The 57164-nt window shown below is 45.2% G+C and carries 67 protein-coding genes (1 of these 67 running past the window's edge); 63 read left to right on the forward strand and 4 right to left on the reverse strand.

Going from position 1 to position 57164, the window contains the following annotated elements:
• Positions 1-362: 362 nt before the first annotated feature.
• From WBV27_RS00375 to purR, 4 genes are all read left to right on the forward strand, one after another.
• Positions 363-1310 carry a metal ABC transporter solute-binding protein, Zn/Mn family gene (locus WBV27_RS00375; RefSeq protein WP_424198449.1) on the forward strand — a complete coding sequence of 316 codons (948 nt, stop codon included), beginning with the start codon at positions 363-365 and terminating at the stop codon, positions 1308-1310.
• A gap of 18 nt (positions 1311-1328) precedes the next feature.
• Positions 1329-2036 (forward strand): metal ABC transporter ATP-binding protein, encoded by a 708-nt coding sequence (locus WBV27_RS00380; protein ID WP_086626885.1) that lies wholly within the window; start codon positions 1329-1331, stop codon positions 2034-2036.
• Positions 1982-2791, forward strand: a complete 810-nt coding sequence (locus WBV27_RS00385; RefSeq protein ID WP_424198452.1) for a metal ABC transporter permease — start codon at positions 1982-1984, stop codon at positions 2789-2791. Before WBV27_RS00380 ends, WBV27_RS00385 begins: the two co-directional genes overlap by 55 nt.
• Before the next feature lie 158 nt (positions 2792-2949).
• Positions 2950-3777, forward strand: a complete 828-nt coding sequence (purR, locus tag WBV27_RS00390) for a pur operon repressor (RefSeq protein ID WP_424198454.1) — start codon at positions 2950-2952, stop codon at positions 3775-3777.
• A gap of 100 nt (positions 3778-3877) precedes the next feature.
• On the opposite strand, the gene WBV27_RS00395 is transcribed toward purR, so the two are convergent.
• Positions 3878-4411: a cupin domain-containing protein gene (locus tag WBV27_RS00395; RefSeq protein WP_424198456.1), complete on the reverse strand. Its 534-nt coding sequence runs from the start codon at positions 4409-4411 to the stop codon at positions 3878-3880.
• Positions 4412-4617: 206 nt separating this feature from the next.
• Between WBV27_RS00395 and glmU the strand changes: the two genes are divergently transcribed.
• Positions 4618-5994, forward strand: a complete 1377-nt coding sequence (glmU, locus tag WBV27_RS00400) for a bifunctional UDP-N-acetylglucosamine diphosphorylase/glucosamine-1-phosphate N-acetyltransferase GlmU (protein ID WP_424198458.1) — start codon at positions 4618-4620, stop codon at positions 5992-5994.
• A 97-nt stretch (positions 5995-6091) separates the two neighbouring features.
• Positions 6092-7072 carry a ribose-phosphate diphosphokinase gene (locus tag WBV27_RS00405; RefSeq protein ID WP_424198460.1) on the forward strand — a complete coding sequence of 327 codons (981 nt, stop codon included), beginning with the start codon at positions 6092-6094 and terminating at the stop codon, positions 7070-7072.
• 393 nt (positions 7073-7465) lie between these two features.
• Here the strand turns inward: WBV27_RS00405 and WBV27_RS00410 are convergent, their stop codons facing one another.
• Both WBV27_RS00410 and WBV27_RS00415 read right to left on the reverse strand, forming a co-directional pair.
• Entirely contained in the window at positions 7466-8311 is an 846-nt protein-coding gene (locus tag WBV27_RS00410; RefSeq protein WP_424198462.1) for a nuclease-related domain-containing protein, read from the reverse strand.
• Positions 8312-8789: 478 nt separating this feature from the next.
• Positions 8790-9767, reverse strand: coding sequence for an L-lactate dehydrogenase (locus WBV27_RS00415; protein ID WP_086626891.1), 978 nt, complete (start codon positions 9765-9767; stop codon positions 8790-8792).
• 389 nt (positions 9768-10156) lie between these two features.
• Between WBV27_RS00415 and pth the strand changes: the two genes are divergently transcribed.
• The 53 genes from pth to WBV27_RS00680 all read left to right on the forward strand — a co-directional run bounded on the left by pth (position 10157) and on the right by WBV27_RS00680 (position 53230).
• Positions 10157-10726, forward strand: coding sequence for an aminoacyl-tRNA hydrolase (gene pth, locus WBV27_RS00420; RefSeq protein WP_319996112.1), 570 nt, complete (start codon positions 10157-10159; stop codon positions 10724-10726).
• Positions 10727-10838: 112 nt separating this feature from the next.
• Positions 10839-14375: a transcription-repair coupling factor gene (mfd, locus tag WBV27_RS00425; RefSeq protein WP_424198465.1), complete on the forward strand. Its 3537-nt coding sequence runs from the start codon at positions 10839-10841 to the stop codon at positions 14373-14375.
• Entirely contained in the window at positions 14365-15987 is a 1623-nt protein-coding gene (locus tag WBV27_RS00430) for a putative polysaccharide biosynthesis protein (protein ID WP_424198467.1), read from the forward strand. Before mfd ends, WBV27_RS00430 begins: the two co-directional genes overlap by 11 nt.
• A gap of 25 nt (positions 15988-16012) precedes the next feature.
• Entirely contained in the window at positions 16013-17071 is a 1059-nt protein-coding gene (locus WBV27_RS00435; protein ID WP_424198469.1) for a MazG nucleotide pyrophosphohydrolase domain-containing protein, read from the forward strand.
• Complete coding sequence (locus tag WBV27_RS00440; protein ID WP_086626896.1) at positions 17058-17336, forward strand: RNA-binding S4 domain-containing protein; 279 nt, start codon at positions 17058-17060, stop codon at positions 17334-17336. Before WBV27_RS00435 ends, WBV27_RS00440 begins: the two co-directional genes overlap by 14 nt.
• Before the next feature lie 107 nt (positions 17337-17443).
• Complete coding sequence (locus tag WBV27_RS00445) at positions 17444-17878, forward strand: FtsB family cell division protein (RefSeq protein ID WP_424198471.1); 435 nt, start codon at positions 17444-17446, stop codon at positions 17876-17878.
• Between the two features lie 87 nt (positions 17879-17965).
• The gene (locus tag WBV27_RS00450; protein WP_424198473.1) at positions 17966-18445 is read left to right on the forward strand and encodes a S1 domain-containing RNA-binding protein; all 480 of its coding nucleotides are present in this window, start codon (positions 17966-17968) and stop codon (positions 18443-18445) included.
• An 88-nt stretch (positions 18446-18533) separates the two neighbouring features.
• Entirely contained in the window at positions 18534-19931 is a 1398-nt protein-coding gene (tilS, locus tag WBV27_RS00455; RefSeq protein WP_424198475.1) for a tRNA lysidine(34) synthetase TilS, read from the forward strand.
• 18 nt (positions 19932-19949) lie between these two features.
• Positions 19950-20489 carry a hypoxanthine phosphoribosyltransferase gene (hpt, locus tag WBV27_RS00460; RefSeq protein WP_086626898.1) on the forward strand — a complete coding sequence of 180 codons (540 nt, stop codon included), beginning with the start codon at positions 19950-19952 and terminating at the stop codon, positions 20487-20489.
• 123 nt (positions 20490-20612) lie between these two features.
• Positions 20613-22724 (forward strand): ATP-dependent zinc metalloprotease FtsH, encoded by a 2112-nt coding sequence (gene ftsH, locus WBV27_RS00465; RefSeq protein ID WP_424198477.1) that lies wholly within the window; start codon positions 20613-20615, stop codon positions 22722-22724.
• A 160-nt stretch (positions 22725-22884) separates the two neighbouring features.
• Entirely contained in the window at positions 22885-23787 is a 903-nt protein-coding gene (hslO, locus tag WBV27_RS00470) for an Hsp33 family molecular chaperone HslO (protein ID WP_424198479.1), read from the forward strand.
• A 109-nt stretch (positions 23788-23896) separates the two neighbouring features.
• Positions 23897-24823, forward strand: coding sequence for a cysteine synthase A (cysK, locus tag WBV27_RS00475; protein WP_424198481.1), 927 nt, complete (start codon positions 23897-23899; stop codon positions 24821-24823).
• Between the two features lie 188 nt (positions 24824-25011).
• Positions 25012-26040 carry a tRNA dihydrouridine synthase DusB gene (gene dusB / locus WBV27_RS00480; protein WP_424198483.1) on the forward strand — a complete coding sequence of 343 codons (1029 nt, stop codon included), beginning with the start codon at positions 25012-25014 and terminating at the stop codon, positions 26038-26040.
• A 107-nt stretch (positions 26041-26147) separates the two neighbouring features.
• A complete protein-coding gene (lysS, locus tag WBV27_RS00485) occupies positions 26148-27626 on the forward strand; it encodes a lysine--tRNA ligase (protein WP_086627521.1) in 1479 nt (492 codons plus the stop codon).
• A gap of 345 nt (positions 27627-27971) precedes the next feature.
• The gene (gene rpsL / locus WBV27_RS00490; protein ID WP_086987317.1) at positions 27972-28388 is read left to right on the forward strand and encodes a 30S ribosomal protein S12; all 417 of its coding nucleotides are present in this window, start codon (positions 27972-27974) and stop codon (positions 28386-28388) included.
• A 45-nt stretch (positions 28389-28433) separates the two neighbouring features.
• Positions 28434-28904, forward strand: coding sequence for a 30S ribosomal protein S7 (gene rpsG / locus WBV27_RS00495; RefSeq protein WP_068559002.1), 471 nt, complete (start codon positions 28434-28436; stop codon positions 28902-28904).
• A 117-nt stretch (positions 28905-29021) separates the two neighbouring features.
• On the forward strand, positions 29022-31112 hold the full coding sequence (gene fusA / locus WBV27_RS00500; RefSeq protein ID WP_424198485.1) for an elongation factor G: 2091 nt from the start codon (positions 29022-29024) through the stop codon (positions 31110-31112).
• A gap of 120 nt (positions 31113-31232) precedes the next feature.
• Positions 31233-32420 (forward strand): elongation factor Tu, encoded by a 1188-nt coding sequence (tuf, locus tag WBV27_RS00505; RefSeq protein WP_424198486.1) that lies wholly within the window; start codon positions 31233-31235, stop codon positions 32418-32420.
• A gap of 567 nt (positions 32421-32987) precedes the next feature.
• Positions 32988-34781 carry an ammonium transporter gene (locus tag WBV27_RS00510; protein WP_424198488.1) on the forward strand — a complete coding sequence of 598 codons (1794 nt, stop codon included), beginning with the start codon at positions 32988-32990 and terminating at the stop codon, positions 34779-34781.
• A gap of 404 nt (positions 34782-35185) precedes the next feature.
• Positions 35186-35494, forward strand: a complete 309-nt coding sequence (gene rpsJ / locus WBV27_RS00515) for a 30S ribosomal protein S10 (protein ID WP_068558995.1) — start codon at positions 35186-35188, stop codon at positions 35492-35494.
• A gap of 38 nt (positions 35495-35532) precedes the next feature.
• Entirely contained in the window at positions 35533-36171 is a 639-nt protein-coding gene (rplC, locus tag WBV27_RS00520) for a 50S ribosomal protein L3 (protein WP_086626906.1), read from the forward strand.
• Positions 36172-36197: 26 nt separating this feature from the next.
• The gene (rplD, locus tag WBV27_RS00525) at positions 36198-36821 is read left to right on the forward strand and encodes a 50S ribosomal protein L4 (protein WP_068558991.1); all 624 of its coding nucleotides are present in this window, start codon (positions 36198-36200) and stop codon (positions 36819-36821) included.
• Positions 36821-37105 carry a 50S ribosomal protein L23 gene (rplW, locus tag WBV27_RS00530; RefSeq protein WP_068558989.1) on the forward strand — a complete coding sequence of 95 codons (285 nt, stop codon included), beginning with the start codon at positions 36821-36823 and terminating at the stop codon, positions 37103-37105. Before rplD ends, rplW begins: the two co-directional genes overlap by 1 nt.
• Before the next feature lie 34 nt (positions 37106-37139).
• Complete coding sequence (gene rplB, locus WBV27_RS00535; protein ID WP_424198490.1) at positions 37140-37970, forward strand: 50S ribosomal protein L2; 831 nt, start codon at positions 37140-37142, stop codon at positions 37968-37970.
• Positions 37971-38023: 53 nt separating this feature from the next.
• The gene (gene rpsS, locus WBV27_RS00540; protein WP_068558985.1) at positions 38024-38305 is read left to right on the forward strand and encodes a 30S ribosomal protein S19; all 282 of its coding nucleotides are present in this window, start codon (positions 38024-38026) and stop codon (positions 38303-38305) included.
• A gap of 20 nt (positions 38306-38325) precedes the next feature.
• Positions 38326-38682 carry a 50S ribosomal protein L22 gene (rplV, locus tag WBV27_RS00545; RefSeq protein WP_086626908.1) on the forward strand — a complete coding sequence of 119 codons (357 nt, stop codon included), beginning with the start codon at positions 38326-38328 and terminating at the stop codon, positions 38680-38682.
• Between the two features lie 3 nt (positions 38683-38685).
• On the forward strand, positions 38686-39342 hold the full coding sequence (rpsC, locus tag WBV27_RS00550; RefSeq protein WP_086942212.1) for a 30S ribosomal protein S3: 657 nt from the start codon (positions 38686-38688) through the stop codon (positions 39340-39342).
• Between the two features lie 3 nt (positions 39343-39345).
• Positions 39346-39780 carry a 50S ribosomal protein L16 gene (gene rplP, locus WBV27_RS00555; RefSeq protein WP_424198493.1) on the forward strand — a complete coding sequence of 145 codons (435 nt, stop codon included), beginning with the start codon at positions 39346-39348 and terminating at the stop codon, positions 39778-39780.
• Positions 39770-39964: a 50S ribosomal protein L29 gene (rpmC, locus tag WBV27_RS00560; RefSeq protein WP_086626910.1), complete on the forward strand. Its 195-nt coding sequence runs from the start codon at positions 39770-39772 to the stop codon at positions 39962-39964. The genes rplP and rpmC overlap by 11 nt, the downstream gene beginning before the upstream one ends.
• Positions 39965-39991: 27 nt before the next feature.
• Entirely contained in the window at positions 39992-40258 is a 267-nt protein-coding gene (rpsQ, locus tag WBV27_RS00565) for a 30S ribosomal protein S17 (protein ID WP_086626911.1), read from the forward strand.
• Positions 40259-40301: 43 nt separating this feature from the next.
• Positions 40302-40670 carry a 50S ribosomal protein L14 gene (rplN, locus tag WBV27_RS00570; RefSeq protein ID WP_068558973.1) on the forward strand — a complete coding sequence of 123 codons (369 nt, stop codon included), beginning with the start codon at positions 40302-40304 and terminating at the stop codon, positions 40668-40670.
• Between the two features lie 34 nt (positions 40671-40704).
• The gene (gene rplX / locus WBV27_RS00575; RefSeq protein ID WP_068558971.1) at positions 40705-41013 is read left to right on the forward strand and encodes a 50S ribosomal protein L24; all 309 of its coding nucleotides are present in this window, start codon (positions 40705-40707) and stop codon (positions 41011-41013) included.
• A 26-nt stretch (positions 41014-41039) separates the two neighbouring features.
• Positions 41040-41579 (forward strand): 50S ribosomal protein L5, encoded by a 540-nt coding sequence (rplE, locus tag WBV27_RS00580; protein WP_106448938.1) that lies wholly within the window; start codon positions 41040-41042, stop codon positions 41577-41579.
• Between the two features lie 20 nt (positions 41580-41599).
• Complete coding sequence (locus WBV27_RS00585; protein WP_072763659.1) at positions 41600-41785, forward strand: type Z 30S ribosomal protein S14; 186 nt, start codon at positions 41600-41602, stop codon at positions 41783-41785.
• A 34-nt stretch (positions 41786-41819) separates the two neighbouring features.
• Positions 41820-42218 (forward strand): 30S ribosomal protein S8, encoded by a 399-nt coding sequence (gene rpsH / locus WBV27_RS00590; RefSeq protein ID WP_086626913.1) that lies wholly within the window; start codon positions 41820-41822, stop codon positions 42216-42218.
• A gap of 39 nt (positions 42219-42257) precedes the next feature.
• Positions 42258-42794 carry a 50S ribosomal protein L6 gene (gene rplF / locus WBV27_RS00595; RefSeq protein ID WP_424198497.1) on the forward strand — a complete coding sequence of 179 codons (537 nt, stop codon included), beginning with the start codon at positions 42258-42260 and terminating at the stop codon, positions 42792-42794.
• 64 nt (positions 42795-42858) lie between these two features.
• A complete protein-coding gene (rplR, locus tag WBV27_RS00600; RefSeq protein ID WP_086626915.1) occupies positions 42859-43215 on the forward strand; it encodes a 50S ribosomal protein L18 in 357 nt (118 codons plus the stop codon).
• A gap of 20 nt (positions 43216-43235) precedes the next feature.
• A complete protein-coding gene (rpsE, locus tag WBV27_RS00605; RefSeq protein WP_424198500.1) occupies positions 43236-43736 on the forward strand; it encodes a 30S ribosomal protein S5 in 501 nt (166 codons plus the stop codon).
• Positions 43737-43749: 13 nt separating this feature from the next.
• Positions 43750-43932, forward strand: coding sequence for a 50S ribosomal protein L30 (rpmD, locus tag WBV27_RS00610; RefSeq protein WP_086626917.1), 183 nt, complete (start codon positions 43750-43752; stop codon positions 43930-43932).
• Between the two features lie 33 nt (positions 43933-43965).
• The gene (rplO, locus tag WBV27_RS00615; RefSeq protein WP_086626918.1) at positions 43966-44406 is read left to right on the forward strand and encodes a 50S ribosomal protein L15; all 441 of its coding nucleotides are present in this window, start codon (positions 43966-43968) and stop codon (positions 44404-44406) included.
• Positions 44406-45698 (forward strand): preprotein translocase subunit SecY, encoded by a 1293-nt coding sequence (gene secY, locus WBV27_RS00620; protein ID WP_424198503.1) that lies wholly within the window; start codon positions 44406-44408, stop codon positions 45696-45698. The genes rplO and secY overlap by 1 nt, the downstream gene beginning before the upstream one ends.
• A gap of 67 nt (positions 45699-45765) precedes the next feature.
• Positions 45766-46410 carry an adenylate kinase gene (locus WBV27_RS00625; protein ID WP_424198550.1) on the forward strand — a complete coding sequence of 215 codons (645 nt, stop codon included), beginning with the start codon at positions 45766-45768 and terminating at the stop codon, positions 46408-46410.
• A 135-nt stretch (positions 46411-46545) separates the two neighbouring features.
• Positions 46546-46764, forward strand: coding sequence for a translation initiation factor IF-1 (infA, locus tag WBV27_RS00630; RefSeq protein ID WP_068558953.1), 219 nt, complete (start codon positions 46546-46548; stop codon positions 46762-46764).
• Between the two features lie 33 nt (positions 46765-46797).
• Entirely contained in the window at positions 46798-46911 is a 114-nt protein-coding gene (gene rpmJ, locus WBV27_RS00635) for a 50S ribosomal protein L36 (protein WP_062470716.1), read from the forward strand.
• A gap of 20 nt (positions 46912-46931) precedes the next feature.
• The gene (gene rpsM / locus WBV27_RS00640) at positions 46932-47297 is read left to right on the forward strand and encodes a 30S ribosomal protein S13 (RefSeq protein ID WP_108031672.1); all 366 of its coding nucleotides are present in this window, start codon (positions 46932-46934) and stop codon (positions 47295-47297) included.
• 27 nt (positions 47298-47324) lie between these two features.
• Positions 47325-47711, forward strand: a complete 387-nt coding sequence (gene rpsK / locus WBV27_RS00645) for a 30S ribosomal protein S11 (RefSeq protein WP_068623076.1) — start codon at positions 47325-47327, stop codon at positions 47709-47711.
• A gap of 81 nt (positions 47712-47792) precedes the next feature.
• A complete protein-coding gene (locus WBV27_RS00650) occupies positions 47793-48737 on the forward strand; it encodes a DNA-directed RNA polymerase subunit alpha (RefSeq protein WP_068558946.1) in 945 nt (314 codons plus the stop codon).
• A 26-nt stretch (positions 48738-48763) separates the two neighbouring features.
• Entirely contained in the window at positions 48764-49144 is a 381-nt protein-coding gene (rplQ, locus tag WBV27_RS00655) for a 50S ribosomal protein L17 (protein WP_086626921.1), read from the forward strand.
• A gap of 394 nt (positions 49145-49538) precedes the next feature.
• Entirely contained in the window at positions 49539-50378 is an 840-nt protein-coding gene (locus tag WBV27_RS00660; RefSeq protein WP_086626922.1) for an energy-coupling factor ABC transporter ATP-binding protein, read from the forward strand.
• A complete protein-coding gene (locus tag WBV27_RS00665) occupies positions 50354-51265 on the forward strand; it encodes an energy-coupling factor ABC transporter ATP-binding protein (protein WP_424198508.1) in 912 nt (303 codons plus the stop codon). Before WBV27_RS00660 ends, WBV27_RS00665 begins: the two co-directional genes overlap by 25 nt.
• Entirely contained in the window at positions 51255-52052 is a 798-nt protein-coding gene (locus WBV27_RS00670) for an energy-coupling factor transporter transmembrane component T family protein (protein ID WP_424198510.1), read from the forward strand. The genes WBV27_RS00665 and WBV27_RS00670 overlap by 11 nt, the downstream gene beginning before the upstream one ends.
• Before the next feature lie 129 nt (positions 52053-52181).
• Entirely contained in the window at positions 52182-52955 is a 774-nt protein-coding gene (gene truA, locus WBV27_RS00675) for a tRNA pseudouridine(38-40) synthase TruA (protein WP_424198512.1), read from the forward strand.
• A gap of 11 nt (positions 52956-52966) precedes the next feature.
• Positions 52967-53230: a chorismate mutase gene (locus WBV27_RS00680; RefSeq protein ID WP_424198514.1), complete on the forward strand. Its 264-nt coding sequence runs from the start codon at positions 52967-52969 to the stop codon at positions 53228-53230.
• Between the two features lie 323 nt (positions 53231-53553).
• On the opposite strand, the gene WBV27_RS00685 is transcribed toward WBV27_RS00680, so the two are convergent.
• Complete coding sequence (locus WBV27_RS00685) at positions 53554-54666, reverse strand: PLP-dependent transferase (protein ID WP_424198516.1); 1113 nt, start codon at positions 54664-54666, stop codon at positions 53554-53556.
• Positions 54667-54911: 245 nt separating this feature from the next.
• On the opposite strand from WBV27_RS00685, the gene WBV27_RS00690 reads away from it, so the two are divergent.
• From WBV27_RS00690 to WBV27_RS00705, 4 genes are all read left to right on the forward strand, one after another.
• Positions 54912-55265 (forward strand): hypothetical protein, encoded by a 354-nt coding sequence (locus WBV27_RS00690; RefSeq protein ID WP_424198518.1) that lies wholly within the window; start codon positions 54912-54914, stop codon positions 55263-55265.
• Positions 55266-55473: 208 nt separating this feature from the next.
• Positions 55474-55917 carry a 50S ribosomal protein L13 gene (gene rplM / locus WBV27_RS00695; RefSeq protein ID WP_086627527.1) on the forward strand — a complete coding sequence of 148 codons (444 nt, stop codon included), beginning with the start codon at positions 55474-55476 and terminating at the stop codon, positions 55915-55917.
• Positions 55918-55930: 13 nt separating this feature from the next.
• A complete protein-coding gene (gene rpsI, locus WBV27_RS00700) occupies positions 55931-56323 on the forward strand; it encodes a 30S ribosomal protein S9 (RefSeq protein WP_086626929.1) in 393 nt (130 codons plus the stop codon).
• A 573-nt stretch (positions 56324-56896) separates the two neighbouring features.
• Positions 56897-57164: the 5' portion of a Lin0368 family putative glycerol transporter subunit gene (locus tag WBV27_RS00705; RefSeq protein WP_424198521.1), read on the forward strand. The gene runs 89 nt beyond the window's last position; 268 of the gene's 357 nt are visible here — the first part of the coding sequence; the start codon lies at positions 56897-56899; its stop codon lies beyond the right edge, outside the window.

A 57164-nucleotide genomic window follows, 5' to 3' on the forward strand; every position in this document is an offset into this window, starting at 1 on the left:
AGAAAAGCGGGACAAGCCCGCTCTGCCTCGAAAGAAATTTAGGAAATCTGGCCCTGAATGAGCATCGCAGAGCGCAATGGGTCAGATTTATCTAATTTCCGAGAGGCAGGCTTGGACCGCTAGCCATCATTTTAGATGCATGAAACATTTTGCAAACCTGTAATACACCTATGGTGATGCACGTCCGAAATTTAAAGGCAAGACTATCTATGCCAGATCAAAACCGCGAATCCCCCTGAAGGGTGTTTGCGGTTTTTGCTTGTGAAACGGAAGCGGAATGGTTGACGCGTTGCATCCAATTGTGATAAAGTGTCTATCGGGACTTAAACAGTAATCATTACGTTTTGGAGGAATAATAAATTATGCTAAATAGATTGAAACTGACAGGCATTCTGTCTGCAGCGGCCCTTGTTCTGGTTGGTTGCGGAACGAGCGGAAGCGATGAATCAGCCGTTTCTGAAGATGGGATAAAGGTTGTCACAACCTTCTATCCGATGTATGACTTTGCGAAAAATGTGGTAGGCGATAATGGCGAAGTTTCCGTTTTGTTGGATGCCGGACAAGAATCGCATGGCTATGAGCCGACGCCACAGGATATCGCGGCGATCGCTGACGCTGATGTGTTCGTCTACAACAGCGATGAAATGGAAACGTGGGTACCCAGCGTGCTGGAATCCATTGAATCGAGCGATGTGATCGTCGTTGAGGCTGCCGAGGATATCGCGCTTTTTGAGTTGGAAGAGGCTGCCGAAGAAGAACACAGTGATGAAGAAGGCGAAGATGCCCACAATGTCGATCCGCATGTCTGGTTGGATCCGGTGTATGCACAAGAGGAAGTCGCCGCCATTTTGGCCGGAGTCCTTGTGGCGGATGAAGCCAACAAAGAGAGTTACGAAGCGAATGCAGCTGCCTTTAACGAAAAATTGGCGGAACTGGATGCAGCTTATCAGAGTGCCTTTGAGACTGCTGAAAACCGCACATTCGTCGTCCAGCACGCAGCTTTCGGCTATATCGCCCGTCGCTACGAACTGACTGAAGTGGCGGTATCCGATGTGTCATCCGATGCGGAACCGAATCCTGCCAAACTGGCTGAACTGCAGCAATTTATGATCGATAATCAGATCACTACCGTTTATTACTCGGACAGCGCCTCTTCGAAAACCGCAGAAACGCTTGCCGAAGAAGCGGGGGCTACGCTGGAAGTGCTGAGTCCAATTGAAGGGATAACCGATGAAGACCAAGAAGCGGGCAAAGATTACCTGAGTGTGATGGAAGAAAATTTGACAGCTTTGAAAAAAGTGATCCAGTAAGAGAAGAGAGGGATTCAAGTGGAATATATCGATGTACAGCATCTGTCGTTCTATTACGATGATGAACCTGTCCTGCAGGATATCACATTCCAAGTGCACGAAGGGGAATTCGTCATCCTTACAGGCGAAAACGGCGCGGCGAAATCCACTTTATTGAAGAGCATCCTGGGCCTGTTGAATCCCCGGGAGGGCAGCGCGACGATTTCGAAGGTGAACTATCGTGGGGAAAAGCTTACGATCGGTTATGCACCGCAGCAAATTTCGTCGTTCAATATCGGCTTTCCGAGCAGGGTACTTGAGTTTGTGGAGTCGGGCAGATACCAAAAAGGCAAATGGTTCAAAAAATTGGATGAAGAAGATAATACCCATGTAAAAAAAGCTTTGGAATCAGTGGGCATGTGGGAGATGCGCAACAAAAAAATCGGTGAACTATCCGGTGGCCAAAAACAACGCATCGCCTTGGCCCGCATTTTCGCAACCGATCCGGACTTGTTTGTGCTCGATGAGCCGACAACCGGAATGGACAAGGAATCGCGCGAGCGTTTCTATCGTTTGCTGAAACACAATTCACAAGTCCACAATAAAGCGATCATCATGGTGACACACGAGCATGAAGATATCAAAGAATTTATGGATACCCATATTCAGTTGGTCAGAAAGGAGGATTCGCCGTGGAGATGTTTCTCTATGGATTTATGCAAAGAGCCTTCCAAGCATCAACATTGATCGCAATCATGGCACCCATTTTGGGTCTGCTGCTGATTTTGCGCAGGCAATCCTTGATGGCGGACACGCTGTCGCATGTTTCATTGGCCGGAGTTGCTTTAGGGATGCTTCTTAACATTAATCCGACGCTCACTACATTAGCCATCGTCATTTTGGCAGCAATCGGAATCGAATATTTACGCGTCATCTTCAAAGGCTATTCGGAAATATCCATCGCGATTCTGATGGCTACGGGGATGGCGGTAGCATTGGTGCTGATGAGCTTCGTATCAGGGAAACAGAACGCAAGTGTCGAACAGTATTTGTTCGGATCGATCATCACCATAAATGACGAGCAGATCCTTATTTTATTGGTTTTGGCAATCATTGTCGTGCTGTTGTATCTTGTTTTCCGTAAACCGTTGTATGTGTTGACGTTTGACGAAGACACAGCCCATACAGCGGGCTTGCCGGTCCGCATGATGTCGCTGTTGGTTTCGGTGATCACAGGAGTCGCCATCAGCGTGGTGATGCCGATTACCGGGTCATTGCTGGTTTCTTCAATCATGATTCTGCCGGCAGCCATCTCGATGAGATTGGTGCATACCTTCAACGGCGTCATCCTGCTTGGGATAGGCATCGGTTTGACGGGAATGTACGGGGGATTGTTCGCATCCTATCAGTACGGGACGCCTCCCGGTGCCACAATCACCTTGGTTTTCGTGGCCATGTTCATTTTGACCAGCATCTATAAGGTCATCACCGAAAAGAAGTAGAATCTTAACAATAAGATATATGGACAAGAGCAGAACATTGCTCTTGTTTTTTTTGCTGAAATTCGATTAAAAACGAACAATCAACAATTAAAAGCTTCCATTTTTCAGGAATCAACTATATAATAGGGAAAAGAACGCAATATGAGGAGAGATTTGGATTGAAAATAAAGCGCAGTGAACGGTTAGTCGATATGACCCGTTACTTATTAGAGAGACCGCATCGGTTGATTTCATTGACCTATTTCGCTAAACGTTATGAATCAGCGAAATCATCCATCAGTGAAGACTTATCCATCATCAAAAAAACATTTGAAGATCGGGGAACTGGGATTGTCGAAACGCTGCCGGGTGCAGCAGGCGGCGTCAAATATATTCCGACAATCACCAAAGAAAATGCCCGCGATATTATAGAAGAAATGTGCGAAATCATGAACAGTAAAGATCGTTTGCTGCCAGGTGGATACGTTTATCTTTCCGACATGTTGGGCAATCCGGAAATCCTGCAGAAAATCGGGCGTGTCATCGCAGCTCAATACGTCGACAAAAAAGTCGATGCAGTCATGACGGTCGCCACTAAAGGGGTTCCGATCGCGCAAGCAGTTGCCACTTATCTGAATGTGCCGTTTGTCATCGTTCGCCGTGATTCGAAAATTACCGAAGGCTCCACAGTGAGCATCAATTACGTTTCAGGTTCATCCGATCGTGTTGAAAAAATGGAGCTATCCAAGCGCAGTTTGCCGCGCGGTTCAAAAGTTCTCATCGTCGATGATTTCCTGAAAGGCGGCGGCACCATCAACGGTATGCGCAGCATGATTTCCGAATTCGAATCGGAGACAGTCGGCGTAACCGTCTTCGCTGAAGCTGGCTACAATTCCAAGCGTGAAGTATTCGATTATACGTCACTGATCCGCGTAAACAATATCGATCTGAAAGATCATTCCATCAGCGTGGGCTTGGGCAATTATTTCGATTCAAGCACCGATTGAGAATAATCATTAAAAAAGAGCTGGACCTTAAAATTAAGGGCCGGCTCTTTGGTGTATGTTGGGAATTGGAATTTGGATTCGCCAAGCGTAATTGGAGAATTCACACGTGATCTTTCCTGAAGGAAGCCTCCGGTAGTTTTTTGTAGGCCAATTTTTCCAAAATGCTTCCGTAATCGGGATAGACTTTGATTAGCGCATCATAAGGCAGCAATTCAAAATCACGGTAATCGAATCCTGGGGAAACCATGCAACTTACGAGAGCATAGTCTCCAGATGATCCTTCGACGCTGCTTCCAAAGATGACCCCTTTCGGAACCGTAAATTGGAAAAGTTCCCCTTTTTCGGGATGGCGCCCCATCTTGACTGCCTCGTAACAGCCGTCGGGATACAACAGATGGATCGTCAAGGTGCTGCCCTCATGAAAATACCAAGCCTCATCGGATTTCAAGCGGTGAAAATGGGAAGGGTTGTCTGCAGTCAACAAGAAGAGGATATTGCTGTAGAGATAGCGTTCCCTCCGGTCCTCGGTAACGATCAGTTCGGGAGAATGGCCTGTTTCGCGAAAATAGCCGCCTTCCGCATGTGGCTGAAGCAACAGTTCGTGAATCCAAAATGATGCAGTCGGTTTTGTCATTGGGATCAATCCTTTCGGTGTGTCTTCCTGCCTACTAGTATATCCAAAAAACCGGTTAATAAGAAACAATGTATCCGCATTCTTCGTATTTCCATTAGAAAATGAAAAGAAGTCTGAATTTATGTACGACATTATATTGAAAAAAGCAAGTTTTTAGGCTAAGATAATTTAGTTGAAGGAATAAAATGAAAAGATAGGAGTTGCTTATGGCTAATCGTTTTGCAATCATACTTGCTGCTGGTCAAGGAACGCGCATGAAAAGTAAGCTTTATAAAGTACTGCATGCAGTTTGCGGAAAACCAATGGTAGAGCACGTCGTGGATCAAGTAGAGGCTGCTGGCATTGAAAAGGTAGTGACAATTGTAGGGCACGGTGCGGATACTGTTAAAGGATGCTTGGGGGATCGTTCGGAATATGTATTGCAGGCGCAACAATTGGGAACAGGGCACGCTGTCCTGCAAGCGCAAGCTGTGCTGGAGAACGAAGAGGGCACTACGTTGGTCATCTGCGGAGATACACCGCTCCTGACTGCAGAGACGTTGGAATCCTTATTGCAATACCATGAAGAGAAAAAAGCGAAAGCAACTATCCTGACTGCGCATGCTGCTGATCCGAACGGCTATGGCCGCATCATCAGAAATGCGTCAGATAACGTAGAAAAAATTGTGGAACAAAAAGACGCTTCTCCGGAAGAAGTGCTTGTGCAGGAAATCAATACCGGAACGTATGCGTTCGATAACAAGTTTTTGTTTGCCGCGCTGCAATCAGTAGGCAACAACAATGCGCAGGGCGAGTATTACCTGCCGGATGTCATCGAAATCCTGAAGAACCAAGGCGAAATCGTGACAGCTTACCAGATGAGCGACATGGGCGAAGCTTTGGGCGTGAACGATCGTGTGGCGTTGGCTGAAGCCTCCGTCTACATGAAGAGACGCATCAATGAAAAACATATGCGCAATGGCGTTACTTTGATCGACCCGGATAATACCTATATCGAGGCGGATGTGATCATCGGAAGTGACACAGTCATTGAACCGAACGTATTCCTGAAAGGGAAAACAGTCATCGGGGAAGATTGTTTCATCGGATCAGGCTCAGAACTGAGCAACACAACGATCGGTGACCGTGTCCAAATCAGAAGTTCAAATCTGGAGGACTCCGTGATGGAATCGGACAGCAACATCGGTCCGTTCAGCCACTTGAGACCGAACAGCCACATCGGAAAACGCGTCCACATCGGAAATTTTGTGGAAGTGAAGAATGCGGTATTGAACGAAGACACAAAAGTCGGACATCTGACTTATGTGGGAGACGCGGATCTCGGTAAAAATATCAACGTCGGTTGCGGCACTGTCTTCGTGAATTATGACGGCAAGCACAAACACCGTTCCAGCATCGGTGACAATACATTCATCGGTTGCAACGTGAACATTGTGGCGCCTGTCAACGTCGAGGCCAACACATTCCTAGCTGCAGGTTCGACCATCACAAAAGATGTGCCTGAAGGCGCGATGGGCATCGCCCGCAGCCGCCAGGAGAACAAACCAGGCTATTGGGAAAAATTGCCGCCAGCTAAAAAATAAAAGCAAAACCTTATACATGTATGGTAGAATGATTTTGAAAATACAATATCAGTATGTGTTTAATTTGGTAAAAACAAAAGATTAACGGAGGATTATCATGACAGAACATTACAAAGATCCAAAACTTAAGATTTTTTCCTTAAGTTCAAATCGCCCTTTGGCTGAGAAAATTGCGGCTGACGTTGGTGTCGAGTTAGGAACCCTTTCTTCATCCCAATTCAGCGATGGTGAAATCAAAATCAACATCGACGAAAGTATCCGCGGTTGCCACGTTTACGTCATCCAATCGACAAGCTCTCCGGTAAACGACCACTTGATGGAACTTTTGATCATGATCGATGCTTTGAAGCGCGCAAGTGCCAAAACAATCAACATCGTGTTGCCTTATTATGGCTATGCACGCCAAGACCGCAAAGCGCAATCACGTGAACCGATCACAGCGAAATTGGTGGCGAACATGATCACCAATGCTGGCGCTGACAGATTGTTGACACTTGATATGCATGCTCCTCAAATCCAAGGTTTCTTCGATATCCCGGTTGATCATTTGTTGGGAGCTCCGTTGTTGGCAAGCTACTTCTTGGATCATGAAGTCTTGCATGATGACGTAGTCGTTGTTTCGCCTGATCACGGTGGCGTGACAAGAGCCCGCAAACTGGCTGAATTCATCAAAGCGCCGATTGCCATCATCGACAAGAGAAGACCGAAAGCGAATGTTGCTGAAGTCATGAACATCATCGGTAATGTCGAAGGCAAAAAATGTATCCTGATCGACGACATGATCGATACTGCCGGAACAATCACATTGGCTGCCCAAGCACTGCAGGATGCAGGCGCGTTGGATGTCTATGCTTGCTGCACACATGCTGTATTGTCAGGTCCAGCCATAGACCGCATCAACAATTCCGTAATCAAAGAATTGATCGTTACTGATTCGATCAATATCCCTGCTGACAAAGTCAGCGATAAGATCGTACTGGTTTCCGTGTCACAATTGATCGCTGAAGCAATCAAACGTATCCACGAAAACCGCTCAGTAAGCCCGTTGTTCCAAGAAAAATTCGTAATCATCGACTAAGAATCCGTTAAACCAAAAAAAGTCCTCCCTTGGGAGGGCTTTTTTGTGGGCTGTGGAGACATGAATCGGCCTGATATGGCCTGGTACGGCCGGAAAAGATGAATAACTCAAAAGAATTCATGTTTTCCAGCCTAATTTGGCCGAAAAAGATGAATAACTCGAAAGAATTCATGTTTTCGAGCCCGAATCAGGACAAAAACATGAATAATTCAAAAGAATCCATGTTTTCGGGCATAGGCAGGGCCGTAGCCCTGCGACAACAGATAGAATTTATGTCCCGGGTAGCACAAGTTCCAAAAGCGAACAAAATAAGACGCGCAAATGATCGGGCGGTTACCCGTTTATTTGCACGTCGCTTTATTACAGATCCTTCACGAATCAGGGTAATATTCATCAAATGAAGTATCGCCCGCGGTTTTTCCCCAGCGCTTGAAATTCTGATTTAAGTATATTGCTTATGCGATTTTGATCGCCGATACCACACCAGTCTGTGATACGGCTGGTTGTAATTTTATCATCCGGGAACAAGATGCGGAAGTCGGATATGCCGGTTCTGATTGCTTCGTTTATGTTTATTTTCTTTCCGCATTCATCGCAAATCTGATGTTGTCCTCTAAATGTATCCTTTAGCGTTCCGCAAGCTGGACAGGGTACACCTTTTTTCATGTTCTCGTAGTGGTATTCTGGTAACTTGAAAGAATAATTGGGATCGTGAAGAGCTACGAGTGAATCTGCAAGTCTATATTGTTCGGCAGTTATCCCAGTGGTTTTGGGCATATTCCGGAAATGCCCGGGAATTTGACTGGGAAGGATATAGCTGGTTTCATTTGGAGCGCCAACCAAGGTGAATTCGGGATTTACGAAAATGACATAAGCTTCCACTCTCGTCTGAAGTCCCATCTCCGACAGCAGGAATTCCAATCGCACTTTCGTTCTCTGCAGTTGCATGGATGGATTCTCCAATAAAAACCCGGATGATTTTATGAAAGACCCTTCTCCCCACTGATGCATACCTTCATAATTCTTGATTTCGTAGATTTTGATCATATCTGAGAAAATCAAGAGCGCATCAATCTGGAAAGGGGATTCCCTGACTTCCAACTGAAGATCGTTCAAGACAATGCAATTTTCACTGAGGGGCTCGGTGAGTACATCAAGTCCGCCTTCACCCCCGAATCCCTTCTTTCGATTGATGAACCGGTAATGATCGGTTTTCCCAAGATGGGTGCGCGTGTGCAATATCTCGTAGATGCGCAGAATCTTTGGTTTCGTTCGTTCTTTGTATGCGATAGGAATCCCTCCTGATATAAGTAGTCAAATATAGTATACGCGGATCCCTGTACATGCCTTTCGTAGAGAATATCAGGTGCTGTCGCTTGATTGGTGATGGGGAGTAATCCATGCCTGCGAGTACGTTTGTCATCTGTGACCTGAAAAGATGAATAACTCAAAAGAATTCATGTTTTTGAGTCCACATCAGGGAGAAAAGATGAATAAGTCAAAAGAATTCATGTTTCCGAGCCCAAATCAGGACAAAAAGATGAATAACTCGAAAGAATCCATGTTTTCGAGCCCCCGGGCCCCCACGAGACCCTGCACAACATCAACACCAAGCCCTCAACACCAAACCCCACATCGCCGAAACCCGCAACAAACCAAAACAAAAAAACACCCGCCGTCCCTAAAGGGACTGGCGGGTGTTTGAGATCGGATACGATTATTTTGCGTCTGCTTCCAGGCTGGCGAATCCTTCTTCCAACACTTTTTTCAATGTGTTAGCGGATAGATCCATTTTTTCCTGTTCTGCATCAGATAAAGGAATTTCGATGATGTTGCGGATACCGGCACGGTTGATGACTGCTGGCACGCCGATGAAGATATCTTTGTGGTTATATTCCCCATCCAGATAGACGGATAAAGGCATGATCGCATTTTCGTCATTCAGGATCGCTTTTGTGATACGGGCTAAGGCTACAGCGATACCGTAGAAGGTCGCTCCTTTTTTCTCGATGATTTCATATGCGGCATCGCGCACTTTGAAGAAGACATCGACTAAAGCTTGTTCATCAACAGCTGAAGTTTGTTTCACCCATTCGTAAATTTGCAGGCCGCCAACATTAGCGTGGGACCATACAGGGAATTCGGTGTCGCCGTGTTCCCCTAAGATATAGGCGTGAACATTACGGGCATCTACGCCTACAAGCGCAGAGATGCTTTGACGGAAGCGGGCGCTGTCCAGAGAAGTACCGGAACCGATGACGCGGTTAGCAGGAAGACCTGAAAATTTCCAAGTCGCATAAGTGAGCACATCCACTGGATTGGATGCTACCAAGAAAATGCCGTCGAAACCGCTAGCCATGATTTCTCCGATGATTGACTTGAAGATGCGCAAGTTTTTGCTTACTAGATCGAGACGTGTTTCACCAGGTTTTTGAGCAGCTCCTGCAGTCAATACAACGATATCAGCGTCGTGGCAATCTGCGTATGATGCTGCATAGATTTTCTTGGGTGAAGTATAAGCTAAAGCGTGGGAAAGATCGATGGCGTCTCCCTCTGTTTTTGCTTTGTTGATATCAATGATACCCAACTCATGACCAATATTTTGTGTAACCAATGCGAACGCATAACTTGACCCTACAGCGCCGTCACCGACTAAAATAACTTTTTGTCCTGTATTTCCACTCAATTCTGCCATTATAATGCTCCTCTCGCTATTTGCTGGTTCTATTATAACACTAAACAAAGGTGATTACTCTTTGGGCCTATCCCGCTCGGCAAAGATTTTCAGAACCAGCGATGATTGCGCGAATGTGATAGACAGTGAACAACCTGTGAAATATTATATAAAGATATTATAAAATAAAACACTGCTGTTTTCAATGGGGAGTTGCGATTTTGTTCACAATATTTTTTTTGCGGGTCCCAATCCGATTTCTTACGATTCTCCGATGATTGTGGTATACTGTTCGAAAGCAAACTGTGCGGATGATATCCGTGCGGCCTTTTTTGGCGTAAAAGAGCAGAAAAGCACACGCTTGCTCTCTTGCAAACATAACTATGACTGGAAACAATAGGGGAATATAAATGAAAATGATCGTTGGATTGGGGAACCCAGGTCCTAAGTATACCGACACGAAGCACAATGTCGGCTTTATTGCTTTGGATGAATGGGCTTTTCAGAATAAAGAGAAATACAATAAAAATAAATTTGAAGCCTTGTACATAGAAACGACCGTAAACGGTGAAAAAGTTTTATTCGTCAAACCGTTGACTTTCATGAATGATTCCGGAAGAGCGGTAAGACCGTTGATGGACTACTACAGCATTCCGATCGAAGATCTGGTTGTCGTGTACGATGATATGGATATGCCGGTAGGCAAAATTAGACTTCGCCAAAAAGGTGGAGCTGGCGGACATAATGGCATCAAAAGTTTGATCCAGCACTTAGGGACACAGGATTTCAATCGGATCCGCATCGGAGTAGGACGGCCCCAACATAATATGACTGTCATTCAGCACGTGTTGAGTCCTTTTCCGAAGGACGAGCACGCCGAAATGTTGCACTCAGTACGGGATAGTGTCGAGGCGATCGACCATTTCATCAAAGGGAACAATTTTTTGGAGACAATGAATCAATTCAATAAAAAAGGTTAGGTTCAGCTTCAGCTGGACCTCTTTTGTGTCTGCCGCACAGCCTGCATAGCTGAAACAAGATGAAAGCGATAACCTTTTTCCGCAGAACATACCATGAACGAGGAGAATATTCATGAAAGAAATAGAGAAATATTTAAAAAGCACGAAAAATATACATACAGTGTTGTCTGAAATCAATTCAGAACTACCGCAGTTGGTAGCTGGGCTTTCCGGATCAGGCCGCAATCTGTTGACGAATATCCTGTTCGAAGAATTGCAGAAGCCGGTCATCGTCTTGACCCCCAATCTGCTCCAAGCGACCCAAGTGTATGAGGACATCAGTCAAATCGCACCCGAAGTTCCCATCCATATTTTCCCTGTGGAGGAATCGGTCGCGGCGGAACTGGCTTTTTCATCACCGGAATACCGAAGCCAACGGGTCGAAACGTTGGATTTTCTGAAGAGCGGCAAAAAAGGGATCGTCGTGATTCCGGCTGCCGGATTCAAAAAAATCCTCTCTCCAGCTTCAATCTGGGAAACGCATTGCCTTGATTTTTCCATCGGCATGGAGTTGGACCTGGAAAACCTGCCTGAAAAATTGGTCGCAATGGGCTATACCCGTGAACGGATGGTTGCCAGCCCGGGGGAGTTCAGCATACGCGGAGGCATCATCGACATCTATGCCCTGAACGAAGAGAACCCACTGCGTTTGGAACTGTTCGATACCGAAATAGATACATTGCGTTTTTTTGATGCCTCGACCCAAAAGTCCAGCGCATCTATCGAAACCGTCCGGATTTTACCGGCGCATGACACAATCTTCACGAAAGAGGAGATTGCGAAACAGGCCGGCGTGGTAGAGAAAAAAGCTGGAAAGGCCATCAAAGGTATCAAGAATCAAGAAGTCAAAGAAAGTATGACACGTGTCTTCTCCGAGCTGACGGATAATATGAAGCGCGGCGAATTATCGAGGGATCCGCAACTCTACACAAGCTTGGTCTATCCGGAACAGCCTACGGTTTTGGACTATATCGCCGAAGACGCGCTGCTGATCGTGGACGATTACAGCCGCATCCTTGAGGTGGAACGGACAATCGAAAGTGAATCATCGGAATGGAAAATGGCCAAAGTGTCGGAAGGTATGTGCCTGCCTTCGCAGGAATTCAGCGCCGATATCCGCGAGGTGATCAAAAAATCCAAACAGCACCGCATTTATTATGCGCTGTTCCACAGAGGCTTCGGAAATATGCGGTTCCACGGAGTCTATCCTTTCCAATACCGAACGCTGAACAACTTCTTCAGTCAGATGCCGCAAGTCAAACTGGAAATGGAGCGTTGGCTCAAACAGCATATGACGGTTTTCATGCTGGTCCCTTCTGCCGAACGTGCCGAAAAAGTGCAGCGGATATTCGCGGATTTCGGCATCCATAGCTACATCAAAGGCAACAATCCGTTTATCGAGAATAAAGTGAACATCCTGGTCGGCGGAATGGCGAACGGTTTTGAATTACCGCAGGAAAAAGTCGTGTTCGTCACCGAAAAGGAACTTTTCAACAAAGTTACGAAGAAGCAACCGCGCCGCCAAAAAATGACGAATGCGGAGAGATTGAAGAGCTACACCGAACTGAATCCTGGTGATTACGTCGTTCATGTGAATCACGGGATAGGCCTCTACACGGGAATGGAAACCATCGAGGTCGGCGGCGTCCACCAGGATTACATGTCGATCGCTTACCAGGAAGGCGCCAAATTATTCATTCCTGTGACGCAAATCCATTTGATTCAAAAGTACGTGTCCTCCGATGCCAAAACGCCTAAAATGCACAAGTTGGGCGGAACGGAATGGGCGAAAACGAAAAAGAAAGTCGCCTCGAAAATCGAAGATATCGCCGATGAATTGATCGAACTTTACGCTAACCGGGAATCCGAAAAAGGCTATGCCTATCAACCCGATACGCCGGAGCAACTCGACTTCGAAAATGCCTTCCCTTACACAGAAACCGATGATCAACTGCGCAGTGCCGCTGAAATCAAAGCGGACATGGAGAACGTCAAACCGATGGACCGATTGCTGGTCGGTGATGTCGGATACGGCAAAACGGAAGTGGCGATGCGCGCCATCTTCAAGGCTGTGCAGGAAGGGAAGCAAGCCGCTTTCCTTGTTCCTACGACTATCTTGGCGCAACAGCACTATGAATCGTTGACGCAACGGTTTGAAGAATACCCGTTTGAGATCGGTTTGTTGAGCCGCTTCCGCACGAAAAAACAGCAGGAAGAAACGTTGGCCGGCATCCGCAAAGGCACGGTCGATATCGTCATCGGCACGCACCGGATCTTATCGAAGGACGTCGTGTTCGCTGACTTGGGGTTGCTGGTTGTCGACGAAGAGCAACGCTTCGGTGTGAAGCACAAAGAGCGCTTGAAGCAGATGAAAGCCTCTGTGGACGTTTTGACGTTGACGGCAACTCCGATACCGCGTACCCTGCATATGTCGATGCTGGGGGTCAGAGATCTCTCTGTCATCGAAACACCGCCGGCCAACCGCTATCCGGTTCAGACATATGTCATGGAACAGAATAACGGAGCCGTCCGGGATGCGATTGAAAGGGAAATGGCCCGTGGAGGTCAAGCCTTCTACCTCTACAATCGGGTGGAAACAATCGAGAAGAAAGCCGAAGAGATCCGCGAGCTCGTCCCTGATGTCCGTGTCGCAGTGGCGCATGGCCAGATGACCGAAGTCCAGCTCGAGAATGTCATCATGGATTTTATCGAAGGCCGCTACGATGTGCTTGTCACCACAACCATCATAGAAACGGGTGTGGATATCCCGAACGTCAACACACTCTTCATAGAAAATGCCGACCGGATGGGATTGTCTCAGCTCTACCAACTGCGAGGACGTGTAGGCAGAACTAATCGGATTGCCTACGCCTATTTGATGTATCAGCCGAATAAAATGCTGACTGAAGTCAGCGAGAAAAGACTGCAGTCCATAAAGGAGTTCACGGAACTGGGTGCAGGATTCAAAATTGCCATGCGTGACTTGTCGATCCGCGGAGCAGGGAACCTTTTGGGTGCGCAACAACACGGCTTCATCGACTCGGTCGGATTCGATCTGTACTCCGAGATGCTGGGAGAGGCAGTTGCGGCCAAGCGTGGCCTGAAAGCGAAAACGAAGCGTTCAATCGTTGAAATCGACTTGAGCATCGACGCGTACATACCAGCCGATTATATCGAGGATGAGCGCCAGAAAATAGACTTCTACAAACGGATCCAACGCATCGACGGCGTGGCTGATTACGATGAAATCGATGCGGATCTGATTGATCGCTTCGGCGATTACCCGCAAGAGGTTTCCGATCTGCTGGAGGTTGGTCTGATCAAAAATTATGCCGAAAAGAGCCAGATTGAAACAATCAAACGCCAAGGCGAAACAATTGTCATCACCTTCTCACAGGAAGCGACAGTCCGCTTGCAGGGGCCGGCAGTGTTTGAAGCCCTCAGCAAAATCCCGTTGAAGGCCCAAATCAATTTGAATAATGCCAAATTGGTTGTCAGTCTGGTCATCGGGAAATTACCGAACCGCCAATGGCTGAATCATCTCAATGCATTCGTCAAAGCGTGCGTCGCTGAATCGGACGAAACAACGGGAGAAACCGATGGGAAATAATCGCTTGAAGCAGATGATGAAGGGTGCGTTGTTGCTGTCTTTGGCCGCATTCATCAGCAAGGTGCTCAGCGCGGTGTACCGAGTGCCGTTCCAGAATATGGTGGGAAACACAGGCTTTTACGTTTATCAGCAAGTTTATCCTATCTATGGCATCGGTATGACCTTCGCTTTATCGGGCTTTCCGGTATTTCTTTCCAAGATGATTGCGGAAACGCCGGACAGAGGGACCCACAGAATGATGCTGAAGCGCAGCCTGGCCATACTGGGCGTCTTCGGCTTCATCATGTTCATGGGCATCTATGGCTTTTCCGGTCAACTGGCGCTCTTGATGGGTGACCCGGAGTTGAAGCCCATTTTGCAGTCGGTATCCTGGATGTTTTTGTGGATGCCGATACTGGCGACGATGAGGGGGCATTTCCAAGGAAACTACCGCATGGAACCGACAGCGATTTCGCAGGTATCGGAACAACTGGTGCGTGTAGGGGCGATTCTTTTCGCGGCTTATCTGTACACGAAAACAAAAGGTGACCTCTATGCGATGGGCGCAAATGCCATGAGCGGCGCGACAGTCGGTGCGGTTCTGGGCAGCCTGATCCTATTGGTCGCTTATTACAAAGAAAAGCGGAATCATGATTCGCCAACGCTTGATGGGCGACACCTGAAACAGGAGGCGCCCGCCGCGGAATGGGGACGCTTGATCCACCGCTATGCGACTGAAGGAGCGACGATTTGCCTGCTCAGCGCTATCCTGGTCCTGTTCCAACTCATCGACTCGTTTACGCTCTACAACGGCTTGCTGGATGGCGGTACAGCCAGTGATTTGGCAAAAAACGTCAAGGGCATCTATGACCGTGGCCAACCGCTTGTGCAGCTGGGCATGGTCGTAGGGACCGGGTTTTCGGCCAGCTTCATCCCGATGATGAGCCATGCGCATGCACAAGATCGCCTAGGCGAATTCACCCGATCCGCCGTGTCGTTGCTGCGGATGACAAGTGTCTTTTCAGCAGCCGCGGTGACGGGACTGTTGGCTATTTTGCCGAACGTAAACAACATGCTCTTCGGGGACCGGGAAGGCATCGCGGTTTTGTCTGTGTATATTTTGGCCATTTTTGCGGCTTCGGTCATGACCGCCTATCATTCCATCCTGCAAAGCCTGGGACAGTACAAGATTTCCTTGGTTGCCCTGGCAGCGGGTCTTGCGGTCAAGTTCTTCGGCAATCTGCTGTTGGTGGAACCGTTGGGGACGATGGGGGCAAGCATCGCTTTGATAGCCGGTCTGGGTGCCATGTTGCTGGTGCTTTGGCTGAACAGTGAACGCGCCTTGCGGGAAGTCTGGTTCAGGGATCGTTTTTTCCTCAAACTGATGGCTGGCTGCGTTGTCCTTTTTGTTACGGTAGGGGCGTTGCGGGTCGGTCTGGAAAGGTATCTCTTCACTGATGGAGGCCGGCTGACGGATTCCGTGATAGCTGCGGTGACGGTTTGTGCTGGTGTGGGCGTATTCTTATGGTATATTCTAAAAGTGAGGCTCTTTACTTTGCGGGAGTGGATAAGTATTCCGTTCGGAAAAAAACTGCTGCGCAAATTGCCGGATAAAACGAGCGACTTAAAATAGGAAAGATTTCCAGAAGGAGAAATATATGGGTAAAATTGAAATAATGGGGCTTGGAGCCGGTGATTTGGAACAACTGCCGTATGGCGTATACAGTCGATTGCTGGAAGCTGAATTTGTCCATCTGCGGACCAAGGAGCACCCGGTCGTTGAAAATCTGAAGGCTGCAGGCGTGCAGTTTGAAAGCTTTGATGACATATATGAATCGAAGGATAATTTTGATGACGTATACCGTCAGATCGCAGATTATTTATTGGAAAAGGCAAAGACGCAGGATCTGATTTATGCAGTGCCGGGACACCCGTTGGTTGCGGAGGATTCCGTCAAGCATCTGCTGCAGAACGAGTCGGGGATCGAAGTGGAAATCGTTGGAGGGAAGAGTTTCATCGACGATTTCTTTCAGGCGGTAGCCATCGATCCGATCGAGGGTTTCCAATTGTTGGATGGGTTGATCTTCCACCAGGACCAGCTGAGCTTAGGCAATCACCTGATCATCATGCAAGTTTTCAATGAATTTGTGGCCAGCGATGTTAAATTGAAGTTGATGGAGAAGTATCCGGATGAGCACCAAGTGGCTTTGGTCGATGCGGCAGGGACCAAGCTGCAGAAAGTGACCTGGTGCCCGTTGTACGAGATGGACAGGCTAGAGGGCGTGCACAACTTGCTTTCCTTGTATGTTCCGCCGCTTGAGAAAGATGAGCGCACCAAAAGCTTTGAGTTGACCCAAGCCTACATGGATGCCATCGTAGAAAAAGATGTTTGGGTGCAATCGCAGACACATGAAAGTCTGTTGCCCTATCTGAAGGAAGAATGCGAAGAAGTGGCCGAGGCGATCCAGAACGATGATATCGATAACCTGATCGAAGAGTTGGGCGACATTCTGCTCCAGGTTTTCTATCACGCCTCATTCGGCGAGCGGGAAGGTTTTTTCACGATGGAGGATATCCTGGAAACGTTGAACAAAAAATTACGCAGACGCCATCCGCATGTTTTTGACGGGGTGAAGGCTGATACGATCGAGGAAATCGATAAAATGTGGCAAGCGATAAAAGCAAAAGAAAAGGGGAATTCCGATGAGACTAGATAAATTTTTGAAAGTATCCCGCTTAATCAAACGCAGATCAGTAGCCAAAGAAGTAGCGGACAAAGGGCGCATCCTGATCAACGGCAAGCAAGCGAAGTCGAGTTCGACTGTCAAGGCCGGCGATGAAATGACGCTGCAATTCGGGAATAAAACCGTCGTCGTGCGCGTCGACAAAATTGTGGAAACGACCAAAAAGGATGAAGCGCAGGAAATGTATACCCTCATCAGCGAAACGGTTGCACCAAGAGCGGAAGAAAATCGCTTCTGATGATGCGAAAGGCCATGGACAATCCGCGCTGTTTCTTCTATACTTTTACATGAGTAAAAGTATTCGGAACTAATGTTGGTGTGGAAGTTTTCAAGGAGGCGATCAGGGTGAAGGAAAAGACCAAGAAAAAGACAGCTGACAACGTAACCGTGATGCAAAATGATTTCACGAAGGCGCAGCACAGTCAGAAACGTATATTTCAGAGGGCGAAGAAAGCCCATATGAGAAGATTGTCGCTGATCTTTTTCTTTGGCGCTGCCCTGATTGGACCTTGCCTGTGGAAAACAGTCGGCAACTGGCTGGAAATCCGTAATCTGGATGCGGCCATCGCGTTGGCCCAAACAGAGAAAAAACAGGCTGAGGACGAAAATACGCAATTGACCTATGAAGTCAAATTGTTGCAGGATGATGAATACATCGCCAAATTGGCGCGCGGTAAATATTATTTGAGCAAGGATGGCGAAATCATCTTCAGTTTGCCTGAAGATAATCAGACAAAAATGGCCGAGAAACAAGAGAATGCGGCAGATTCGGATTCATGAATACAGCAATGAATAAAGATTCTATTTTTTTCTGCATAATCCGTGTTATAATTAGTTGAGCAAAAATGAAGGAGGAACTTTTTTTTTATGTCAATAGAAGTTGGGAACAAAGTATCAGGAAAAGTTACAGGGATTACAAATTTTGGTGCATTCATTGATTTAGGTGGCGGTAAGACAGGACTAGTTCATATTAGTGAAATTTCTGATACTTTCGTAAAGGAAATAAAGGACGTTTTGAAGGTTGGCGATGAAGTAACCGTAAAGGTGATGTCCATTGCAGATGATGGGAAGATCGGCTTATCCATCCGTAAAGCTGTTGACAAGCCAGCAGGGGAAGTCACCAGACCTCAACGAGAAAGCAGACCTTATCAAAAAAGTACAACTCCTCGTCCGGAAGGCTCTTTTTCTAAAGGCAGAAAAGATTTCTCAGCACATCAGGATAAAGGACTTAAAAACGACTTTGACTCGTTGATGAGCAGCTTCTTGAAGGACAGCGAAGACCGTCTGACTTCCATCAAGCGCAATACGGAAGGCAAACGCGGCGGCCGTGGCGGCAGACGTGGATAGAAAACAGTAATTTCTAGAGGTTGGGCAAAAGGGAAACCGATTGTCGCACCCTCTTTTTTGCTTTACGAAGAAAGAGAGCAGGGATGTTATGCAGGAATATATTCTGCGTCTATGCAAAGCGGTGGAACGGCACCAACTTTGGGATAAAGAAAGCCGCTTGCTGTTGGCGGTATCCGGCGGTGCGGATTCCATGGCGTTGCTGGGGCTTGTCCAACAATTGCCGCCGGAATGGCAACCGCAGTTCGTGGTGGTGCATGTCCACCATCATCTCAGGGAAGAGTCAGACGAGGAATACCGGATGGTCAGAGACTACTGTGAGACCCAAAGAATCGCTTTTTTTGCCGAACACTGGACAGAAGAAAGCCATCCGAAGTCAAACCTGGAAATGGCAGCAAGGGAATTCCGCTATGCCTTCTTTGCTGATATGATGGAAAAATGGCCAGCGACCCACTTGGTGACAGCACATCACGCGGATGATCAGCTGGAGACGATCCTGATGCGTCTGGTGAGGGGAAGCACGCTGAAGGGCATCTCCGGAATCGCTATGTCGCGCACTTTTGGTCGTGGGCAGCTCGTCCGCCCATTGCTGCAGTTCCAAAAAGACGAGCTCTATCAGATTTGCGGAATAGCCGGGATCCCTTATCGGGAAGACAGCACCAATTCGGAGCTGACTTTCACGCGGAACAGATACCGCAACAGCATCATTCCACTATTGAAAGTGGAAAACAACCAAGCATCCAGGCATTTCGGCGATTTTTCGGAAGATCTGCAGGATGTATTGACAGTCGTTCAACCTATTGTCTCCCAGTCGTTTCGCTCGTTGTTCAACAAGGTTGAAGCGGACTGGGTATTGGATCTGGCTGGATGGCAAGCCTGTGACGTTTCCTTGCAACGGCTCGTGCTCAGTCATTTTGTGACGGAGCGGTTGATACCGGCAGGGCAAGACTTCCGCAGGAGCCAGCTGACTGCCATCATGGATCTTATCGAAAACCAGTCTCCCCAAAAGCAAATATCTTTGGCGGGAGGGTGGCAGGCCAGAAAAAGGTATGATAAACTTACTTTCTTATCCCCCGATTCAGTCAGGATCGATTTTGCCGATTTTTCTGAGCAATTGGAGCTAAATAAATGGGTAACCTTGCCTTCTCATGGTAGAATAGGATTATTTCATAACGATAATGCGGTTTCAAAAGAACTGCCGATGGATGCTCTGAGCGTTGGAATCACTGACGAATCGGCGCGGATGCCTTTTACGGTGCGTTCCCGGCATTCGGGCGACAAGATAGTTCTGAACAAAAATCAGCCATTCACAAAAAAAGTGAGCCGGCTTTTTGTGGATAAAAAAATTCCGGATGAAGAAAGACGAAAAGCCTGTATCGTCACTGATGACGAGGGACGTATTTTATGGGTGCCGGGCTATGCCCAGTCCGTCTGGTTGTCCGAGAATGACAATGAACAAACGCGTTACAGATTGATTTACATTAAATAAATTTTTGAGGTGAAAGAAATGTTGCATCCTGATATCAAGGAAGTATTATACAGTGAAGAAGAAATCAGCGCAGTAGTCAAAGACTTGGGCGCGCAATTGACGAAAGAATATGAAGGGAAAAATCCATTGGTGATCGGCGTGCTGAAAGGTGCAGTCATGTTCATGACCGACTTATCGCGCGCGATGGCATGCGATCTGGAATTGGATTTCATGGATGTCTCCAGCTACGGAGCCGGAATGGAATCAAGCGGAGATGTGAAGATCCTGAAAGATTTGGATACGACTGTGGACGGCCGCGACCTGTTGATCGTCGAGGACATCATCGACACCGGAAGGACGTTGAGCTACCTGATTGAAATCTTTAAATACCGTAAAGCCAAATCCATAAAAGTGGTCACTTTGATGGACAAGAAAGAACGCCGCGTCGTTGATTTGGAAGCGGATTACATTGGGATCAACGTTCCGAACGAGTTCGTCGTCGGATACGGATTGGACTTCAACGAAAAGTACCGTAACCTCCCTTATATTGGGGTTTTAAAAACCGAAGTTTATGAGTAAAATCATTCGTTAAAATTGGTCAGATATGATATGATTAGTGAGATACCAGTATATTGTGCAAACAAAAAAGATGAGACGTAAGATAAAGTCTGCGAAGAACGATATCTGACGAGGAGGTTCTAAATGAAAAAAAATAATTTTCTTAAAAGCAGCGGCTTTTATGTGCTGATCTTCCTTGCAATCATTGCAGTGGTTTCGATGATTACAGGCGGCATGGACACAGAGACGAGCCAAGAAATTTCCGCAAGCGAATTTATGGATGCCTTGAACTCGGAAGAGGTAGATAGCTTTACGATCCAACCGGGTGCAGGCGTTTATGAAATCAGCGGTGAATACCGCACCGAACAAGAACTGGAAGTGGCTGATTCATCCAGCGATCTGCTGTTGTTTGATGATACGACCAGTACTTCAACGAAGAATTTCACAACCAGAGTTTTACCGAATGATGAAACTCTGAAACAGATCACGGACATCGCCGAAACGACGGATACACAGATGGTGCCATTGGAAGAAGATCAGTCCGGTGCATGGATCAGCATCCTGTTCAGCGTATTGCCGATCGTCATCTTCATCTTCTTCATGTACATGATGATGGGACAAGCTGGAGGCGGGCAAGGCGGTAACCGCAATGTCATGAACTTCGGCAAAACAAAGTCAGAGGATGCCACCAAGAAACCGATGAAAGTACGTTTTTCAGACGTCGCTGGTGCAGAGGAAGAAAAACAAGAGCTTGTTGAAGTTGTGGAATTTCTGAAGGATCCACGTCGTTTCACGGCACTTGGAGCAAGAATTCCGGCGGGTGTTTTGCTGGAAGGACCTCCAGGAACAGGTAAGACCTTATTGGCAAAAGCTGTCGCTGGTGAAGCTGGTGTGCCTTTCTTCTCGATTTCCGGTTCGGAATTCGTGGAAATGTTCGTCGGTGTCGGTGCCAGCCGTGTGCGTGATTTGTTCGAGCAAGCCAAAAAAGCGGCTCCTGCAATCATCTTCATCGATGAAATCGATGCTGTCGGACGTCAACGTGGCGCCGGTATGGGTGGCGGACATGATGAACGCGAACAAACACTGAACCAATTGTTGGTTGAGATGGACGGTTTTTCCGGCAATGAAGGCATCATCGTAATTGCCGCTACCAACCGTTCGGACGTACTCGACCCAGCATTGCTCCGTCCAGGCCGTTTTGACCGCCAGATTTTGGTGGGCAGACCGGATGTAAAAGGCCGTGAAGCGATACTTAAAGTACATTCCCGCAATAAACCGTTGGCAAGCAACGTCGACCTGAAAGTTGTCGCGCAACAGACACCAGGCTTCTCTGGAGCAGATCTGGAAAACCTGTTGAACGAAGCTGCCTTGGTTGCGGCCAGACGGAACAAAACAAAAATTGATGCTCTTGATGTGGACGAAGCACATGACCGTGTCATTGCCGGTCCTGCCAAGAGAGATCGTGTCATCAGCAAGCGCGAACGTGAAATGGTTGCTTACCATGAAGCCGGTCATACGATAGTCGGTATGGTGCTGAGCGATGCGCGTATTGTCCACAAAGTTACGATCGTTCCACGCGGTCGCGCTGGAGGATATGCAATCATGCTTCCGAAAGAGGATCGATTCCTTATGACGAAGGATGAATTGTTGGAACAAGTTGTCGGCTTGCTTGGTGGACGTGTTGCGGAGGAAGTTGTCTTCAACGTCCAAACTACAGGCGCCAGCAACGACTTCGAACAAGCTACCGGCTTGATCAGAAGCATGGTTACCGAATACGGTATGAGTGAGAAGCTGGGCACTGTGCAGTATGAAGGGAATCATCAAGTATTCGTCGGGCGTGACTATGGCCAAACCAAAGCTTACTCCGAAGATATTGCTTACCAAATCGACTCGGAAGTCCGTCGTATGATGAGTGAAGCGCATGTCAGAGCGCGTCAGATCATCGAAGAACACCGTGAACAACTGAATTTGATCGCTGCAAAATTGTTGGAATTGGAAACATTGGACGAGAAAACAATCCGCAGCTTGTTCGAAACCGGCCAAATGCCTTCGGACTCGAATTCAGAAGAATATCCAAGCGAAAAAGCGCAGTCTTTTGAAGAAGCCAAACGGGCCCTTGAAAAGAAAGAGGCTGAAAAAGTTCGTCAAGAAGAGCAGATGCTTGCTGCTGGCGAACCTGAAGAGTCATCTGAAGTTTCATTACCTGCTGCTGATGAAACAGCGAAAAATGAAGCTATCGATACGGAAGAAAAATAAAACAAATAGAGGTTTGCAAAAAGTCTGGGATGACAATCCCGGACTTTTTGTCATCAAAGAGCAGCTCTGCAAAAGTAAGTGAGCAAAGTGTGGTTGCTTTCGCCCCGACCTATAGTAGAATGATAGAGAAACAATTTAAGAATGTGATGGAGGATTATATATGAGCGACTATTTGATTAAAGCTTTAGCCTATGAAGGACAATTCCGTGCCTACGCGATCGACGCTACAGCAGCGGTTGCAGAGGCTCAACGAAGACATGATACATGGAGCGCCTCTTCTGCAGCTTTAGGCCGCACGATGGTAGGGACGTTGTTGCTGGCAGCTGCCGGTTTGAAGAACGAAGAAAAAATGACCGTCATCGTGAATGGGGATGGCCTGGGAGGCCGCATACTCGCAGATGCGAACGGCAAGGGCGACATCAAAGCCTATATTGCAAACCCGAACGTCAACCTTTCCTTGAACGGCGATGGCAAACTGGATGTGCGTGCAGTTGTGGGGACGGAAGGCACCTTGACCGTCATCAAAGATTTAGGGATGAAAGAACCGTTTACGGGACAAGTTTCTCTTGTCAGCGGTGAATTGGGCGAGGATTTCACCTACTACATGGCAAATTCTGAGCAAATACCTTCGGCCATCGGTTTGAGCGTGTTGGTGGACACCGATGATTCGATCAAAGCTGCCGGCGGTTTCATGATTCAGGTGATGCCTGACGCCAGCGATGAAGCCATCACGAAAGTGGAAAAGAATATTGCAGCCATTCCGTTGGTTTCCAGATTGATGGAAAACGGTGCAACACCTGAACAGATTCTGACGCGCATACTGGGCGAAGAAAATGTGGAAGTGCTGGAGAAGATGCCTGTGCGTTTTCACTGCGATTGTTCAAGGGATCGTTTCAGCGAAGGGTTGAGTTCGATCGGCAAGACTGAACTGCATGAAATGATCGAAGAGGATCATGGAGCTGAGGTTGTCTGCCATTTCTGTGGCGAAAAGTACCACTATTCGGAAGCAGATCTGCAGGAACTTGTGACGGCCATTGATGAAAAGCGCGCTGCCAACATCTGATGGCGCCGGCTTCTCGCTTGTAATGCGGTTTCACGTAACCTACAATGAAAGTAATCTATCCGTTTGACGGAACTGATCAGTAAAATCTATCTGAGCTGGAGGAATCGACATGGTAAAAATAGTCTCTTCAATTGCGAGTTTGATCGGGGAAACTCCGATAATCAAACTGAATAAAGTGGTACCCGAGGGTGTGGCTGATGTTTACGTCAAGCTTGAATCATTCAATGCGGGCGGAAGCGTGAAAGATCGGATCGCTCTGAACATGATCGAAGTGGCGGAAGAAGAAGGCCTTCTGAAGCCTGGGTATACAATCGTGGAACCGACCAGCGGGAATACGGGTGTCGGCTTGGCTATGCTGGCGGCAGCAAAAGGCTATAAAGCCATCTTTGTGATGCCTGATACGATGAGCATGGAAAGACGTTTACTGTTGGCAGCATATGGCGCCGACTTAGTTTTGACGCCAGGCGCTGAAGGAATGAATGGCTCGATTGCGAAGGCAAGGGAAATCGCAGCGCAGCCGGACCACTTTATGCCGATGCAATTCGATAACCCTGCCAATCCTGCTGTGCATGAAGCCATCACCGGCCCGGAAATCATTGAGGCTTTTGAAGGCAAGACGCCTGATGCCTTTATTGCAGGAGTCGGAACGGGCGGAACCGTGACGGGAGTCGGCAAGGCATTGCGCAAAGTCAATCCTAATGTGGAAATATATGCACTGGAGCCTACCGATTCGGCTGTATTGAGCGGAAAACCGAAAGGCCCGCACAAAATCCAGGGTATCGGGGCGGGCTTTATCCCGTCTGTCTTGGACACGACACTTTACAACGGTATCGTCCAAGTCTCCAATGAACAAGCCTTCGAAATGGCCCGCCGTGTCGCACAGGAAGAAGGCATTCTGGTGGGCATTTCAGGCGGGGCTGCCATTGCCGGTGCGATCGAAGTGGCCATCCGTTTGGGCAAAGGCAAATCCGTCTTGACTGTGGCGCCGGATAACGGCGAACGTTACCTGTCCACGCCTCTGTTCAGCGTAAAATAATAAATGGATAAGAAGGACAGGCCGATCGGATGGCTTGTCCTTTTTCTTATATCTGATGCATCATCTGCAATCAGGCAAGATATTTTTCTTTTCTTACGGATTGTAAGATGATAGAATGGTCCAAGAGTTTTTCGAGCATCCAGAAAACGGATGGGATCACCATAAATAAATAACAAAGGAAGTAAAAAATGTATAAAATTGGCAATATTGAAATCAATAATCCGGTCGCAGTCGCACCGATGGCCGGAATCAGCAACGCGGCCTTCCGTGTCACCGTCAAAGAGATGGGCGCCGGTTTGGTCGTCTGCGAGATGATCAGCGACAAGGGCATTCAATTCCGCAACGAGAAGACTTTGCGGATGCTGCACATCGAGCCGAATGAATATCCGTTGAGTGTGCAAATCATGGGCGGCAACAAGGATACGCTGGTGGAAGCCGCTAAATATGTGGCGGAAAACACAGAAGCAGCCATCATCGACATCAACATGGGGTGCCCCGTCAGCAAAGTCATCAAGGCGGAAGCAGGAGCCAAGTGGTTGTTGGATCCGGGCAAAGTCTATGAAATGGTTTCCGCTGTCGTGGATGCCGTTGATAAGCCTGTAACCGTGAAAATGCGTACCGGTTGGGATTCCGACCATCTTTTTGCAGTGGAGAATGCCTTGGCTGCAGAACGCGCTGGTGCAGCCGCTGTTGCGATGCACGGCCGCACACGCGTACAGATGTACGATGGCAAAGCCGACTGGAACATCTTCAAGGAAGTCAAACAAGCTTTGACGCGTATCCCGTTATTGGGGAACGGGGATGTGAAGACGCCTGAAGATGCGAAGCGGATGCTGGACGAAACAGGGGTGGATGGTGTCATGATCGGCCGGGCTGCCTTGAGCAATCCTTGGATGATCAAACAGACAGTGCACTATCTGGAAACCGGAGAGATGTTGCCGCAGTCGACCCCACGTGAAAAATTGGAAATCGCAAAACTGCACTTGGACCGATTGACCGATCTGAAGGGCGAAACAGTCGCTGTCAAAGAGTTCCGCAGCATCGCGGGATATTATCTGAAAGGCATTCCGCGTGCTTCAAAAACAAAAGCCGCAGTCACTTCTGCATCCAGACAACAAGAAGTTGTCGACTTGTTGGATCGGTTCATTTTTGAAATAGAAGAACGCGAAGCCTCAAAAGAAGCGCCTACATCCGAAAAAATCGAAATAAATAGCTAAGACGGCTTGATTTTTCACTCTTTTATTGGCAATATTAAGAAGATTATGAAACAAGTAGATTTAAGAACGGAGTGACCTCATTGAGTCAAGAAAAACATTCAGAAGAAATGAATGACCAATTACTGATTCGCCGTGAAAAAATGCAGACTTTACGCGAAGAAGGAATTGAACCCTTTCAAAATGGTTTTGTAAGAACACACTTATCCGCAACTATCCATCAAGATTTCGATGCTTTTACGAAAGAGGAAATCGAAGCAAAAGATGAAACCATCGTTTCCGTAGCCGGCAGAATCATGACAAAGCGCGGCAAAGGCAAGGTTGGATTTGCACATTTGCAGGACAGCAAAGGCCAAATCCAGATTTACGTGCGCAAAGATGCTGTCGGGGAAGAGAATTATGCAATCTTTAAACAGGCCGATCTCGGCGACATCATTGGCGTAACTGGCCCAATCATGAAAACCGATGCCGGTGAAGTCACCATCAAACCGACGCAACTTGTGCATTTGACGAAAGCCTTGCGTCCGTTGCCTGACAAATATCATGGTTTGACGAACGTTGAACAGAAGTATCGTCAACGCTACCTTGACTTGATCAGCAACAAAGAGAGCTTCAACAAGTTCGTGCAACGCAGCCAAATCATCAGCGAAATCAGAACTTACCTGAACGGCCTCGGCTACCTTGAAGTCGAAACGCCGACTTTGCACAACATGGCTGGTGGGGCTACCGCAAGACCTTTCATCACGCACCATAACGCATTGGATATGGAATTGTACATGCGCATCGCGTTGGAGTTGCACTTGAAACGCCTTGTGATCGGCGGCATGGAAAAGGTTTATGAAATCGGTCGCGTATTCCGTAACGAAGGAATCGACACAACCCATAATCCTGAATTCACGATGTTGGAGATGTATACAGCCTATACAGACTTCCACGATGTGATGGAAGTGGTTGAAGGCATCTTTGAGACGGTTACAACAAAGGTCAAAGGCTCCTCAACAGTGGTCTATGACGGTACTGAAATCAACTTGGCCGGACCATATCCGCGCATCCACATGGTTGACGCAGTCAAATCCGTTACAGGCGTCGATTTCTGGGCACCGATGACGGACGCAGAGGCGCAAGCTTTAGCGGAAAAACACAATGTGCCGTTCACGAAGAATATGACGGTAGGGCACATCATCAATGAATTTTTCGAGGCATTTGTGGAAGATACGTTGGTTCAGCCGACATTCATCTACGGTCATCCGCTGGCAATCTCTCCATTGGCACGTAAAAATGAAGAAGATCCGCGCTTTACGGACCGTTTTGAAATCTTCATCATGGGTAAGGAATACGGAAACGCCTTTACCGAGCTTACGGATCCGATCGATCAAAGAGAACGTTTCGAAGCGCAAGCGATGGAAAAAGAGCAAGGCAACGACGAAGCGCATGGCGTTGATGAAGACTTCATCGAAGCTTTGGAATACGGTATGCCTCCGACAGGTGGATTGGGCATTGGCATCGACAGATTCGTGATGATGTTGACCGACAGTCAATCAATCAGGGACGTCCTGCTGTTCCCGACGATGAGAAATCTAGAAATTTAACTTAAATGTGAGGGGGCTACCGCAGATTGCGGCAGCCCTTTTGTATGTTTAGAGAACAGCGCGCTGCCGGCGCACTCGGAATCGAATGGAAAAAATGAAAAAAAACGGAAAATATTGCAAATAATACAAGAGAAACGGTTGACGGACAGAAATATACATGTTATGATTCATAAGGTGATTTTATACACAGATTCCTGAACAATATCTTTCAGTCGTGCTGACTGGTGTATGATTGTCACAGAAAGAATAGTAGGTCGAAATATTCGATTTATTTATTTTTTTAACTAAAAAGGAACCACCTGGATGTGTGGACCTAGCTATCCCATCGAGGAAGGAGGAAAATCAATGCCTACAATCAATCAATTAGTGCGTAAACCTCGCAAATCTGCTATTGTAAAATCAACTGCTCCTGCTTTAGGAAAAGGATACAATAGCTTCAAGAAATCTCAAACAAATACAAACTCACCTCAAAAACGTGGTGTTTGTACTCGTGTGGGTACAATGACTCCGAAAAAACCTAACTCAGCGTTACGTAAGTACGCTCGTGTACGTCTGTCTAACTTGTTAGAAGTTACAGCTTACATTCCTGGTATCGGACATAACCTACAAGAACATAGCGTGGTGCTAATCCGTGGCGGACGAGTAAAAGACTTGCCAGGGGTACGTTATCATGTCGTTCGTGGCGCTCTTGATACAGCTGGTGTAGCCAACCGTATGCAAAGCCGTTCTAAATACGGAGCTAAGAGACCTAAGAAAAAATAATTAAACAATAAACGAAAAACAAAAGTTAAGGAAGGAGGAATTTGAATGCCTCGTAAAGGTCCAGTTACAAAACGTGAAGTAATGCCAGATCCGATTTACAATTCAAAATTGGTGACTCGTTTGATCAACCGTATCATGGTTGATGGAAAACGTGGTAAAGCTGCTACAATCTTATATAACGCATTTGAAATGATCAAAGAATCTACAGGAAACGACCCGTTGGAAGTTTTCGAACAAGCTATGAAAAACATCATGCCTGTTTTAGAAGTAAAAGCACGTCGTGTAGGGGGTTCTAACTACCAAGTTCCTATCGAAGTACGTCCAGATCGTCGTATGGCTTTAGGATTACGTTGGTTGGTAAACTACTCTCGTCTACGCGGTGAAGATACTATGGAAGAGCGTCTAGCTAAAGAAATTATGGATGCTGCTAACAACTCTGGTGCTTCAGTTAAGAAACGTGAAGATACACATAAAATGGCAGAAGCTAACAAAGCTTTCGCTCATTACCGTTGGTAAAATTTTCTTGCAAGAATTTTTTCTTGCAAGAAATTTGCTTTATGGTTGTATAAGTCACCATTTTTCCAATAAAATGGACTTGCAATTACTTTTACAAGAGAGAGGTGTTTGAAGAAGATGGCACAAAGAGAATTTTCTCTACATAATACGAGAAATATCGGTATCATGGCTCATATTGACGCTGGTAAAACAACGGCAACTGAACGTATTTTGTACTATACCGGTAAAATCCATAAGATCGGTGAAACCCATGAGGGTGCTTCACAAATGGACTGGATGGAACAAGAACAAGAACGTGGTATTACCATCACTTCAGCTGCTACTACTGCACAATGGAAAGGGTATCGCGTAAACATCATCGATACTCCCGGACACGTGGACTTCACTATTGAAGTTGAACGTTCCCTACGTGTATTGGATGGCGCTGTCGCTTTACTTGATGCACAATCAGGTGTAGAACCTCAAACTGAAACAGTTTGGCGTCAAGCTACAACTTATGGTGTTCCTCGTATCATTTTCGCTAACAAAATGGACAAAATGGGTGCAGACTTCTTATACTCTTTAGGAACTCTCCATGACCGTCTGAATGCTAATGCGCATCCGATTCAATTGCCGATTGGTTCTGAAGATACATTCAAAGGTATCATCGATTTAGTCGAAATGAAGGCTGAAATCTATGACAACGATGAAGGTACTGAATACCATGAAGAAGAGATCCCTGCGGAATATCTTGAAGCAGCTGAAGAATGGCACACTAAATTAGTTGAAGCTGTTGCTGAAACTGATGAAGCTATGATGGAAAAATATCTTGATGGTGAAGAAATTACGAAAGAAGAATTGAAACAAGGTATCCGTACTGCTACATGTAATGTAGAATTTTTCCCGATGCTTTGCGGTTCTGCTTTCAAAAATAAAGGCGTTCAATTATTGCTTGATGCAGTCATTGACTACCTTCCATCACCATTGGATGTTGCTGCCATCACAGGTACTGACGTAGATACTGAAGAACAAATCGCTGTTCCTGCAAGCGACGAAGCGCCATTTGCAGCCTTAGCATTTAAAGTTATGACTGACCCGTTTGTAGGTCGTCTGACATTCTTCCGCGTATATGCTGGTACTCTACAAAGTGGTTCTTACGTTCAGAATGCCACTAAAGGCAAACGCGAACGTGTAGGCCGTATCCTACAGATGCATGCTAACCACCGTAACGAAATCCCAGAAGTATTTGCTGGAGATATCGCTGCTGCAGTTGGTTTGAAAGATACGACTACAGGAGACACTTTGTGTGATGAAAAGAAACAAGTAATCCTTGAATCCATGATTTTCCCGGAACCAGTTATCGAAGTTGCTATTGAGCCTAAATCAAAAGCTGACCAAGATAAAATGGGTATCGCGCTACAGAAACTTTCTGAAGAAGATCCTACTTTCCGTGCTTCCACTAACCCAGAGACTGGTCAAACGATCATCGCTGGTATGGGTGAGTTGCACTTGGACATCATCGTTGACCGTATGAGACGTGAGTTCAAAGTTGAAGCTACAGTAGGTGCTCCTCAAGTATCTTACCGTGAAACATTCCGTCAATCAGTTCAATCTGAAGGTAAATTCGTTCGTCAATCAGGTGGTAAAGGTCAATTCGGTCACGTATGGGTTGAATTTACTCCTAATGAAGAAGGAAAAGGCTTTGAGTTCGAAAATGCTATCGTCGGTGGGGTTGTTCCTCGTGAATACATCCCTGCAGTTGAAGCAGGTTTGAGAGACGCTATGGAAAACGGTGTGTTGGCTGGTTATCCATTAGTTGACGTTAAAGCTAAATTGTATGATGGTTCTTACCATGATGTCGATTCATCTGAAACAGCATTTAAAGTTGCTGCTTCACTTGCTTTGCGTAACGCAGCTAAGAAAGCTGACCCTGCAATCCTTGAACCAATGATGGCTGTAGAAATTACAGTTCCTGATGATTATTTGGGAGATGTAATGGGACATGTAAGTTCTCGTCGTGGACGTATCGAAGGTACTGAAGCACGCGGTAACGCACAAATCGTTAAGAGCAGCATTCCATTATCAGAAATGTTTGGTTATGCTACAACTTTACGTTCTTCTACACAAGGCCGCGGAACGTTCTCAATGACATTCGATCATTACGAAGCTGTTCCTAAATCTGTTCAAGAAGAAATCATCAAGAAGAGCGGAAAAAATAGCGAAGAGTAATCTCGCTGTTGCTTAGCTTGTATATTGCTTTTTCGAGCACAAATCGGTATACTTTATACGATAGACGATTAAAGTCTAGACAAATTATAAGCACTCAATATGAGGAGGAAATGATTTAAAATGGCAAAAGTAAAATTCGACCGTTCAAAACCCCATGTAAACGTTGGTACAATCGGACACGTTGACCATGGTAAAACAACATTAACTGCAGCTATCACAACAGTTTTAGCTAAAAAAGGGTTCGCAGAAGCATCTAACTATGCTGCAATCGACAACGCTCCAGAAGAAAGAGAACGTGGTATCACGATCAACACTTCTCACGTTGAATACTCAACTGAAACTCGTCACTACGCTCACGTAGACTGCCCAGGCCATGCTGACTATGTTAAAAACATGATCACTGGTGCTGCACAAATGGACGGAGCTATCTTAGTAGTTTCTGCTGCTGATGGTCCAATGCCACAAACTCGCGAGCACATCTTGTTGTCTCGTCAAGTTGGTGTTCCTTACATCGTAGTATTCTTGAACAAAGTTGACATGGTTGACGATGAAGAATTATTAGAATTAGTTGAAATGGAAGTTCGTGACCTGTTAACAGAATACGATTTCCCTGGCGACGATGTTCCTGTAATCTCTGGTTCAGCTTTGAGAGCTCTTGAAGGCGACCCAGCTTACGAAGAAAAAATCTTGGAATTGATGGCTGCTGTTGACGAATATATCCCAACTCCAGTTCGTCAAACTGACAAGCCTTTCATGATGCCTATCGAGGACGTATTCTCAATCACTGGACGTGGTACTGTTGCTACAGGCCGTGTTGAACGTGGACAAGTCCGCGTTGGTGACGAAGTTGAAATCGTCGGTATTGCTGAAGAAACTAAGAAAACAGTTGTTACCGGTGTTGAAATGTTCCGTAAATTATTGGATTACGCTGAAGCTGGCGATAACGTAGGAGCTTTGTTACGTGGTGTTACACGTGAACAAATCCAACGTGGTCAAGTATTGGCTAAACCAGGTTCAATCACTCCACATACAACTTTCACTGCTGAAATTTATGTACTTTCAAAAGAAGAAGGCGGACGTCACACTCCATTCTTCACAAACTACCGTCCACAATTCTATTTCCGTACAACTGACGTTACAGGCGTATGTAACTTACCAGAAGGCGTTGAAATGGTAATGCCTGGCGACAACGTTACTATGACTATCGAATTGATCCACCCAATCGCTATCGAAGACGGAACTAAGTTCTCTATTCGTGAAGGTGGACGTACAGTAGGCGCTGGCGTTGTAGCTTCAATCACTAAATAATTTTATTTCAAAATAAAATTCGAAAAACGGGAGCCTCGGCTTCCGTTTTTTTTTTTTTTAGAAAAATTCCGATCCGGGAAGGCGCTCTTGAATAGAGCGTCTTTTTGTGTTGGAGTTGGAGCAAAGGGGCTGCCGGAGAGAGAAATCCAGAATTTTTACCATATCAGCTTTATCCATATTAATGTTCATATTATATAGAAGAAAGAGGATTTTCGACCGGGGTACTGAATCAAACCATTGCTGGCCCATTTGTGTTTTTGCTGATATATTGCCCAATTTTTAACTTTTTTTGTTGCGACCTCATTTTATGTCAGGTTATATAACGCGAATTTAGTGATTGAACCGTTTTCATGACACGATTACAGTACTTGTCGAGGGCGGGATAGCCTTTTATTTGCTGTTAGGGCAACTTGTGCAGTCGTATTTCTCCATAACGCCTTGTTCATGTCACATATCATCACACAGGTCGTCATCATTTTGGTGCTTTTCTTTTTCTTAGGGTGTAAAGTAAGAAACATCACAAAGCAGTAATACACCAAAAAATTTATCAGCAAAAGGAGAATCTATATGGAGAACATTAATTATGCAGATACAACTTTCGTCTTCCTTGCAACGATCTTGGTCATGATGATGACGCCAGCTTTATCCCTATTCTACGGAGGGATGGTCCGGAAGAAAAATGTTCTAAGCACGACGATGCACAGTTACGCTGCCATCGCAATCGTTTCTATCCAATGGCTATTATTCGGATATTCTTTTGTATTCGGAGGCGATTCAAAATTTTTCGGCGATTTGTCTTTCACATTACTCAACGGTGTAGGCTTCACGCCGATTGATTATGCACCGACCATTCCACATCAACTATTCATGATGTTCCAGATGGCTTTCGCAATTATCACTCCAGCCTTGATTTCAGGAAGCATCGCGGAACGCATGAAGTTCCCAGCATTCCTTGCCTTCATCCTTTTATGGACGACTTTCGTCTATGATCCGATTGCCCATTGGATCTGGGGAAATGGCGGTTGGATCCGCGAACTGGGTGCACTCGACTTTGCTGGCGGGAGCGTCATTCATATCAGTTCCGGTATATCGGCTCTGGTAGCAGCCATTTATCTAGGCAAAAGAAAAAACCACGATTCCGTCAAGCCACATAATATTCCGATGACGATGATCGGGGCTGGCCTACTGTTGTTCGGCTGGTTCGGTTTCAACGCAGGGAGTGCTCTTGCAATCAATGATATTGCACTGGACGCCTTCATCACCACAAACACTGCCGCTGCCACAGCCGGCATAAGCTGGATGATCTGCGAATGGATCATCCACAAGAAACCGACTGCACTTGGTTTCGTCAGCGGTATTGTAGCTGGTCTGGTTTCCATCACTCCTGGTGCCGGATTCGTCAGCCCAATTTCAGCCTTAGCCATCGGTTTCATCGGCGGTATCGTCTGCTTCTATGGCGTATCCGTTCTGAAGAAGAAATTTGATTATGATGATGCACTTGATGCATTCGGATGCCATGGCATCGGTGGTATCTGGGGCGGAATCGCAACAGGAATCTTTGCAACAAGCAACATCAATCCTGCCATTGAAGGTGGGTTGGTAGATGGCAGTGCCTCACTTTTGATTGCAGAAGTTGTCAGCATTTTGGCTGTACTTGCATACGCCGGCATCATGTCCTATCTCTTGTTGAAATTAATCAGTAAATTCATGCCAGTGCGTGTCTCTGAAGAAGAAGAAGAAATCGGATTGGATTATGCTCTCCATGGCGAAACAGCATACGGCAGTCTCGCTGTAGCTTTGAGTGATACCAATTATTCAAATACAGCTGCATCGGTCGTGCCGGGCGAATTGAGAACGGCCTTCCAAAAATTCCAGGAGCGCACTTTCTCTGGCAACAATCAGGAATTGGCTTTCGCGAATGCATCTCTTGAAGACCTGGACAAATCAGTCGTTGTGGAATACCAAGCCTCCGGAGCTACAACAGGCGGTCAAGATGCACAAACTAAGATCACTAAAATTGAAATCATCACGAACGAAAGTAAATTTGAAGGTCTGAAAAAAGCACTGAACAGCATCGGCATCACAGGCATGACCGTTTTCGATGTATTCGGCTACGGCATGCAAAAAGGGCATAGTACCTATTACCGGGGTGTCGAGACCGAAGCAGATCTGCTGCCGAAGATCCGGGTCGAAGTCGTCGTAAGCACAGTTCCCGTCCAAGAGGTTGTGGACGCTGCCAGAAAAGCATTGTACAGCGGCAACATCGGGGACGGGAAAATCTTCATCTATAATGTAGAAAACGTCATCCGCGTCAGCACAGGGGATGAAGGCAAGAAAGCTTTGGAATATCCAAACGAATAAGCAATCAGGGGCTGTCTCATGCGAGATGGTCCCTTATTTAATTTTGTTGCATTTCTCGAGTCAGGATATTCAACATTACCGTTGGACTTGCATTCTTCTTACAGATCAGTATAATAGTGAAGGGACAAAATGCTTCATAGTGCTCAGGCAATACAAGTCATTTGGATAATAGCAGAAACTGAATATTATTTTCAGAAAAGACTTGCTTTAACTAATGGGATTATGTATAATATATTGGTACGGCATTCATGGTTATGAATAATGTATTGGGGACCGTTCATTCGGGAACTGCAGCTAAGAGACGAGAGGTTGCGACACACCCGGTCGCTTTGTCACGGCGGGTGTGCCGGGGAATTTTCGTGGAGCTAGTCTTATGAATTACATCTGACGAAGGAGGGAACAACATGGCAAAACAAAAAATACGTATTCGTTTAAAAGCATATGAACACCGTGCTCTTGATCAATCAGCGGATAAAATCGTGGAAACAGCAAAAAGAACGGGAGCTACCGTTTCTGGTCCGATTCCATTGCCGACTGAAAGATCACTATACACAGTGATCCGTGCTACTCACAAGTACAAAGATTCTCGTGAGCAGTTCGAAATGCTTACACACAAACGTCTAATCGACATCATCAACCCAACAACAAAAACTGTTGACGCTTTGATGAAGCTTGACTTACCAAGCGGCGTAGACATCGAAATCAAATTATAATCAAACCTATCATATAAAAAACAAACGGAGGTGTTACCATGACCAAAGGAATCTTAGGCAAAAAAGTAGGAATGACTCAATTCTTTACTGCAAACGGTGAGTTAGTACCAGTTACAGTTATCGAAGCTACTCCAAACGTTGTTTTACAAGTTAAAACTAACGAAACGGACGGCTACGAAGCGGTACAACTAGGCTACCAAGAAATGCGTGAAGTATTGTCAAACAAACCTGCTAAGGGTCATGCAGCAAAAGCAAAAACTGCTCCTAAGCGCTTCATTCGTGAATTTAACAATGTTGAGCTAGGAGAATACGAAGTAGGAAAAGAAATCAAAGTTGATATCTTTGAAGCCGGCGACATTGTTGATGTCACTGGTACCACTAAAGGACATGGCTTCCAAGGCGTAATCAAACGTCACGGACAAAGCCGCGGACCAATGGCCCACGGATCTCGTTACCATCGTCGTCCGGGTTCAATGGGTGCTGCTTCATTCCCATCCCGCGTATTCAAAGGTAAAAAATTAGCAGGACGTATGGGTAACGATCGCGTTACTATCCAAAACCTTGAAGTCGTTATGGTTGACGTTGAGAAAAACGTAATCCTGATCAAAGGTAACGTACCTGGTTCTAAAAAATCATTAATCGAAATCAAAGTAGCTCGCAAAGCTGCAAACAAATAATATAAAAGAGAGGAGGAACGAGAAAAATGCCAAACGTAGCCTTATTTAAACAAGATGGAACACAAAACGGTGAAGTAACTTTGAATGAAGAAATCTTTGGGATTGAGCCTAACGAAAACGTTGTTTACGATGCAATCATCATGCAACGCGCTTCTTTAAGACAAGGAACTCACGCAGTAAAAAACCGCAGCGCTGTCAGCGGTGGTGGTCGTAAACCATGGAAACAAAAAGGAACAGGCCGTGCACGCCAAGGTTCAATCCGTTCACCACAATGGGTTGGCGGTGGAGTTGTCTTTGGACCAACACCTCGTTCTTACAGCTATAAATTAAACAAGAAAGTTCGTCGCTTAGCTATCAAATCAGTTCTTTCAACGAAAGTTGCTGAAGGAGACTTGATCGTAGTTGAAACATTGAACTTCGATGCACCAAAAACAAAAGAATTTGCAAATGTGTTGAAAAACCTTAACGTTGATACGAAAGTATTGGTTGTTGTAGAAAACGACAACGATTTTGCAGCATTATCAGCACGTAACCTTCCTGGCGTAACAGTCGTTAACGAAACAGGAATCAACGTATTGGATGTTGTTTCAAACAACAAATTAGTCTTGACACAAGCTGCTCTTTCTAAGGTAGAGGAGGCTCTTATATAATGGAAGCAACAGACGTTATCAAACGCCCAATCATCACGGAAGCTTCTATGCTTGCAATGGATGAAAAGAAATATACCTTTGAAGTGGATGTACGTGCTAACAAAACATTGGTTAAACAATCTATCGAATCATTGTTCGGTGTAGATGTTAAAAACGTAAACATCATGAATGTACGCGGCAAACTTAAACGTATGGGCAAATACAAAGGCTATACAAAAAAACGCCGTAAAGCAATCATCACTTTGACTGAAAATTCTAAAACAATCGAATTATTCGAAAATTAATTTACTGAAATAATCAAATAGGAGGGGAAAAAACGTGGCGATTAAGAAATACAAACCTACCACAAACGGCCGTCGTAATATGACTGGTTCTGATTTCGCAGAGATCACAAAAACAACACCTGAGAAATCTTTGATCGAACCAATCAAAAGAAAAGCTGGCCGCAACAACCAAGGTAAAATTACCGTTCGTCATCAAGCTGGTGGACACAAACGTGCTTACCGTGTGATCGACTTCAAACGTAATAAAGATGGAGTCGTTGGTATCGTCAAAGCTGTCGAGTACGATCCAAACCGCACTGCAAACATCGCGTTGATCCAATATGTTGATGGAATCAAAACTTACATTATTGCCCCTAAAGGCATCGAAGTAGGCCAACAAATCGAATCTGGAGTAGGATCTGATATCAAAATCGGAAACGCAATGCCATTGTCAACTATCCCAGTCGGTACTGTTATCCACAACATCGAAACAAAACCAGGCAAAGGCGGTCAATTGATCCGTTCAGCTGGTACAAGTGCTCAAGTACTTGGACAAGAAGGTAAATATACACTAGTTCGTTTGAACTCAAGCGAAGTACGTTTAATCCTTTCAACTTGCCGTGCAACAATCGGTTCAGTAGGTAACGAACAACACGAATTGATCAACATCGGTAAAGCTGGACGTAACCGTTGGTTGGGTAAACGCCCTACTGTCCGTGGTTCTGTAATGAACCCGAACGATCACCCACACGGTGGTGGTGAAGGTAAATCTCCAATCGGACGCAAAGCGCCAGTTACTCCTTGGGGTAAACCTGCTCTTGGTTACAAAACTCGTAGCAAGAAAGCTAAATCTAGCAAGCTAATCGTTCGTGGACGTAAAAAATAATTATCACAACAATAATTAACTGAAGCAACACATAATCGAAAGGAGGCTTCACCATGGGTCGTAGTTTGAAAAAAGGACCTTTTGTCGATGAACATTTAATTAAGAAAGTTGAAGCTGCTCTAGCTAGCGAAAAGAAACAAGTAATTAAAACTTGGTCTCGCCGCTCTACAATTTTCCCACAATTCATCGGACAAACGATTGCAGTTTATGATGGAAGAAAACACGTTCCAGTTTACATTCAAGAAGACATGGTAGGACACAAATTAGGAGAATTCGCTCCAACAAGAACATACCGTGGCCATGCCGCAGACGACAAGAAAACAGGTCGCCGTTAATTACGAGGGGAGGAAATAACATGCCAGAACAAATCACAGCTGCAAAAGCATCTGCACAAACTGTTCGCATTGCCGCTCGTAAGGTTCGTTTAGTAGTGGATCTTATCAGAGGCAAGAGCATCGGAGAAGCAATCTCCATTCTGAAATTCACACCGCGTGGCGCTTCGCCCGTTGTAGAAAAAGTGTTGATGTCAGCAATTGCCAATGCAGAACATAATTATGATTTAGATATCGAAAACTTGGTAGTAAGCGAGGCTTATGTTAACGAAGGACCAACGATGAAACGTTTCCGTCCACGTGCAAAAGGATCAGCTTCACCAATCATGAAACGTACTAGCCACATCACAATCGTGGTATCAGAAAAGAAGGAGGGATAATCTGTGGGTCAAAAAATTCATCCATTAGGATTACGTGTCGGCATCATTCGTGACTGGGATGCTAAATGGTACGCTGAAAAAGATTTCGCAGCTTTCTTACATGAAGATTTACGTATCCGTAAATATATCGAAAAGAACTTAAGCGAAGCTTCTGTTTCTAAAATTGAAATTGAACGTGCGGCTAACCGCGTGAACGTTTCTATTCATACTGCCAAACCTGGTATGGTAATCGGTAAAGGCGGTTCTGAAGTTGAAAAAACTCGTAAAGAGTTAAATGAACTGACTGGTAAAAAAGTACACATCAACATCGTGGAAATCAAAAGACCAGACTTGGATGCTAAATTGGTTGCTGAAGGTATCGCTAAACAGTTGGAAAACCGTGTAGCTTTCCGTCGTGCTCAAAAACAAGCTATCCAACGTACAATGAGATCTGGCGCTAAAGGGATCAAAACGCAAGTTTCTGGTCGTTTGAATGGTGCAGATATCGCTCGTGCTGAAACTCATGCTGAAGGAACTGTTCCATTGCATACATTGCGTGCGGACATCGACTACGCTTGGGAAGAAGCAGACACAACTTATGGTAAATTAGGCGTTAAAGTTTGGATTTACCGTGGTGAAGTTTTACCAGCAAAAAAAACAACTGAGAAAGGAGGGAAATAACCAATGTTAGTACCTAAACGTGTAAAACACCGTCGTGAGTTCCGTGGAAAAATGCGCGGAGAAGCTAAAGGCGGAAAAGAAGTAGTTTTCGGCGAATATGGTTTGCAAGCTATTGACTCTCATTGGATCACAAACCGTCAGATCGAAGCTGCTCGTATCGCTATGACTCGTTACATGAAACGTGGTGGGAAAGTTTGGATCAAAATATTCCCTCACAAATCATATACATCCAAAGCTATCGGAGTCCGTATGGGTTCTGGTAAAGGGGCACCTGAAGGTTGGGTATCTCCAGTTAAACGCGGCAAAATCATGTTCGAAGTAGCAGGCGTCCCTGAAGAAGTGGCACGCGAAGCTCTACGTCTTGCATCTCACAAATTGCCAGTTAAAACAAAAATTGTAAAACGTAAAGAAATTGGTGGTGAATCGAATGAAGGCTAATGAACTTAAAGAGTTATCCACTGCTGAAATGATTGATAAAGAAAAACAATTCAAAGATGAATTATTCAATCTACGATTCCAACTTGCAACCGGACAGTTAGAAAATACTGCCCGCTTGAAAGAAGTACGCAAATCAATTGCACGTATTAAAACTGTATTGCGACAACAAGAATTGCAAAAATAGTAGATCAGCAAAGGAGGTCACAACGAAATGACTGAAGAACGTAACCAACGTAAAGTCTACCAAGGTGTTGTTGTTTCCGATAAGATGGATAAAACAATTGTTGTAGAAGTATCTACAACAAAAACACATTCAACTTATGGTAAACGCGTTAAGTACTCTAAAAAGTACAAAGCACATGATGAAAACAACCAAGCTAAAATGGGAGATGTAGTTAGAATTATGGAGACTCGTCCTCTATCTGCTACTAAAAACTTCCGCTTGCTCGAAGTTGTTGAAGAATCAGTAATCATCTAATCAGACAAATAAATATTTTTATATCCGGAAGGAGGATACTGAAGTGATACAAACAGAATCCCGCTTAAGAGTTGCCGATAATTCAGGCGCTAAAGAAGTGTTAACTATCAAAGTGTTAGGTGGTTCAAACCGCAAATTCGCAGGAATTGGTGATACAATCGTCTGCACAGTAAAACAAGCTACACCCGGTGGTGTTGTCAAAAAGGGTGATGTAGTTAAAGCTGTTATCGTTCGTACGAAACACGGCGCACACCGTAAAGATGGTTCTTACATCAAATTTGACGAAAATGCTTGTGTAATCATTCGTGACGACAAGAGCCCTCGTGGAACACGTATCTTTGGACCAGTTGCACGTGAATTGCGTGACAACAACTACATGAAGATCGTTTCCCTTGCTCCAGAAGTATTGTAATCAACTGTCATAAATGAAGGAGGTGCAACAAAGCATGCACGTAAAAACTGGTGATAAAGTTAAAGTCATTACTGGAAAAGATAAAGGTAAAGAAGGAGTCATCCTTAAAACTTTCCCTAAAAAAGATCGTGTTATTGTCGAAGGCATTAATATTGTCAAGAAACATCGCAAAGCTTCTCAAACAAACCCAACAGGTGGAATTCTTGAAGAAGCAGCACCTATCCATGTTTCTAACATTATGTTAATTGATGCTAAAACTGGCGAACCTACTCGCGTAGGATCTAAAGTCGTAGATGGCAAAAAAGTCCGCGTTTCCAAAAAAACCGGCGAAATCATTGATTAATTATTAGAGGAAGGAGGATATTCTAAATGAATCGTTTAAAAGAAAGATACACAAAAGAAATCGTTCCATCATTGATGGAAAAATTTGAATACACTTCAATCATGCAAACACCTAAAATTGACAAAATTGTCATCAACATGGGTGTGGGTGATGCAGTTTCAAACACAAAAAACCTAGATAAAGCAGTTGAAGAACTAACTTTGATCTCTGGTCAAAAACCAGTCATCACATTAGCTAAAAAATCAATCGCTGCATTCCGTTTACGTGAAGGTATGCCTATCGGCACTAAAGTTACTTTACGTGGCGAAAGAATGTACGACTTCTTGGATAAACTAGTAACAGTTTCATTACCACGTGTACGTGACTTCCGTGGGATCAGCAAAAAATCTTTTGATGGTCGTGGAAACTATACTTTAGGTATCAAAGAACAATTGATTTTCCCAGAAGTTGACTATGATAGAGTCGACAAAGTACGTGGTATGGATATCGTTATCGTAACTACTGCTAACACTGACGAAGAATCAAGAGAATTATTGACACAACTTGGAATGCCATTCCAAAAATAAGCTAAGGAGGCGAATAATAATTGGCTAAAAAATCCATGATTGCTAAAAACAAACGTCCCGCAAAACATTCTACTCAAGCTTACTCTCGTTGTGAACGTTGCGGACGTCCACATTCAGTTTATCGCAAATTCAAACTTTGCCGTATTTGCTTCCGTGAACTTGCCTATAAAGGACAAATTCCCGGCGTGAAAAAGGCTAGCTGGTAATTTAACCATACTCGCAAAAGGAGGTATAATGTAAATGGTCATGACAGATCCAATCGCAGATTTCTTAACTCGTATTCGTAATGCCAACATGGTACGTCACGAATCTTTAGAAGTGCCTGCATCAAAGACAAAATTAGAGATCGCTAACATTCTTAAGGCTGAAGGTTTCATCAAAAACTTTGATTACACTTCAGACGACAAACAAGGTGTTATCCGTGTATTCTTAAAATATGGTCCAAACAACGAACGCGTCATCACTGGTTTGAAACGTATTTCAAAACCAGGTTTGCGTGTATACGCTAAAACTGGCGACATCCCTAAAGTATTGAATGGTTTAGGAATCGCAATCGTGTCTACTTCGGAAGGTGTTATCACCGACAAAGAAGCAAGAGCGAAAAACATCGGCGGCGAAGTATTAGCTTACATTTGGTAATTTTCAAAAAATAAGAGAAGATAAAGGAGGTGCAGCCCTGTGAGTCGTATTGGAAATAAAGCAATCGAAATCCCAGCTGGCGTAACCGTTACTCAACAAGGTAACACTGTTACAGTTAAAGGCCCGAAAGGCGAATTAACTAGCACATTTAATGAAATGATCGGCATCAAGATTGATGGAAACACTGTTACTTTCACTCGTCCTAACGAAGAGAAATTCACTAAATCCATTCATGGTACTACACGCGCGTTGGTAAACAACATGGTTGTAGGTGTATCTGAAGGATTTATGAAAGAATTGGACTTAGTAGGGGTTGGGTACCGTGCTCAATTGCAAGGTAAAAAACTTGTATTGAACGTCGGTTATTCTCATCCAGTTGAATTCACACCTGAAGACGGTATCGAAGTGGAAGTACCAACTAACACTAAAATCTTCGTTAAAGGTTACGATAAAGCTAAAGTTGGCGCTTTGGCAGCCAACATCCGCGGCGTACGCCCACCAGAGCCTTACAAAGGTAAAGGTATCAAGTACACTAACGAAATCATCCGTCGTAAAGAAGGTAAGACAGGTAAATAATAGTCCGCTATTATTACTTGCTTCCTGAACGACCCAACAAAATAAATTTAAAGAGGTGACAATTGTGATTACTAAACCAGATAAAAACAAAGTGCGCCAAGCTAGACACGCACGCGTAAGAAGAAAAATCTCTGGTACTGCAGAGTGCCCACGCTTGAACGTTTTCCGTTCCAACAAAAACATCTACGCTCAATTAATTGATGACGTAGCGGGTGTGACGCTAGCAAGTGCCTCTACAAAAGAAACAGAAATCGCAACCGGTACTAAAACTGAAGCTGCTGCTGCAGTTGGAAAATTGATTGCTGAACGTTCTGTTGCTAAAGGTATCAAAAAAGTAGTCTTTGACCGTGGTGGCTATCTGTACCATGGCCGTGTACAGGCTTTAGCTGAAGCTGCTCGCGAAAATGGACTAGATTTCTAAGAAAAGGAGGATAACCACACATGGTTTATGTTGACCCAAATCATATTGAATTAGAAGACCGCGTTGTTGCGATCAATCGTGTAACAAAAGTTGTTAAAGGTGGACGTCGTCTACGTTTTGCTGCTTTAGTTGTTGTAGGAGACAGAAACGGACATGTAGGATTCGGTACTGGTAAAGCAGCTGAGGTTCCTGAAGCTATTCGTAAAGCTATCGAATCTGCTAAAAAGAGCCTTATTGAAGTTCCAATGTCTGAATCAACAATCCCTCACCAAGTTATCGGAACTTTCTGTGGCGGTAACGTAATGTTGAAACCTGCTAAATCCGGTTCCGGAGTTTCTGCAGGCGGACCAGTCCGTGCCGTTGTCGAATTAGCTGGTATCGCTGATATCACAAGCAAATCCCTAGGTTCGAACACACCAATCAACATGGTACGTGCTACAATCGAAGGCTTGAAACAATTGAAAAATGCTGAAGACGTTGCGAAATTACGCGGCAAAACAGTTGAAGAATTACTAGGATAAGGAGGACTACATAATGGCAGAAGTAAAGATCACTTTAAAACGCAGCTTGATTGGACGTCCTCAAAACCAAAAAGATACTTGCAAAGCTTTGGGATTGTCCAAAATCGGCAAATCTGTTGTTAAACCAGCTAACCCAGCTATCTTGGGTATGGTCAACACAGTAAGCCACTTAGTTACATCAGAAGAAGTTAAATAATAAACATCAGATTAAAGGAGGTGCCAAGTTACTATGAAACTTCATGAATTAAAACCTGCTGTAGGTTCACGTAAAGAACGTAACCGTGTCGGTCGCGGATCTTCATCCGGTAATGGTAAAACATCCGGTCGTGGACATAAAGGCCAAAAAGCTCGTTCAGGCGGCGGTGTGAGACTTGGATTCGAGGGTGGACAAACTCCATTGTTCCGTCGTCTTCCAAAACGTGGATTCACGAACATCAACCGTAAGGAATATGCTGTAATCAACTTAGAAATCTTAAACCGTTTCGAAGATGGTACAGAAGTTACTCCAGCTTTATTAGTTGAAACTGGTATTGTCAAAGATGAAAAATCAGGCATCAAAGTTTTGGGCAACGGAAGCGTTGAGAAAAAACTGACAGTTAAAGCTAATAAATTCTCCGAAGCAGCACAAAAAGCTATCGAAGCTGCAGGTGGGACTGTTGAGGTGATCTAATGTTTGCTCTTCTGAAAAATGCATTTCAGGCGAAAGACATTAGAAATAGAATCTTTTTTACTCTAGGTATGTTGATTGTGTTCCGTCTCGGAACACATATTACTGTACCGGGTGTTGATGCGGGTGCCATCACAAACTTGGCATCGACGGGCTTGTTCAGTCTGTTGAACACATTCGGAGGTGGAGCACTGAGTCAGTATTCCATTTTCGCTATGGGTGTTTCGCCATACATCACTTCTTCTATTGTCGTTCAATTGTTACAAATGGACATTGTTCCGAAATTTGTGGAATGGTCCAAACAGGGTGAAGTAGGTAGAAGAAAGTTAAATCAAGTTACAAGATATTTGACAGTCATTTTAGCATTTGTGCAATCTGTCGGTGTTTCGATCGGTTTCAACCAACTCTCTAATTTGGGTTTGGTCAACGATCCAGGTATAACAACCTATATGATCATCGCGTTAGTGATGACAGCAGGTTCGATGCTGGTTGTTTTTCTCGGAGAATCCATTTCAATGCACGGTATCGGAAACGGAACGTCATTGATCATCTTCTCAGGTATCATCGCAAGAATCCCAACAGATCTTTACACTTATTACAATGATCGTTTTGTGGATGCAGGATCCGATTTAATGAACAACATTTTGTTCTCGGTTGCGCTTTTGACAGCAATATTATTGGTGGTCATACTCGTTGTGTACGTTCAACAAGCTGAACGTAAAATCCCCATTCAATATTCCAAGCGTGCTTCCGGATCTAATCAATCCGCGCATTTACCTTTAAAAATCAATTCTGCTGGAGTCATTCCAGTAATCTTTGCCAGTTCTTTCATGATGACCCCGCAGACGATCCTTGGGTTTTTCGCGGCAAGTCAAAGTGAAGCTAGCTGGTATCAAATTTTGTCAACCATCTTTAATTACCGTGAACCCATCGGTGCAACAATCTATACGGTATTGATCGTTGTCTTCACTTACTTCTATGCCTTCATTCAGATTAATCCTGAAAAGATGGCAGAGAACTTGCAAAAGCAAGGCGGCTATATTCCAAGTGTACGTCCGGGTAAAGGGACAGAAGATTACATTTCCGGCATGATTATGCGATTAAGTACGGTCGGCGCGCTATTTCTTGGACTGATTGCGTTATTGCCAATCATTGCCTCAGGTTTGTGGGATTTGCCGGACTCGCTCGCCCTTGGCGGTACAAGTCTTCTGATTGTAGTTGGTACTGCATTGGAAACGGCAAGACAAATTGAAGGTCGAATGGTTAAACGTAATTACCAAGGATTTATTCAATAGTAAGTTTGTGGGGGGGAAAGTGATTTCCTCGTCACATATTCTTACATCTTTAGGAGGCAGTAAAATGATGAACCTAATTATTATGGGTCTTCCCGGTGCTGGAAAAGGAACACAGGCTGAAAAGATCATCGCGAAATACAATATTCCGCATATCTCTACAGGAGACATGTTCCGAGCTGCCATGAAAAATGAAACAGCCTTGGGCCTGGAAGCAAAATCATATATGGATAAAGGCGAACTTGTTCCAGATGAAGTTACAAACGGAATCGTTAAAGAGAGATTAGCAGAATCTGATACTGAAAAAGGCTTTTTGTTGGATGGTTTTCCAAGAACCCTCGTACAAGCAAAAGCTCTTGAAGCTATCATGAATGAACTCGACAAAAAAATCGATGCTGTTATTAACATTGATGTGAACCCTGAAGTTTTGATGCAACGTCTTACAGGTAGAATCATTTGCCGCTCTTGCGGAGCGACTTACCACAAACAGAACAATCCTCCCAAAGTGGAAGGAACGTGCGATCGTTGTGGCGGACACGATTTCTATCAACGCGAAGATGACAAGCCTGAAACCGTAGAAAATCGCATTCAGATTAATCTAGAACAGTCTAAACCAATCATTGCATTTTACAGCGAAAAAGGATTAGTACATAATGTGGATGGCGGAATCGGCATCGACAACTTGTTTACCGAAATCCAAAAGATTATAGAATAGTTGCAAATGTCATTTGAAATTAATCGGAAATTTCTTTTCAATCGATACTTGCTATGGTATAATCTAGCAGTTAGAGTAAAAATTGCCAAGACATAAGATTAATCAGCTCAACAGAATGTTAGGAGGTTAGCAGGCGTGGCGAAAGACGATGTAATTGAGATCGAAGGAGTTGTCGTTGAAACTTTGCCCAATGCAATGTTTAAAGTCGAACTTGAAAATGGTCACATAGTATTAGCTCACGTATCTGGTAAAATTAGAATGCATTACATCCGCATTTTGCCAGGCGATAAAGTTACGGTAGAATTATCACCGTACGATCTTACTCGTGGACGCATTACTTACCGCTTTAAATAATTGCACTCCATCACTAAATAGGAGGGAATTTAAATGAAAGTTAGAGCATCAGTAAAACCCATTTGCGAAAAATGCAAAGTCATTCGCCGCAATGGTCGTGTTATGGTGATTTGCGAAAATCCCAAACACAAACAACGCCAAGGATAATAACAAGGAGGTGCCTATAAATGGCTCGTATCGCAGGAGTAGATGTTCCGCGTGACAAACGTGTAGTTATTTCATTAACTTATATTTTTGGTATCGGATTAAACACAGCTCAAAAAGTTTTAGCAGCAGCTGAGGTTTCAGAAGATACTCGCGTTCGTGATTTAACGAATGATGAATTAGACCGTATCCGTATTGAAGTGGATAAATTAAAGGTTGAAGGCGATCTTCGTCGTGAAGTTAACCTAAATATTAAACGATTGATTGAAATTGGATCTTACAGAGGAATGCGTCACCGTCGTGGTTTGCCTGTTCGCGGACAAAACACTAAGAACAACGCACGCACTCGTAAAGGCCCAGCTAAAGCAGTCACTGGTAAGAAAAAATAATAATTAAGTGAAGGAGGTCAAAACTTCATGGCTAAAAAAGTAGCTCGCAAACGCCGCGTGAAAAAGAATGTTGAAGCTGGTGTAGCACATATCCGCTCAACTTTTAATAATACTATTGTTATGATTACAGATGTTCATGGAAATGCTATTTCATGGTCATCAGCAGGTTCATTAGGATTCAGAGGTTCTCGTAAATCTACTCCTTATGCTGCACAAATGGCTGCAGAAGCAGCAGCTAAAGTTTCTATGGAACATGGCATGAAAACAGTTGAAGTAGCTGTTAAAGGTCCTGGTTCTGGACGTGAAGCTGCCATTCGTTCATTACAAGCAGCAGGTTTGGAAGTTACCGCAATCCGCGACGTAACGCCTATTCCTCATAATGGATGCCGTCCACCAAAACGTCGTCGTGTTTAATTGAGAATTGTACTTGTATGTAACGAAACGCAATGGACTCACTAACATGAACTTCACGTTTTGAAAGGGGTAAATTGATAAATGATCGAAATTGAAAAACCAAGAATTGAAACGATTGAGATCAGCGAAGATGCTAAATTCGGCAAATTCGTTGTAGAACCACTAGAACGCGGTTATGGAACAACACTTGGGAACTCATTACGTCGAATTCTATTATCTTCACTTCCTGGTACAGCTGTAACAACTATCCAAATCGATGGTGTTCTACACGAATTTTCAACGATTGATGGTGTTGTCGAGGATGTTACCCAAATCATTCTGAACATCAAAAAATTAGCTTTGAAATTGTATACGGACGAAGACAAAACAATCGAGATTGACGTAAAAGGTCCAGCAGTCGTGACTGCAGCGGATATTACCCATGACAGCGATGTGGAAATCTTAAACCCTGATTTATATATATGTACAGTTTCAGAGGGAGCACATTTTCATGTTCGCTTGGACGTAAAAAATGGCCGTGGTTATGTTCGTTCCGAATATAACAAAACGGAAGATATGCCGATCGGTGTTTTGCCAGTCGACTCCATCTATACTCCAATCAGCAAAGTGAATTATCAGGTTGAAAACACTCGTATCGGACAAAAAAATATTTACGATAAATTAACGTTGGATGTCTGGACAGATGGTTCCATCAGCCCGGAAGAAGCAGTCAGCTTGGCTGCCAAAATTTTAACGGAACATTTGAATATTTTTGTTAATCTGACCGATGAAGCCCGCAAGGCCGAGATAATGGTTGAAAAAGAAGAAACACATAAAGAAAAAATGCTGGAAATGACTATCGAAGAATTGGATTTATCCGTACGTTCTTATAACTGTTTGAAACGCGCAGGCATCAACACAGTCCAAGAATTGACAGACAAGTCTGAAGCAGAGATGATCAAAGTACGTAATCTGGGACGCAAATCACTTGAAGAAGTGAAAAACAAGCTGAATGATCTTAATCTAGGCTTGCGTCAAGACGACTAGTACTGTACAAAGGAGGAAAACCTAGGATGGCTTACCGTAAATTAGGACGCACAAGCGCCCAAAGAAAAGCAATGCTTCGTGATTTGACTACTGACTTACTCATCAACGAACGAATCGTTACAACTGAAGCTCGTGCTAAAGAAATTCGTTCAACTACTGAAAAGATGATTACTTTAGGCAAACGTGGAGATTTATCTGCTCGTCGTTTAGCAGCAGCATACGTTCGTAACGAAGTTGCAGATGTACGTGAAGAAGATGACAAAATCGTTGTTCAATCGGCTTTACAAAAATTGTTCTCTGATATCGCACCTCGCTATGCAGAACGTCAAGGCGGATACACACGTATCTTGAAGACAGAACCTCGTCGTGGCGATGCTGCACCAATGGTTATCATTGAATTAGTATAATTCAATCGCATAAAGATGAAACGTTCACTTTTAGATGAAATAGAGTGTTATGATGATGGGATTGCTTCTGGCTCCCCTAGTCTAGCTCAAGGTTCTTCCGAAGATCGCATGATTTTCGGAAGGGCATTTTTTCATCAAAAAAAGTGCTTTTTTTATCAAAAGAAACTAGAAAATGCTAATATATTTTCTAGTTTCTTTTGATATATAAATAAAAGCGTTTTATTTCTGTACCGTGTCAAGACAGTGGATGAAAAATATGGAAGAGTAGTTTATACTTACAAAGTAGACATTCCTTTTCCGTAATTTTCATCTTTTTTTATACCCGCTGGGCTGTGGGGCGGATGAACGGTTACGGGCAGTAAGATTCAACTATAGAGAAAGTAGGACAGCCATCATGAATGAAATTATCGAGTTGCGCAATGTGACTTTTTCCTATTCAGAGGAAGATGCAAGACCGGCATTGAACAACGTTTCCTTGACAATCCAGCAAGGTGAGTGGATCGCCATCATCGGGCCAAACGGTTCAGGCAAGTCAACCTTGGCTAAAACGATCAACGGCTTGATAGAAGCGAACTCCGGAGAAGTGATCATTGAAGGGATACCTTTGAATGCAGAGACGGTTTGGGACGTCCGAAAAAAAATCGGGATGGTTTTCCAGAATCCGGACAATCAGTTTGTCGGTTCGACCGTGCAGGACGATGTTGCTTTCGGTTTGGAGAATGTCGGCATACCGCGCGAGGAAATGGTGAAGCGCGTTGCTGATGCTGTAGCGGCTGTGAACATGGCCGACTTCATGGATAAGGAACCGGCACGTCTTTCGGGCGGACAGAAGCAACGGGTGGCGATCGCTGGGATCGTGGCTTTGTCTCCTGACATCATCATCCTTGATGAGGCGACGACCATGTTGGACCCTGAAGGCCGTCATGAAGTCATCGAGACCATCCAGGAGATCAAGGAAAAAGAAAATTTGACTGTGATTTCGATCACCCATGACATCGATGAGGCCGCCAAAGCGAACCGCATCTTTGTGATGGAAGCCGGGCAGTTGAAACGGATCGGCACACCGGAAGAAATATTCAGCTTGGGCAAGGAAATCATCGATATCGGTTTGGATATCCCATTCCCTGAAAAGCTGAAATACCAATTGAAGAGACAGGGACTGGAAGTTCCTGAAGAATATTTGACTGAGGAAGGGATGGTGAGTTGGTTATGGACATTACTTTCGAAAAAGTAGGCTATTCCTACTCGGCCGGAACGCCTTTCGAAAATCGGGCCCTCTATGATGTGAATCTGAATATCCCGGACGGCAGCTATACGGCATTGATCGGCCATACCGGCAGCGGCAAGTCGACGGTCACGCAGCATCTGAACGCATTATTGAAGCCAACTGAAGGCAGCGTAACGATCGGGGACCGCATCATAACGAACAAATCGAACAACAAAAACCTGAAGGACCTGCGCAAAAAAGTGGGGATTGTGTTCCAGTTTCCGGAGTCGCAGCTGTTCGAGGAGACTATCGCGAAGGATATCGCCTTCGGTCCGATGAACTTCGGCGTCAGCGAAGCGGACGCAATGGCGATCGTGAGGCGCGTGTTGCCTTTGGTCGGCTTGGATGAGTCCTTCATGGAACGTTCCCCGTTCGACCTCTCAGGGGGTCAAATGAGACGCGTAGCGATCGCCGGAGTATTGGCGATGGAACCGGAAGTACTGGTCTTGGATGAACCGACAGCTGGATTGGATCCTGCCGGCAGACGCGAAATCATGAATATGTTTTATCAACTCCATATCGACAAAGGACTGACCATCGTATTGGTTACGCATCAGATGAATGATGTCGCAACGTTTGCGGATCATGTGGTCATCCTTGAGAAAGGCACGGTTGTCCGGATGGGCCCGCCAGCAGAGATTTTCCAGGATGCCGCTTGGCTCCAGGAGAAACAATTGGGCTTGCCATCCGCACTGGCTTTTCTGGATACATTCAGCAAAAAGACAGGCATCGATTTTGGAAACGAAAGACCGCTGCGTACGGAACAACTGGCGGCTGTGCTGATCGCGAAAATAAATGAGAAAAAAGGCTCCAAAGATGCCGCTAAGGAAGAGGGTGGCATCGATGTTGGATAAATTATTGTTCGGGCGCTACATCCAAGGCAACTCGCTGATCCATCGACTGGATCCGCGAGCGAAGCTGATCGGAGCTTTCTATTTCATCCTTGTCATTTTCCTGGCCAATAACTGGCAGACCTATCTGATCATGACATTGTTCACATTCCTGTGCGTCATCCTGTCCGACATCAAACTGACGGTCTTTCTGAACGGTGTGAAGCCGCTGATTTGGCTGATCCTGTTCACGGTGTTGCTGCAGATCCTCTTCACACGGGGCGGGGAAACATACCTGGAACTGGGGCCGATCAGCATCACTTCGTTCGGGGTGATCAACGGCGCCTTCATCTTCATGCGCTTCGTACTGATCATCTTCATTTCGACGTTGTTGACGCTCACGACGATGCCGCTGTCGTTGACCGATGCGATCGAAAAGTTGCTTGGGCCATTGAAACGCTTTAAGGTTCCTGTCCATGAAATCGCCTTGATGCTTTCCATCGCACTGCGTTTCGTGCCGACATTGATGGATGAAGCATCGAAGATCATGAACGCGCAACGGGCTCGCGGCGTCGAGTTCGGCGAAGGCAATATCGTCAAGCAGATGAAGGCAGTCACACCGATCTTGGTGCCGCTGTTCGTCAGCTCGTTCAATCGTGCCGATGAATTGGCGAACGCCATGGAAGCACGCGGGTATCAGGGCGGGGAAGGCCGGACGAAATATCGCGTTCTCGATTGGCAGTTGCGCGATACGCTGAGCCTGCTGGCGTTTGTCGCACTGACAGGGCTGTTGTTGTTCTTCCGATCTTGAACGCATACGGGCTGAGTCAGCCGCTATAGAACGAGTCTGGGGACCGGGTAGCATTTCCGGTCCCTTTTAAAATAGAAAAAACTATAATCCCACAAATTATCCAGAAAAAGAAAGGGGCATACGCCAACCATGACTGCACAACGATACAAATGCATCGTGCAATATGACGGAACGGGTTATGTGGGCTATCAGGTCCAACCTAACGGCAACAGTGTCCAGACGGAAATCGAAAAAGCTCTGAAAAAAATGTCGAATGGGCAAGTCATTCCGATCCATGCATCCGGCCGGACGGATTCAGGCGTCCATGCGCTCGGACAAGTCATCCACTTTGATTACCCGGCTGCAATCAAGCCTGATCATCTGCTGCGGGCGTTGAACAGTTTGCTGCCTGATGACATTTTGATCAAATCGGTGGAGCTCGCTGCAGAGGAGTTCCATTCGCGTTATCATGCGATGGGGAAAAAATACATTTACCGGGTCGATCTTGATCGCTTCCCGAACCCATTCAAACGACTCTACACGACGCACCATCCTTACCGCTTCAATATGGAAAATCTGGAACGGGCCATCAAAAAACTGGAAGGCGAGCACGACTTCACCAGTTTCTGTTCGACAAAAACGGACAAGACCGACTTGGTCCGGACTGTCTATGAAGCGAGCGTCAGGAAGGACGAGGAAAACAATGAGCTGGTCTTCACTTTCAGAGGCAATGGCTTTCTCTATAATATGATCCGCATTTTCGTGGGGACGCTGTTGCAGATCGCTGACGGCCTGAAAAAGGTCGAGGAAATCGACCGCCTTTTGGAAGTGAAAGATCGACGCAAAGCCGGACCGACAGCCCCGTCGCAAGGATTGTATCTCGTGGAAGTTTATTACGATGAAGAAAGATTAAGGAATGGATAGGGGGAAGATGGATGTTTAAAAAGGAAAGAGCGGAAATCGATGCCATCGACCAAGAGTTGGTGAAGCTGTTCGAACGCCGGATGGATGCAGTCACGGAAATCGCGCGGATCAAGAAAGAGAACGAGCTGCCGATTCTGGACCAATCCAGGGAAGACAAGGTGCTGGATAAAGTACGTGGGCTGACCGAGAACAAAGCCTACGAAGACAGCATGGAAGACCTCTTCCGTTCCCTGATGACGATCACAAAAGCATTCGAAACCAAGCAGAACGAATAATAGAGCAAAAAGCATGCTGAAAAGCGGCTGTGTAAAAGACGAAATCTTTTCCACACCCGCTTTTTTGCGTTCTAGGGCAATGGAAGTCGGCGCCAGCTCCGGTGTAGCCATCGCTCATCGGAGGACAGCTTCTGTAATCTCCGCCAGCTCCTATGAAGCAGCCCCCACCGGAGCTGACGCTCCCGCAAACTGTCCGAACTCCGGCGAGGCCGTCGTTCACCGGAGGAAATCACCGGAGGACAGCTCCAATAACAAAAACCTCCGTCAAGCGCTATGCCGCTCTTCGGAGGTTTCCAACATATTTTCTTTTGCGATCTACCTTATCAGACTTTGGCAACAACCGCAGCCTTCGCAAAGGCCTGACGCAGATCGGCGATCAGGTCATCCGCATCCTCGATTCCTGTCGAGATGCGCAGCAGATCGTCCGTCAAGCCATAGGATTCGCGGACTTCAACCGGAATATCGGCATGGGTCTGGGTAGTCGGGTAGGTGATCAGACTCTCTACGCCGCCCAGGCTTTCAGCGAAAGTGAAGATGTTCAGGGCATCCAACACGGCAGGGATGTACGCTTTATCATGGAGCGTGAAGCTGAGCATCCCGCCTTTGCCCGGATAGTAGACCGATTTGATCAGATCTTCCGATTCCAGATAGGCCACGACAGCATTTGCATTCGCCTGATGCTGCTTCATGCGCAACGGCAACGTCTTCATTCCGCGGACCAAGAGCCAACAGTCGAAGGCGTCCAACGTTCCGCCTGCGGTATTCAGTTGGAAAGCCAATTTTTCCCCAAGAGCCTTGTCGTTCGTCACGACTGCACCCGCCAACAGGTCGTTGTGGCCGCCGAGGTATTTGGTGGCGCTGTGGACGACGATATCGGCGCCCAGATCCAAAGGACGCTGCAGCAGAGGTGTGTAGAAGGTGTTGTCCACAATCACCAGTAAGCCGTGTTTTTTTGCGATCTCAGCCACAGCCGAGATATCCGTTTCCTTCATGAGCGGGTTCGTCGGCGTTTCGATGTAGACAGCAGCCGTGTTGTCCTGGATGGCGGACGCGATATCGAGCGGGTCATCGACATAAGTGAAGGAGTAGAAGCCTTTTCTCTCCATATCCTGGAAATAACGGAAGCTGCCGCCGTAAAGGTCCCTGGATGCGACGAAATGGCTATTGGCCGGGAAAATGCTGAACGCGAGCTGAATAGCGCTCATACCAGAGCTGGTAGCGAACCCTTGGACGCCGTTCTCAAGGACAGCCAAGCCTTCCTGAAGGATATCCCTAGTCGGATTGGCAGTGCGGGTATAGTCATAGCCGGTCGATTGACCCAAGCCAGGATGTCCATAAGCTGTGGACAAATAAATCGGTGCACTGACGGCGCCGGTTTTCGGATCTTTTCTGTTGCCCAATTGCGCAAGATAACTTTGAATGCTGATATTATCCATCTTCGATTCCCCTTTATGCGAAATGACACACATGAGTGCATTATCATTTATTTATCATTTAAAATTAATGTTAGTGCAATGGTAGCATGAGGGTTTGAAGTGGTCAATATTTTTATGTATTTAAAGTCAGTGATGCTGCGATAAATAACCGATCACGCTTGAACGGTTATTTATCTGGAATGATGTTAAAATTCCGAAACTCGCGTATAATGGAAGTATAAGAATGAATGAAGGAGAGTGGAAGAATGGTAACGTTCATCAAAGAACTCAAGCGCATCCCACGCGGCGATGTGCCGGATTTTGTGGCTGCCGCTATGCCCCAGTTTTATGAAGCAATCGGATGTCCGAATGATGTGGTCCTTTCCGTGCAAGCCAGCATGGCGCATTACTCGACACCGAAAAAGAACGTCGCAGTCGAAGAATACGAAGCTTTTGAATTAACAATCACAAAAAAAGGGGAGTTCGTCTCGGTGGAAGACATCGTGAAGGACAACAGTATCATCGAAGCATTCAAGCCTTACAAGACATCCGGCAAAGGTGCCTATCCATTTGTGCCGGCCGAGGTCATCGAGCAATTATATTTATATTTGAAAAAATAAAAAACAGGTTCCACAAACGCAGTTGCTGCGGGCGGGTGGAACCTGTTTTGCGCTGAAAATGCGCTGAAAAGGATAAAATATTTCTTGTGAACCGATTGACAACTCTCTCGGAATGTCGTATCATATAAGACGGTATTGTTTGCCCCACGATGAGCCCCGGAAACTCAATTGGATCAAACAGACAGAGAAGAATATGGAGGAAACAAACGTGCGTACAACATACATGGCTAAAGCAAACGAGATCGACCGCAAATGGTTCGTAATCGACGCGACTGACATCCCATTGGGACGTTTATCAACACAAGTTGCAACTATTTTACGCGGTAAAAACAAACCAACTTTCACACCACACGTAGATACTGGTGATTATGTGATTGTTATCAATGCAGACAAAGTTACATTAACAGGTAAAAAAGCATCTGACAAAATTTATTCCCGTCATTCAGGTTATCCAGGTGGGCTAAAACAAATTTCAGCTGGTGAATTACGTGCTAAGAATTCAAGAAAATTAGTTGAATTGTCTGTTAAAGGCATGCTACCTAAGAACTCTTTAGGTGCTAAACAATTCACTAAGTTACACGTATACGGTGAAGCAGTTCACCCACACGAAGCTCAATTACCAGAAGTTTTAGATATCACTAACCTAATTTAAGGAGGGAATTTCATTGGCACAAGCACAATATATCGCAACTGGTCGTCGTAAGAATTCGACTGCACGCGTACGTTTATTACCTGGCACAGGTAAAATCATCTTCAACAAAAAAGACATGGAAGAATACATCCCATTCGCTTACTTATATGAAGTAATCAAACAACCTTTAAACCTTACAGGTACTTTAGGTAGCTACGATATCTTCGTTAACGTAAACGGCGGCGGATTCACTGGACAAGCTGGAGCAGCTCGTCACGGTATCTCTCGTGCATTATTAGAAGTAGATCCTGACTTCCGCGGACCATTAAAAGCAGCTGGTCTGTTAACACGTGACCCACGTATGGTTGAACGTAAGAAACCAGGTTTGAAAAAAGCTCGTAAAGCATCACAATTCTCAAAACGTTAATATTTATTGTATCAACGTTTTTAAAAAAGTTATTTGCTTCAATTTGGTTCAAACGACCAATTTGACAAATCAATTAACAGCCTTAAAGCATCGGCATCTTGCTGATGCTTTTTTTATGGCATAAATTCAATAGAATGAAAGCATGGAGTGTTCCATTAACAAAGGCGGTGTAAACAGTGAATCCAAAAGAAAAAATGTTAGAAATAATCAAGAATAAACAAGGCGGCGGAAGGTCCAAACAAATCGACACGCCGAAAAATGATATCAAGAACATGCGCAAAGGTCCAAAGATTTATAATAAGTAAGCTGATCTGCAATACTGTGAGGATCCCATTCGAAAGAGTGGGGTCTTTTTTTTGTTTTTTTAGATGGAGTTTTCGTATAAAATTCAAGAGGGGCAATGAACAGTTAGTCAACCTTAACTTAATAGCAGAATATCTCCATTCTTAGAACACTGTTTACAATAATTATTAACTTTCGTGAGCAAATTGTAAACGGTGTTATTAAATGAACAATTTGGCTGATTAACAAGGGGCCTCATGTTATTATTTGTGGTATCAGGGGGTGTTGTATTTGAACTATATCAGAACATTTTTGGCGTATTGTTTAGCAGGTTTTTTGGTCCCTTACCTTTGGAGTTATGTTTCCATTTTGGGAATTTATGCTGGTTTTGCAGCGGCAATATTAATAATTGGACCCGTTTGGTATATTGTTCACTACAAGGGTCTAATCTATCAAGACAGTGAGGCAGCGACAGTCGATATGGGAGCTGGCATCGCAATTGCTGTTTTTACGAGAGATGTTTTATCTAAAGGGGTTTATAATAGCTTTTCATCATTAC

The sequence above is a fragment of the Trichococcus sp. genome (assembly GCF_049589555.1).
Classification (GTDB): domain Bacteria; phylum Bacillota; class Bacilli; order Lactobacillales; family Aerococcaceae; genus Trichococcus.

Bases quoted from the DNA above. Each gene is read 5' to 3' on its own strand.
- WBV27_RS00375 (WP_424198449.1), top strand. From the start codon at position 363: ATGCTAAATAGATTGAAACTGACAGGCATTCTGTCTGCAGCGGCCCTT.
- WBV27_RS00395 (WP_424198456.1), bottom strand. From the start codon at position 4,411: ATGACAAAACCGACTGCATCATTTTGGATTCACGAACTGTTGCTTCAG.
- glmU (WP_424198458.1), top strand. From the start codon at position 4,618: ATGGCTAATCGTTTTGCAATCATACTTGCTGCTGGTCAAGGAACGCGC.
- WBV27_RS00405 (WP_424198460.1), top strand. From the start codon at position 6,092: ATGACAGAACATTACAAAGATCCAAAACTTAAGATTTTTTCCTTAAGT.
- WBV27_RS00415 (WP_086626891.1), bottom strand. From the start codon at position 9,767: ATGGCAGAATTGAGTGGAAATACAGGACAAAAAGTTATTTTAGTCGGT.
- pth (WP_319996112.1), top strand. From the start codon at position 10,157: ATGAAAATGATCGTTGGATTGGGGAACCCAGGTCCTAAGTATACCGAC.
- mfd (WP_424198465.1), top strand. From the start codon at position 10,839: ATGAAAGAAATAGAGAAATATTTAAAAAGCACGAAAAATATACATACA.
- WBV27_RS00430 (WP_424198467.1), top strand. From the start codon at position 14,365: ATGGGAAATAATCGCTTGAAGCAGATGATGAAGGGTGCGTTGTTGCTG.
- WBV27_RS00435 (WP_424198469.1), top strand. From the start codon at position 16,013: ATGGGTAAAATTGAAATAATGGGGCTTGGAGCCGGTGATTTGGAACAA.
- WBV27_RS00440 (WP_086626896.1), top strand. From the start codon at position 17,058: ATGAGACTAGATAAATTTTTGAAAGTATCCCGCTTAATCAAACGCAGA.
- WBV27_RS00450 (WP_424198473.1), top strand. From the start codon at position 17,966: ATGTCAATAGAAGTTGGGAACAAAGTATCAGGAAAAGTTACAGGGATT.
- tilS (WP_424198475.1), top strand. From the start codon at position 18,534: ATGCAGGAATATATTCTGCGTCTATGCAAAGCGGTGGAACGGCACCAA.
- hpt (WP_086626898.1), top strand. From the start codon at position 19,950: ATGTTGCATCCTGATATCAAGGAAGTATTATACAGTGAAGAAGAAATC.
- ftsH (WP_424198477.1), top strand. From the start codon at position 20,613: ATGAAAAAAAATAATTTTCTTAAAAGCAGCGGCTTTTATGTGCTGATC.
- hslO (WP_424198479.1), top strand. From the start codon at position 22,885: ATGAGCGACTATTTGATTAAAGCTTTAGCCTATGAAGGACAATTCCGT.
- cysK (WP_424198481.1), top strand. From the start codon at position 23,897: ATGGTAAAAATAGTCTCTTCAATTGCGAGTTTGATCGGGGAAACTCCG.
- dusB (WP_424198483.1), top strand. From the start codon at position 25,012: ATGTATAAAATTGGCAATATTGAAATCAATAATCCGGTCGCAGTCGCA.
- lysS (WP_086627521.1), top strand. From the start codon at position 26,148: ATGAATGACCAATTACTGATTCGCCGTGAAAAAATGCAGACTTTACGC.
- rpsL (WP_086987317.1), top strand. From the start codon at position 27,972: ATGCCTACAATCAATCAATTAGTGCGTAAACCTCGCAAATCTGCTATT.
- rpsG (WP_068559002.1), top strand. From the start codon at position 28,434: ATGCCTCGTAAAGGTCCAGTTACAAAACGTGAAGTAATGCCAGATCCG.
- fusA (WP_424198485.1), top strand. From the start codon at position 29,022: ATGGCACAAAGAGAATTTTCTCTACATAATACGAGAAATATCGGTATC.
- tuf (WP_424198486.1), top strand. From the start codon at position 31,233: ATGGCAAAAGTAAAATTCGACCGTTCAAAACCCCATGTAAACGTTGGT.
- WBV27_RS00510 (WP_424198488.1), top strand. From the start codon at position 32,988: ATGGAGAACATTAATTATGCAGATACAACTTTCGTCTTCCTTGCAACG.
- rpsJ (WP_068558995.1), top strand. From the start codon at position 35,186: ATGGCAAAACAAAAAATACGTATTCGTTTAAAAGCATATGAACACCGT.
- rplC (WP_086626906.1), top strand. From the start codon at position 35,533: ATGACCAAAGGAATCTTAGGCAAAAAAGTAGGAATGACTCAATTCTTT.
- rplD (WP_068558991.1), top strand. From the start codon at position 36,198: ATGCCAAACGTAGCCTTATTTAAACAAGATGGAACACAAAACGGTGAA.
- rplW (WP_068558989.1), top strand. From the start codon at position 36,821: ATGGAAGCAACAGACGTTATCAAACGCCCAATCATCACGGAAGCTTCT.
- rpsS (WP_068558985.1), top strand. From the start codon at position 38,024: ATGGGTCGTAGTTTGAAAAAAGGACCTTTTGTCGATGAACATTTAATT.
- rplV (WP_086626908.1), top strand. From the start codon at position 38,326: ATGCCAGAACAAATCACAGCTGCAAAAGCATCTGCACAAACTGTTCGC.
- rplP (WP_424198493.1), top strand. From the start codon at position 39,346: ATGTTAGTACCTAAACGTGTAAAACACCGTCGTGAGTTCCGTGGAAAA.
- rpmC (WP_086626910.1), top strand. From the start codon at position 39,770: ATGAAGGCTAATGAACTTAAAGAGTTATCCACTGCTGAAATGATTGAT.
- rpsQ (WP_086626911.1), top strand. From the start codon at position 39,992: ATGACTGAAGAACGTAACCAACGTAAAGTCTACCAAGGTGTTGTTGTT.
- rplX (WP_068558971.1), top strand. From the start codon at position 40,705: ATGCACGTAAAAACTGGTGATAAAGTTAAAGTCATTACTGGAAAAGAT.
- rplE (WP_106448938.1), top strand. From the start codon at position 41,040: ATGAATCGTTTAAAAGAAAGATACACAAAAGAAATCGTTCCATCATTG.
- rpsH (WP_086626913.1), top strand. From the start codon at position 41,820: ATGGTCATGACAGATCCAATCGCAGATTTCTTAACTCGTATTCGTAAT.
- rpsE (WP_424198500.1), top strand. From the start codon at position 43,236: ATGGTTTATGTTGACCCAAATCATATTGAATTAGAAGACCGCGTTGTT.
- rpmD (WP_086626917.1), top strand. From the start codon at position 43,750: ATGGCAGAAGTAAAGATCACTTTAAAACGCAGCTTGATTGGACGTCCT.
- rplO (WP_086626918.1), top strand. From the start codon at position 43,966: ATGAAACTTCATGAATTAAAACCTGCTGTAGGTTCACGTAAAGAACGT.
- secY (WP_424198503.1), top strand. From the start codon at position 44,406: ATGTTTGCTCTTCTGAAAAATGCATTTCAGGCGAAAGACATTAGAAAT.
- WBV27_RS00625 (WP_424198550.1), top strand. From the start codon at position 45,766: ATGAACCTAATTATTATGGGTCTTCCCGGTGCTGGAAAAGGAACACAG.
- rpmJ (WP_062470716.1), top strand. From the start codon at position 46,798: ATGAAAGTTAGAGCATCAGTAAAACCCATTTGCGAAAAATGCAAAGTC.
- rpsM (WP_108031672.1), top strand. From the start codon at position 46,932: ATGGCTCGTATCGCAGGAGTAGATGTTCCGCGTGACAAACGTGTAGTT.
- rpsK (WP_068623076.1), top strand. From the start codon at position 47,325: ATGGCTAAAAAAGTAGCTCGCAAACGCCGCGTGAAAAAGAATGTTGAA.
- WBV27_RS00650 (WP_068558946.1), top strand. From the start codon at position 47,793: ATGATCGAAATTGAAAAACCAAGAATTGAAACGATTGAGATCAGCGAA.
- rplQ (WP_086626921.1), top strand. From the start codon at position 48,764: ATGGCTTACCGTAAATTAGGACGCACAAGCGCCCAAAGAAAAGCAATG.
- WBV27_RS00660 (WP_086626922.1), top strand. From the start codon at position 49,539: ATGAATGAAATTATCGAGTTGCGCAATGTGACTTTTTCCTATTCAGAG.
- WBV27_RS00665 (WP_424198508.1), top strand. From the start codon at position 50,354: ATGGACATTACTTTCGAAAAAGTAGGCTATTCCTACTCGGCCGGAACG.
- WBV27_RS00670 (WP_424198510.1), top strand. From the start codon at position 51,255: ATGTTGGATAAATTATTGTTCGGGCGCTACATCCAAGGCAACTCGCTG.
- truA (WP_424198512.1), top strand. From the start codon at position 52,182: ATGACTGCACAACGATACAAATGCATCGTGCAATATGACGGAACGGGT.
- WBV27_RS00680 (WP_424198514.1), top strand. From the start codon at position 52,967: ATGTTTAAAAAGGAAAGAGCGGAAATCGATGCCATCGACCAAGAGTTG.
- WBV27_RS00685 (WP_424198516.1), bottom strand. From the start codon at position 54,666: ATGGATAATATCAGCATTCAAAGTTATCTTGCGCAATTGGGCAACAGA.
- WBV27_RS00690 (WP_424198518.1), top strand. From the start codon at position 54,912: ATGGTAACGTTCATCAAAGAACTCAAGCGCATCCCACGCGGCGATGTG.